This window comes from Micromonospora sp. NPDC051300 (assembly GCF_044455315.1).
Taxonomy (GTDB): Bacteria; Actinomycetota; Actinomycetes; order Mycobacteriales; family Micromonosporaceae; genus Micromonospora; species Micromonospora robiginosa.
Genome location: NZ_JBITEP010000021.1, coordinates 57,125 through 110,964 on the forward strand (window position 1 = coordinate 57,125; position 53,840 = coordinate 110,964).

Sequence of the window (53,840 nt, forward strand, 5' to 3'; positions counted from 1 at the left end):
CGGCAGCGGCGCGGGCTCGTGGAACGGCCGGCGTCCGTCGTCGTCGCGCTCCCCGGCGGCGTCCGACCGGTCGGTCTCGTCGCGCAGCTCGTCGGCGTCGTACGCGCGGGTCTCGTCGAGCTCCGCGGCCCGGTCGTCGCCGACCGCCGGGTCGTCGAACGTGTCCCGGTCGTCCCCGGTCCCGTCGGTGCGGTCGTGGTCGTTCGGCGGCGGGACCGGCACCGGCGTGGACCGTACGGCCTCGGGGTGGTCCTGCGTGACCTGCTGCTCTTCCTGGCGCATGGCGGCGGCTCCTCAGCGGCTCGTGGCGTCGTGCTCGGAATCGGGGTGGCGCTGTTCCGGCGCCCGCTGGGCGACCGGGTCCTCGCCGAGCAGGTCGGCGAAGAGGGCCCGGTAGTGCACCAGCGCCTGCCGGAGGTCCTCGGTGCCGGCCTCACCGCGCTCGTTGCGCTGCCGGATCTCGTGGGCGTCGCGGTAGTGGGTCAGGGTGCGGGCGTGCTCGACGGAGAGGTGGGCGATCTGGTCGGAGAAGTCCCCGGCGGGGTACCCGCGCTCGGCGATCAACCGGCCGACCAGCTCGTCGGCGTCGCCGACGGTCTCCGCCGGCGAGTCGACGAACCGCACCTGGAGGTCCTCCCAGGCGGCGGCGTAGCGGGCCCGGGACTCCGGGCTGAGCGGGGTCAGCTCCAGCTCGGCGTGCCGGCGCTCGCGCTCCCGCAGCTCACGCTCGGCGGCGCCCCGGCTGTCCTGCTCCTGCACGGCCCGGTCGTACTCCGGGCCGAAACGTTGACGCAGCGCCCGTCGGCGGTTCGCGACCACGGCGAACGCGACCAGAGCGGCGACGACGGCGACGACGATGACTATGACGACTACCTGGGTGGGCGACATGGCTCCTCCTTCGGAGCTGGTATTCCCTGGTGGGGGTGATCGCCAATCCCGTTCCCGCGCACTTTCCCGAGCGAAACGCGAAAGCTGACCCGTTCCAGAAAAGCGCCCGTCCGGCGGCGTGTCGCAGGCCAACGGCGTTCGGCGGGGCCACCTCGGACCGTAGTGAGCGTCGAGACGGCCGGTAGTGCATCCGTCGGGGATTACGTATCCTGCCCAAGGCGTCCGGGTCGGAGCCCGGCGTCGTGGCCGGTGACCTGACGGCCACTGCCGGCGCCACCCAGCGAACCTTCCCGGGCGAGGTCTGATTGAACACCCGCGACTGGCCGATCCGCGCCAAGCTGACCGCGCTGGTCATCGGTCCGGTGACCGGGCTGCTGGCACTGTGGATCTTCGCCACCACGCTGACCTTCGGGCCGGCGCTGGACCTGCTCGCCGCCCGGACCCTCCTCTACGACCTGGGCCGTCCCGGCGAGAACGTGGTCGCCGAGCTGCAGCGGGAGCGGCGGCTCTCGGTGGTCCAGCTCGCCGGTGACGGCGTCCTGCCGGAGCTGGCCGAGCAGCGCGACCGCACCGACCGGGCGGTCACCGAGCTGCGCCGGCGGATCGACGGCGAGGACCTGCGCGACGCGGCCGACGACCAGCTCGACGCGCGGCTCGACCAACTGGGCTCGGCGCTGGAGGCGCTGCCCGCGGGACGGGTCTTCATCGACGACCGCAAGGTGGACCGGGCCGGCGCGGTCGGGCTCTACAGCGGAATGATCGGCTCGGCGTTCCAGGCGTTCTCCGCCACCGCCGCGCTGCCCGACGTCCGCCTCAACCGGGAGGCCTCGGCGCTCACCGCGCTGGGCCGCTCCCGCGAGCTGCTCGGCCAGGCCGACGCGCTGCTGGCCGGCGCCGTCACCGCCGGCCGGTACGCCGAGGGCGAGCACGAGCAACTGGTGCGGACCGTGGAGAACCAGCGGTTCCTGGCCGAGAACGCGGTCGCCGACCTGCCGCCGGACGAGCGGACCGGCTACCAGCGGCTCACCGAGGGCGACGGCTTCCTGCGGCTGCGCGCGCTGCAGGACGCGCTGATCCGCGCCGACGAGCTGCCCGCCGGGTTCGACGTCCGGGCCTGGGAGAGCAGCCACGCCGAGGTCTGGCAGGGCCTGCGGGACTTCGAGCTGCGCGGCGCGGACGACCTCGCCGAACGGTCGGTGCCGATGGCGGTGCGCATCCTGGTCCAGCTCGCCGCCGCCGGGGTGCTCGGCCTGGTCGCGATCGTGGTCTGCGTGCTGGTGGCGTTGCGGGTGGGCCGGTCGCTCGCGCACCGGCTGACCGGCGTACGGTCGGCGGCGACCGAGATGGCCGAGGAGCGGCTGCCCGACGTGGTCGCCCGGCTGCGCCGGGGTGAGGAGGTGGACGTCGCCCGCGAGGCGCCCGAGATGGACCACGGCGGGGACGAGATCGGCCAGGTGGCGAACGCCTTCAACCAGGTGCGGCGCACCGCCGTGCAGGCCGCCGTGGACGAGGTGACCCTGCGCCGCGGCTTCAACGAGGTGATCCTCAACCTCGCCCGGCGCAGCCAGGGGCTGGTCCACCGCCAACTGGCGTTGCTGGACCGGCTGGAGCGCCGCACCGAGGACCCGGACGAGCTGGCCGGGCTGTTCCAGGTGGACCACCTCGCCACCCGGCTCCGCCGGCACGCCGAGGACCTGGTCATCCTGGCCGGCGCCGCGCCCGGGCGCGGCTGGCGCCGGCCGGTCGCGGCGGTGGACGTGATGCGGGGGGCGATCTCCGAGGTGGAGGCGTACCACCGGGTCGACGTGGGTGAGGTGCAGCCGGCGGGGGTGCTCGGCCGGGCCGTCGGCGACGTGATCCACCTGCTCGCCGAGCTGATCGAGAACGCGACCACCTTCTCCCCGCCGGCCACCCGGGTGGACGTGACCGGCCGGTCCGTGCCGGGCGGCTACACCGTCGAGATCACCGACCGGGGGTTGGGCATGTCGCCGCCGAAGCTGGCCGCGGCCAACCGCAAGCTGGCCGCCCCGCCCGAGTTCGACCCGGCCGACAGCGCCCGGCTCGGCCTGTTCGTGGTGGCACGGCTGGCCGCGCGACACGGCGTCCGGGTGGAGCTGCGGCCGGGCCGGCCGACCGGGACGACCGCCACCGTGTTCATCCCGTCCGACCTGATCACCGGTGAGCCGCCGGTCGGCTCGGATCCCGCCTCGGCCGGGCCCGAGCGGCGGCGGATGGCCAAGGTGAGCCGGCTGATTACGGTGCCCCGCGGCCGGTCGAGCCGGCCGGGCCGGGAGCGCCCCGAGTCGACCGTGATCCCGCTGCCGACCACCCGGGCCTCGGCCGTGGAGCCGCCCGCCGACTCCGACGGCCTGCCCCGCCGGGTGCGACGGCGCGGTCCGGCCGCGCGACCCCGCGCGGTCGTCGCCGACCCGCCGGCCCTCCGCTCGCCGGAGGAGGCGCGCCGGGCCATGTCCGCGTTGCAGGCCGGGACCGCGCGGGGGCGCCGGGACGGTGCCCGTCCGGGCGGCCCGGCGGTCACCCGGATCCGGGACACCGGCCCGGAGACGCCCACCGACGTGCCGGCCGACGCCGGTACGCCGCCCACCACGCCGGAGCCGGCCACGGAGCCCTCCCCGCCGGCGCCGGACCAAGGAACCGCGACTGAGAGGGACGCCTAGTGGTGCACACGACGCGGCAGAACGCCGACCTCGACTGGCTGCTCGACGACCTGGTGGAGCGGGTGCCGGCGGCCCGCCGGGCGGTGGTCCTCTCGGCGGACGGGCTCCTGCTCGGCGCCTCCGCCGACCAGGACCGCACCGACGCGGAGCACCTCTGCGCGCTGGCGTCCGGCTTCTCCGGCCTGGCCAAGGGGGCCACCCGGCACCTGGACGGCGGCGCGGTCCGCCAGACGGTGGTGGAGATGGAGTCGGCGTACCTCTTCGTCACCGCCGCCGGACAGGGCGCGTGCCTGGCCGTGGCGAGCGACGCCGACGCCGACATCGGCCTGGTGGCGTACGAGATGGCGATGCTCGTCATCCGCGTCGGCGAGAACCTGGCCGCGCCGGCCCGCACGGTGGGGGCGCCGACCGATGCGGGCTGAGTCGCCGGGACCCCAGCACGAGTGGCTGGACGCCGACGCCGGTCCGGTGGTCCGCCCGTACACGCTCACCGGTGGGCGGGTGCGTCCGCCGGTCGACGGTTTCGACCTGTTGGCCTTCGTGCTCGCCACGCCGGCGGCCGAGTCGGTAGGCGTGCCCGGTCTCCAGCCGGAGCACCGCCGCCTGATCGAGCTGGCCCGGCGGCCGAAGGCCGTCGCCGACCTCGCCGCCGACCTGGACCTCGCCGTCGGCGTGGTCCGGGTGCTGCTCGGCGACCTCCTCGCCCATGGGTTCGTCGCGGTGCACCGGCCCCCGGCCACCGCGTACCTGCCCGACGACAACATCCTCAAGGCGGTGGTCAGTGGACTCCGTGCGCTTTGACCGGGAGCCGGCCGCGTCGCGGGTGCCGCTGGCGCTGAAGATCCTCATCGCGGGTGGCTTCGGCGCCGGCAAGACGACGCTTGTCAGCGCGTTGAGTGAGGTGCGGCCGTTGCAGACCGAGGAGGTGCTGACCGGCGCCGGTCTCGGCACTGACGACGTCTCCGGGGTCGAGCAGAAGTCGACCACCACGGTGGCGATGGACTTCGGCCGGATCACCATCAACGACGACCTGCAGGTCTACCTGTTCGGCACGCCGGGCCAGGACCGGTTCTGGTTCCTCTGGGACGAGCTGGCCTTCGGCGCGCTCGGCGCGGTGGTGCTCGCGGACACCCGCCGGCTGGCCGACTGCTTCCCCTCGATCGACTACTTCGAGCAGCGGGGCGTCCCCTTCGTGGTCGGGGTGAACTGTTTCGAGGGCTCCCGGCGGTTCGGCCTGGAGGCGGTCCGGGACGCGCTGGACCTCGATCCGGACGTCCCGCTGGTGCTCTGCGACGCCCGGGACCGGCAGTCCGGCAAGCTGGTGCTGATCTCGCTGGTCGAGCACGTGGCCCGGCAGCGTGGCGAGCCGGTGCCGGTGGGCTGAGTCGCCCGCGCCCGATTCCGTCCGGGGTTCGACGACTGACCGGGCGGTCCGCCGGGAAGCCTGGTTGGATCGCAGCATGATCGGCGGAAGGTGGGAGCGGTGACCGGGCAGCACGAGGTCGTCCACATCGGCGGCTACACGGCGGAGTCGGGCGGGCGGGCGGACGGGATCGTCGCGGCCCGGCGCGACCCGGCGACCGGGGCGTTGACCCCGGTCGGGACCGTGGCGGCGACCCCGTCGCCGTCGTTCCTCGCCCGGCACCCGGCGCTACCCGTGCTGTACGCGGTGAACGAACTGCCCGACGGCCTGCTCAGCGCGTTCCGGGTGGGGGCGGACGGCGACCTGACGCCGCTGGGCGTCCACCCGACCGGCGGGGCGGAGCCGTGCCACCTGGCGGTCGCGCCGGACGGGCGGCACCTCTTCGTGGCGAACTACGGCGGCGGCAGCCTGGCGGTGTTCCCGTTGGACGCCGAGGGTGTGCCGGGGGAGCGCACCGACCTGGTCCGGCACGAGGGGCACGGCGCCGATCCCGACCGGCAGGAGCGGGCACACTGCCACATGGTGTCGCCCGACCCGGGCGGCGGCCCGTTGCTCGCCGTCGACCTGGGCACCGACTCGGTCTACCGCTACGACCTGGACGCCGCCTCCGGGCGGTTGGTCCCCCGCGCGCCCCGGCTGCGGACGCCGGCCGGCGTCGGTCCCCGGCACCTGGCCCGGCACCCGGACGGGCGGCGCTGCTGGCTGGTCGGTGAGCTGGACGGCTCGGTCACCGCGTACGACCTGACGCCGGACGGTCCGCACCAGCGTGCCCGGGTGGACGCCAGCGGCCGGACCGGGCACGTGCAGCCCTCCGAGGTGGCGGTCGGCCCGGACGGCCGCTTCCTCTACGTGGGCAACCGCGGCGTGGGCACGGTGGCCGTCTTCGCGCTGGACGGCGTGGCGCCGGAGCTGGTCGCCGAGGTGGACACCGGCGGTGGGTGGCCGCGGCACTTCGCGCTGGCCGGGGCGCACCTCTACGTCGCCGACGAGCGGGCCGACCTGATCCGGGTCTTCCGGGTGGACCCGGGCAGCGGGGTGCCGGAGCCGGTCGGTGAGCCGGTCGAGGTGGCCAGTCCGACCTGCGTACTGGTGTGACGGGGCGGTGACCGAACGCGCTATCCGGAGTGGATCGTGATCACCTCCGTCACTGAGGCATAACTCAGCGTATCGATTATGTGATCAACTGTTTCTCCTGCGTAACTTTCGTCCGAACGGTTGTGGCAGTAACCCCACGAGATACGCAAGATGGTCACCGTGTCTGGCCGCCATCGCATGCGTTCCCACCTTCGTGGGGTAGGTGCCGCCGCCGCGGCGACCGCCCTGGTCGCCGTCGTAGCCGGCTCCTGGTTCGGCTACCAGCAGCTCGCCGGCCCGAACTGTTCGGGCCGGATCGAGCTGTCGGTGTCGGCCGCCCCGGAGATCGCCCCCGCGGTCCGGGGCGCGGCCGACGAGTGGGTCGCGAACGGCGCGGCGGTCGGCGGCACCTGCATCGCGGTGAACGTCGTCTCCGCCGAGTCGGTCGACGTGGCCGCCGCCGTGGCGAGCAAGCACGGCGCCACGCTCGCCGGGGTGGGGCAGGCCAGCGGCACCGCGGTCACCCCCGACGTCTGGGTGCCCGACTCGTCGACCTGGCTGGTGCGGCTCAAGGCCGGTGGCGCCAGCGCCTTCGCGCCGGCCAACGGCGCGTCGATCGCGCGCAGCCCGGTGGTGGTCGCGCTGCCCGAGCCGGTGGCCACCCGGATCGGCTGGCCGGACAAGGAACTGCGCTGGTCCGACATGCTCCAGCAGGTGACCGCCAGCAAGCCGCTGCGGGCCGGCATCGTCGAACCCACCCAGGACGCGGCCGGCCTGTCCGGCCTGCTCTCGCTGACCGCGGCGGCCAGCTCGACGGGTGAGGCCGGCTCCCCGAAGGCCCAGGAGGCGATGGTCGGGGCGCTGCGCGCGCTCGCCACCAACCGCTCCTCGCTGCGGCAGGACCTCCTCGCGCGGTTCCCGCGCTCGACCGACCCGACGGCGATCGCCAACGGGCTCGGCGCGGCGGCGCTGTCCGAGGAGGACGTGATCGCCTACAACAACACGAAGCCGCCGATCAAGCTGGCCGCGCTCTACCTGGATCCGGCGCCGATCCCGCTCGACTTCCCGTTCGCGGTGCTGCCCGGCATCGAGCCGAGCAAGGCCTCGGCCGCGCGGGTGCTCTTCGAGGCGCTGCGCTCGGGCGACTTCAAGGACCGGCTCGCCGCACAGTCGTTGCGCGCCCCGGACGGCAACTGGGGCCGCGGCTTCCAGGCGCCGACCGGCGCGCCCAGCCCGGCCAACGGTGGGGAGAAGCAGGTCCCGCCGTCGGGGCAGGGCGGCGCGGCCGACCTCGACCCGGTCGCCATCTCGACCGCGACGACCACCTGGTCGGTGGCCACCCAGTCCGGCCGGATGCTCTGCGTCATCGACGTGTCGGGTTCGATGAAGAAGCCGGTCGCCACCGCCAACGGGGCGAGTCGTGAGCAGGTCACCGTGGCGGCGGCGAGTCAGGGCCTGGGGCTGTTCGACGACTCCTGGTCGATCGGCCTGTGGACGTTCTCCACCAACCTGCAGGGCACGCAGGACTGGAAGGAGCTGGTCGGGATCCGGCCGCTGTCGGGCAACCGGGGCGAGCTGCAGCGCGGTCTGGCCTCCATCCGGCCCTCCAGCGGCGACACCGGCCTCTACGACACCGTGCTCGCGGCGTACAAGAAGGTCCAGCAGGACTGGGAGCCCGGCAAGGTCAACTCGATCGTGCTCTTCACCGACGGCAAGAACGAGGACGACAACGGCATCTCGCAGAAGGAGCTGCTGGCGCAGATCAAGAAGCTCCGGGACGACGAGCAGCCGGTGCAGGTGATCATCATCGGTATCGGCACCGAGGTGAACCGGGCCGAGCTCAAGTCCATCACGGACGCCGCCGGTGGTGGCGCGTTCGTGACCACCGACCCGAGCAAGATCGGTGAGATTTTCCTCCAGGCGATCGCGTTGCGGCCGCCCGCACCGCGCTGACCTGCGAGTCAGCGAAAGCCTTCCGCCGTACCGGCAATCCGGTACGGCGGAAGGCTTCCAGCGTCAAGGTACGGAATGTGAACTGACGGTAATGTGTCCGAATCAATCGGTAATCATAATTGTCCTGGCATGATGTCCGGGTGCCTCGACCGCGGGTCCCGGGGCGGGACCCGACGGGGGCGGGGCGGTCGGTGAGTTGAGTGGGGGAGGGCCGGTGACCTCGGCGACGCTGTTGACTCCTGCCAGGACGTCGCGACCGGGTGGCGAGCGACCCGGTGCCACGACGCGAGCCGCGGAGCGGGCCTACATCCGGGTCCTGGTGGTGCTGGACACCGCCGTGCTGGCGGTGGCCATCCTGGTCGGCTACCTGGCCCGGTTCGGTGACGAGCAGCCCACCGGGTCCGAGATCCCCTACGTGGCGGTCGCGCCGGTGCTCCTGCTGGTCTGGCTGGTGTCGCTCAAGGCCATGCGCTGCTACGACGACCAGGTGCTCGGCTACGGCGCGGACGAGTACCGCCGGGTCAGCGCGGCGAGCCTGCGGCTGGCCGGGGGCATCGCGATCGCCGGCTACATCGCCGACGTCGGGGTCTCCCGGGGCTTCCTGGCCATCTCCTTCGCGGTCGGCACGATCGGCCTGGAGGTGGCGCGCTTCGCCGCCCGTAAGCGGCTGCACCGGGCCCGCGACCGGGGCGCCGGCTGGTCCCGCAAGGTTCTCGTGGTCGGCGACACCGCGCACGTGCTGGAGCTGGTGCACACCCTGCGCCGGGAGCCGTACGCCGGCTACCAGGTGGTCGGCGCCTGCATCCCGGACGCGCTGCTCGCCCCGGTGCCGCAGCGCCTCGGCGACGTGCCGGTGGTCGGGTCGTTCCGGGGCATCCCGGAGGCGGCCACCGCGATCGGCGCGGACACGGTGGCGGTCACCGCCTCCGGTGAGCTGACCGCCACCCGGCTGCGCCGCCTCGGCTGGCAGTTGGAGGGCACCGGCGTCGACCTGGTGGTGGCCCCGGCGCTGACCGACGTGGCCGGCCCGCGCATCCACACCCGCCCGGTCGCCGGCCTGCCGCTGATCCACGTCGAGGCCCCCGAGTTCCGTGGCGCCCGCAAGCTGGTCAAGGGGTTCGTCGACAGGTCGCTGTCGTTGATCGCCCTGCTCCTGCTGTCGCCGCTGCTGCTGGTGCTCGCGCTCGCCATCAAGCTGGACAGCCGCGGCCCTGTGCTGTTCCGGCAGACCCGGGTCGGGCAGGGCGGCGAGGAGTTCGGCGTCTTCAAGTTCCGCACCATGGTGGTCAACGCCGACGCCCTGCTGGCCGAGCTGGCCGCGCGCAACGAGACCGACGGCCTGATGTTCAAGATGCGCGACGACCCCCGGGTGACCCGGACCGGCCGGCTGCTGCGCCGGTGGTCCCTGGACGAGCTGCCCCAGCTCGCCAACGTGCTGCTCGGCCAGATGAGCCTGGTCGGCCCGCGCCCGCCGCTGCCCTCCGAGGTGGCCCGCTACGACGGCGACGTGGCCCGCCGGCTGCTGGTCAAGCCCGGCATGACCGGCCTCTGGCAGGTCAGCGGCCGGTCCGACCTGAGCTGGGAGGACGGCATCCGGCTCGACCTCTACTACGTGGAGAACTGGTCGCTCGCGGCCGACCTGACCATCCTCTGGAAGACGTTCGGCGCGGTGCTGGGCAGTCGCGGCGCCTACTGAGCCGGCCCGCTGTCCGGCTGCGGGCCCAGCCAGTCCAGGCAGACCACCACCGCGTCGTCCACCAGGTCCCCGGCGACGAAGGCCCGCAGGTCGCCGATCAGCGACCGGACCGCGTCCAGCGGCTCCAGCGGGCCGGTGCGGCGCAGGAAGCGGTCCAGCGCCGACTCGCCGTAGCGCACCTGCTCGGCGGTGGCGTCGACCACCCCGTCGCTGACCACGAAGAGCCGGTCGCCGCGGTCGAGCTGGAACCGCTGCTCCCGGTAGTCGGTGCCGTCGAACATGCCGAGCGGGAACTGCTTGTCCAGCGTCTGCTGGGCCACGTCGCCGCCGCGCAGCCGGATCAGGTGCGGCGAGCCGGCGTCCACCGCCGTCAGCGCGCCGGTGGCCAGGTCCAGCTCCATCAGCAGGACGGAGAGGTGCTGCTCGCCCCGGTGCTGCGCGTAGATCGCCTGGTCGGCCAGCGCGGCCTGGTCGGCCAGCGGCAGCCCGGCCCGGCGCGCGTTGCGCAGCGCGTAGGTGGCCAGCGAGGTGAGCAGCGCCGCGGCCACCCCCTCGCCGAAGCCGTTGAGCACCGCGAGCCAGAGCCGGTGGCCGTCGTCGGACCAGTCGAAGCTGTCCCCGTGCACCGCGTACGCCGGCTCCAACTGGCCGGCCAGGCTGAACGACGGCCGGATCCGGCTGCGGCCGGGCAGCATCTCCCACTGCATCTCGGCGGCCAGGGTGAGCCGCCGGCTGCGCCGGGTGGTCAGGTAGATGTCGGTGGTCGACGTGACGGCGGCCAGCTCGTGCCCGAGCACGGTGGCGATGGTGTCCAGCTCCCGGCGGGCGTCCCGATCGTCAGGCATCGGGGTGACCCGGAGCACCCCGCGTCGCTCGCCCCGCATCCCCACCGGGAACCAGCCGGTGCCGTCGGCGACGATCGGCTCCTGGTGGTCGAAGGCGTGCCAGGCCGGGTGGCCGGGGCCGCTGATCGACTCGTCGCCGCCCAGCGGCAGCAGTTCGGCGAGCCGGTAGTCGACCTGGTAGAGCTCGGTGCGGGTGATCCCGTAGGTCCGTCGCAGCTCGGCGGCGAGCCGATCCACGATGAGATCCGTCGGCGCATCCGTCACGATTCGGCGCGCGCGGGACTCCGCTTCGCTCATCGTTGCTCCTTTGCACAGGTCGCCGGCCTGGTCCGGGGAGTAGTCTCGGGCCCACCATGACCGAAGAGCCCGGTCCCATGGGACCTGAACCGAGTATGTCCGCCGCCCTGGACGAGGCGGCGGGCACCCTGCTCGCCGTCTGGGAGGCGGCGCGGGAGCAGACCACCAGTCGACTCTCCGGGGCGCAGTTACGCGCGGTCATGGTCGTCGAGCAGTATGACGGGATCAACCTCCGTCGGCTCGCCACCCTGACCGACATGCTGCTCTCCTCCGCCAGCCGGCTCTGCGACCGCCTGGTGGCCGCCGGCATGCTGGAGCGGGAGCCGGGCCGGCACGACCGCCGCGAGATCTCGCTGCACCTCACCCCCGAGGCCAACCGGCTCCTGGCCGAGCTGCGCGCCGACCGGCGCCGCCGGTTGACCCGGATCCTGCGGGCGATGAGCCCGGAGGGGCAGGCGGCGCTGGTGCGCGGGATGCGCGAGTTCGACAAGGTCGGCCGCCGTGGCGAGGCGACCGTGGCCGAGGGCTGGCCGGTGTTGCAGCCGTCCGGGGAGCGGATCGGGGACCCCCTGGCCGACCTGGCCGCGTCGTCGGGCGCCGGCCGACCGGCGGTCTCCCGCCGCCGGGACGAGCCGGTCCCGCTGGACGAACCCCCGGTCGTGCGCACCGCCTGACGCCGGGGTCAGCCGGTCGCCACCGCGGCCCGGGCGTTGCGCAGCCGCGCGGCCACCGTCGGATGCTCGGCCAGGGCCCGTTCCAGGGCGGCGAGCACCTCGTCAAGCAGGCGCCGGCCGCCCCGGGCGGTGAGCGCCTCCTCCTGCCACTCGACGAAGTCCAGCAACAGGCGGTCGTCGTCCACCCGCGCGGCGGCGATCAGCGCGTCCACCAGGTGCGCGATGCCGGAGGCGACGTCCTCGGCGGTCTCCTCCGGCGGATCCACCACAGCGAGCGCGAGCCGCACCAGCTCGCGCCGGCGGTGCAGCACCGCCACGTACCCGTCGTCCGGTGGCGGCGGCGGCGGGCCGGTGTGCGCGCCGGCGGACAGCGGGCCGGACAGCAGCCGCACCGCGTCGCGGGCGCTGGCCCCCCAGGCCGCCGCGCCGATCGCGGTCGCCCATCGGCCCTCGGGGCCGAAGCCGGGACCACCGGCCAGCACCGGCACCCCGGCGGCCCGGCTGGCCTCCACCATCCGCGCCGCCCGGACCAGCCGGTTGGGTTGCACGCAGCTCAGCAGCACCGCGTCCGGGCCGGTCTGGTGCAGGTAGGAGACCAGGTGCCGGGCCGGCACGCTGGCGCCGAGGAACGTCACCCGCCAGCCGGCCGCCCGGACCACCTCGCTGACGATCCGCGCCGCCAGCGCGTGCCACTCGCCCTCGACGCAGGCCACCACCACGTGGCCCCGCCGCGGCGCGCCGACGGCCGCGCCCAGCGCGTCCACCACCAGCTCGCTGACATGGGTGGCGGCGTGTTCCTGGGCGACGCTCCAGGTGCCGGTGAGCCAGCGCCGGCCGATCTCCCGCTGCGCCACCGCGACCAGGTCGACGAGCACGTCGGCGACCGAACAGCCGTCCGCCAGCAGCCCCCGGGCCAGCGCCACGGCGCCGGCCCGGTCGGCCCGTTCCAGGTGGTCGAGGTACGCGGCGAGGACGTCCGGTCCAATCCGGCCGTCCTGGCTCACGAGGCCGCCACGGCCAACATGGCGATGTCGTCGTGCGGTTGCCCGTCCAGCCACTCGTCGACGAGTTGGAGCACCCGGTCGACGAGTGCGGCCGGCGGCAGCCCGGCCCCGGAGGCGAGCGCCTGCCGCAGCCGGTCGTCGCCGAACATGGCCAGCTCGGTGGGGCCGCCCCGGGCCTCGGTCACCCCGTCGGTGTACGTCAGCAGCAGGTCGCCCGGTTCGAGCCGGACCTCGGTGTCGGCGAACCTCGCCGCGGTCAGCGCGCCCACCGGCATGCCGCCCACCCGGACCACGTCGATCCCGCCGCCGGCGCGGACGACCAGGGGCGCGGGATGCCCGCCGCCGGCCATCCGGACCAGCAGCGCGCCGTCGGGTTCCCGGTCGAGCGTGCCGAGCAGGAGAGTGGTGAACTGGGCCCGCGCGGCGGCCCCGGGCGCGTCCAGCAGCGCCCGGTTGAGCAGCTCCATCAGCTCCCGGGGGCGCTGCTCGACCAGGCGCAGGGTCTGCAACGACTGGCGGACCCGGCCGGTGAGCACGGCCGCGCCGACGCCCTTGCCGCACACGTCACCGAGCGCGAAGAGGCCACCGGTCGGGGTGGGGAACAGGTCGTAGAAGTCGCCGCCGATCCGCAGGCTGTCACCGGCGGCCCGGTAGCCGCCGGCCAGGGTCATGCCGGGCAGGTGCGGCAGCGTCGGCGGGAGCAGGCTGTTCTGCAGGACCCGGGCCAGGTGGGTCTGCTCGCCGTACAGCTCGGCGGCGGCCAGCGCGGCGCCGGCGCGGCCGGCGAACTCCCGGGCCAGCGCGATCTCCCGCTGGTCGAAGCCGGCCCGCTCGGGGCGGCGGGCCAGGACCAGCGCCCCGGCCGGCCCGACGGCGCTGGGCATCGGGCTGATCAGCACCGTGCCCGGCCGGCCGAACCCGGCGGGGAGCATCTCGGCCAGGTCGGCCAGCTCGGCGTCGAGCCAGGGGCTGGGCTCGGTGAGGTCGCCTTCGAGCGCCTCGACCAGGCCGGGAACGGATTCCGCCGCCCGCCAGCCGGCCACGCCGGTCACCGGGGAGGCGTCGCCGGCGGCCCAGCGGATCCAGTGCGGCTCGTCCTCGGCCGGGGGCGGCGGGCGGTGCACCACCACGGCGGCGTCGGCCAGGTAGGGCACCGGCAGCGTCACCGCGGTGCGCAGCGTCTGCTCCCGGTGCAGGGAGAGCCCGAGCCGGCTGCCGGCCTGGGCCAGGAACGCGGTGCGGGACCGCTCGGCGAGCAAGGCGTCGGTGCGCGCCCGCTCCTCGGTGACGTCCCGCACGTACCAGGCGAAGCGGTCGCCGGCCAGCTCGCGGCGGAGGCCGCGCAGCCGCCGGCCGTGGTGCTCGGTCTCGAACGTGTCGGCGCCGTCGCGGGCCGCCTCGGCCAGCGCGGGCACCCGGGAGGCGGCCAGGCCCACGCCGGGCGCCAGCTCGGGGAGAAGCTCCGCCGCCATGGCGTTGACCAGGGTCACCACGCCCGCCGGGTCGATCGTCACGACGGCCTCGGCCAGCCCGTCCAGCAGTTCGCGGGCGAGGCGGTCGTCGGCCGGCAGCGCGGCCCCGGCCACCCGCCGGGGTCGCTTCCGGGGGGCGGGTCCACCGCCGCTGACCGGCCCGGCGACGCCGCCCCGACGTGCGGCAGTCACCGCCGGTGGCCGGGCGCTTCGGTCGGTCGACCCGTGTGCATGCTGTCGGTGCGCTCCTCGCTCGGCGGACAGGTTGCCTCACGGCAAGCGTACCGAGCGGAGGCGACGAATGCCCGTCGAGGAGCGCGCCGGTCAGGGCGTGCGGGCGAGCCAGCCGACCGGGTGGTCGACGATCCGGCGGACCACCGAGGTGGCCCCGCCGACCGCGGCCGACTGGGCCCCGAGCGCGGCCGGCCGCACCGTCACCGGCGACCAGGCGGCGGTGAGCACCCGCCGGGAGATCTCCGCCACCACAGGTGGACACAGCCATGGCGCGAGCGGCGCATATCCGCCCCCGAGCACCACGGTGTCCAGATCCAGCAGGTTCACCACGCCCGCCACCGCCACCCCGAGCGCGGCGCCGGCGTCGGCGAGCGCGGCCAGCGTGGTCGGGTCGCCGGCCCCGGCGAGGTCGGCGAGGCGGGTGGCGGCGGTGTCGGCGGGCAGCTCCGCGCCGGGGAGCCCGGCGGCGGCCAGGATCGCCTCCTGGCCGGCGTACCGCTCCAGGCAGCCCTGGCCGCCGCAACGGCACGGCCGCCCCTGCGGATGGACCGGGAAGTGACCGATCTCTCCGCTCCAGCCGCGGGCGCCCCGGTAGAGCGCCCCGTCGAGCACGATCCCGGCGCCGATGCCGATCTCGCCGGTGATGTGCACGAAGCTGCGCGGACCGGGCGGTCCGGCGTGCAACTCGCCGAGCGCGGCGAGGTTGGCCTCGTTGTCGACCACGAGCGGCGGGACGCCGTCGACCGGCTCGGCGAGCGGGTGCCCGGCCAGCAGCGCCGGCACGTCCACGTCCCGCCAGCCGAGGTTGGGCGCGAGCCGGACCAGGCCACCGTCGCCGACCAGGCCCGGCACGGCGAGCGCGGCGCCGGCCAGGGTCAGCCCGTCGCGTACGGCGGCGGCGCGCGCCTCGGCGGCGAGCGCGGCCAGTCGGGCGAGCGCGTCGGCGGGGGAGACCGGGCGCAGGTCGGCCCGGCGGACCAGGTGGTGCCGGATCGTGCCGGTCAGGTCGACGACGCAGGCCGCCAGGTAGTCGACGTTCACCTCCAGGCCCAGCCCGGCCGGGCCGTCGGCGGCGAGCACCAGGCCGCGGGCCGGCCGTCCCGCACCGGTACGCGGCGCCGGCTCCGCCTCGGCGACCAGCCGGCCGGCGATCAGGTCGTCGACGACCGCGGAGACGGTGGCCCGGGTCAGCCCGGTCCCGGCGGCGAGCCCGGCCCGTGACGGCGGGTGGTCGGCGGCGGCGATCCGCCGGAGCACGACCGCGAGGTTCAACTCGCGCAGGCTGCCCTGACGGACCGCTCCGGCGGTGCTGGCGCTGGTCACCACTTGACACTGCCACATCCCCGCCATTTAATTCAACCGCTGAACAAATCGCGGACCCACACCACCCGGAGGTTCCCATGGCACCCCGTCCCACCCCCGCGGACAATTTCTCCTTCGGTCTCTGGACCGTGGGCTGGCCGGCCCGCGACCCGTTCGGCGACGCGACCCGGCCCGAGCTGGACGCCGTCGAGGCGGTGAACCGGCTCGCCGAGCTGGGCGCGTACGGCATCACGTTCCACGACGACGACCTGGTCCCGTTCGGCGCGGACGCCGCCACCCGCGACGCCCGGGTCGGCCGGTTCCGCAAGGCCCTCGACGAGACCGGCCTGGTGGTGCCGATGGTCACCACCAACCTCTTCACCCACCCGGTGTTCAAGGACGGCGGCTTCACCAGCAACGACCGCGACGTGCGCCGGTACGCGCTGCGCAAGGTGCTGCGCAACGTCGACCTCGCCGCCGAGATGGGCGCGAAGACGTTCGTCATGTGGGGCGGTCGGGAGGGCGCCGAGTACGACGTGGCCAAGAACGTCCAGGCCGCGCTGGACCGCTACCGCGAGGCCGTCGACCTGCTCTGCCAGTACGTCGTCGACAACGGCTACGACCTGCGCTTCGCGCTGGAGCCCAAGCCGAACGAGCCCCGTGGCGACATCCTGCTGCCCACCGTCGGCCACGCGCTCGGCTTCATCTCCACCCTGGCCCGCCCGGAGATGGTCGGGCTCAACCCGGAGGTCGGTCACGAGCAGATGGCCGGGCTGAACTTCGCCCACGGCATCGCCCAGGCGCTCTGGCAGGGCAAGCTGTTCCACATCGACCTCAACGGCCAGCGCGGCATCAAGTACGACCAGGACCTGGTCTTCGGCCACGGCGACCTGCTCAACGCGTTCGCCCTGGTCGACCTGCTGGAGCACGGCGGCCCGAACGGTGGCCAGGCCTACGACGGCCCGCGCCACTTCGACTACAAGCCCTCGCGCACCGAGGACATGGACGGGGTGTGGGCCTCGGCGGCCGCGAACATGAGCACCTACCTGCTCCTCAAGGAGCGGGCCGCGGCGTTCCGCGCCGACCCGGAGGTGGCCGAGGCGCTCGCCGCCGCCCGGGTGGCCGAGCTGGCCACGCCGACGCTCGACCCGGGTGAGGGCTACGCCGAGCTGCTCGCCGACCGGACCGCGTTCGAGGACTTCGACCCGGACGCCGCCGGGGCGAAGGGCTTCGGCTTCGTCCGGCTCAACCAGCTCGCCGTCGAGCACCTGCTCGGCGCGCGCTGAGGCGGGCCGCCATGCCGCTCGTCGCCGGGGTCGACTCGTCGACCCAGTCCTGCAAGGTGGTCGTCCGGGACGCGGAGACCGGCGCGCTGGTCCGGCAGGGCCGCGCGCCGCACCCGCCCGGCACCGAGGTCGACCCGTACGCCTGGTGGGACGCCCTGCGGGCGGCGGTGGCGGAGGCCGGCGGGCTGGCCGACGTGGCCGCCGTCTCGGTCGGCGGCCAGCAGCACGGCATGGTCTGCCTGGACGAGGCGGGCGAGGTGGTCCGCCCGGCGCTGCTGTGGAACGACACCCGCTCCGCCGAGGCGGCCCGGGACCTGGTCGAGGAGGCCGGCGGCGGGGAGACCGGCCGCCGGTTCTGGGCCGACGCGACAGGCGCGGTGCCGGTGGCCAGCTTCACCGCCACCAAGCTGCGCTGGCTGGCCCGGCACGAACCGGCCAACGCCGACCGGGTGGCCGCGGTCTGCCTGCCCCACGACTGGCTCACCTGGAAGCTGGCCGGTGCCCCCGGCCTGGCCGCGCTGCGCACCGACCGGGGCGACGCCAGCGGCACCGGCTACTGGTCGCCGCGCACCGGGGAGTACCGGCTCGACCTGCTGGAGCGGGCCTTCGGCCGGCGGCCACTGGTGCCGGTCGTGCTCGGCCCGGCCGAGGTGGCCGGGCAGCTCGACCCGGCGGTGCTCGGCGACGGGCCGGCCACCGCCGGTCCGGCCGGCGGCGCGGGGTCCGTCGCCGCCGGCCGGGTCCTCCTCGGGCCGGGCACCGGGGACAACGCGGCGGCGGCGCTCGGCGTCGGCGCCGGCCCGGGCGACGTGGTCGTCTCGATCGGCACCTCCGGGACCGTCTTCGCGGTCGCGGACACCCCGGCCGCGGACGCCTCCGGCGCGGTGGCCGGCTTCGCCGACGCCGGTGGCCGGTTCCTGCCGCTGGTCGCCACGCTGAACGCGGCCCGGGTGCTGGACGCCGCCGCCACCATGCTCGGCGTCGACCTGGACACGCTCGGCGAGCTGGCCCTGTCCGCGCCGCCCGGCGCGGACGGGTTGGTCCTGGTGCCCTACCTGGAGGGCGAGCGGACGCCGAACCGGCCGGACGCCACCGGCACGCTGCACGGCCTCACGCTCGGCACCTCGACCCCGGCCCACCTGGCCCGGGCCGCCGTCGAGGGGTTGCTCTGCGGGCTGGCCGACGGCCTCGACGCGCTGCTCGCGCAGGGTGCCCGCGCGGACCGGATCATCCTGGTCGGCGGCGGCGCCCGGTCCGCCGCGGTCCGTCGGATCGCCCCGCAGGTCTTCGGCCGTCCGGTGGTGGTGCCACCGCCGGGGGAGTACGTCGCGGACGGCGCGGCCCGGCAGGCGGCCTGGGTGGCACTGGGCGGTGACGCCCCGCCCACCTGGTCCATCGGTGACACCGAGGAGTACACCGCCGCCCCCGTCCCCGCCATCCGCGAGCGCTACGCGCACGCCCGGGGGTAAGGAGGGGCCCCCGCTTAACGCATTCCGCATAGGCGGGGCCCCCGCTTAACACCGGACGCGGCGCGCCGGGGGGTCATGGTGCGCGCCGGGCGTGAGCCTGGTTGGCTGCCGGCATGAGCGGCACGATGGTCTCCCGGCGCGGGAACGCGGCGCACCGGTTCTACAGCGTCGTGGTCTTCGTCGTGCTCGCCTCGCTGGACAACGTGGCGATCGGCCTCGTTCCGCCGCTGTACGGGCCGATCTCCGGCGCGCTCGGCGTACCCCAGCGGTTGCTCGGCCTGGTCACCGCCGTCAGCTTCCTGGTCAGCGCGGTGGCGGCGGTGGGCTGGGCGTACGTCGGCGACCGCACCAACCGCAAGCCGCTGCTCATGGTCGGCACGCTGATCTGGGCGGCCGGCACCGGCGGCAGCGCGCTGGCCGACCGGTACCCGACGTTCCTGGCCGCCCAGCTCGTCGCCGCGATCGGGCTGGGCGCGGTCGGCTCGGTCGGCTTCTCCGTGGTCACCGACCTGATCTCGCCACGTCGGCGCGGCCTGGTGATGAGCTTCTGGGGCCTGTCCCAGGGCGTCGGCACGCTCGCCGGCACGCTGGCCGGTGGGCTGCTCGGCGCGACCGACTGGCGGCGGCCGTTCCTGCTGCTGACCGGCGTGGGCGTGGCCGCCACCGTGGCCTACCTGTTCACGTACGACATCGCGCGGGGGCAGAGCGAACCGGAGCTGGCCGAGGCGCTGGACGCCGGTGGCGAGTACGACTACCGGATCAGTCGCGCCGACCTGCCCCGGATCCTGGCCCGGCGGACCAACCGCTGGCTGATCATGCAGGGGCTCACCGCGCAGGCCGCGTTCGGTTCACTGGTCTGGCTGCCGGTGCTGTTCAGCCAGCGGGCCGAGGCGCAGGGCTACTCCGCGGCCACCGCCGTGGTGGTGGGCAGCGTGTTCGCCACCCTGTTCCAGCTCGGCGGCGTGCTGTCCATCGTGGGCGGACTGGTCGGCGACGCGCTGCAACGGCGTACGCCGAGCGGCCGCGCGCTGGTCGCGGCCGTGGGCATCCTCGCGGCCGTGCCGTTCTACCTGGTGTTGTTCTTCGTGCCGATCCACATCGACGTGCCCGACGGCGGCGGCTCCGGCGCGGTGGTGGCGGCCGTGCTGACCAGTGTGTTCACCGAGCCGACGGTCGGGCTGAGCCTGCTCACCGCGGTGGTCGCGCTGGCGCTGACCTCGGCCAACTCGCCGAACTGGTTCGCGCTGATCGCGGACGTGAACCCGCCGGAGCACCGGGGCACGGTCTACAGCCTCGGCAACCTGGTCAACGGGGTGGGACGGGCGGCGGGCAACGGGCTGGTCGGGGTGGCGTTCGCCGCGCTGCGGGTGGCGTTCCCGCCGCCGCTGAACTACGCGGTGGGGCTGGCCGCGTTCCAGTTGTTCTTCGTGCCGACCGGGATCATGTACTGGCTGGCCGCGCGCACCTCCCCGCGCGACATCGCCCAGGTGCACGCGCTGCTGCACGCCCGCGCCGACCGCCTCGACGAAGGGGCCCCCTCGTAACAGGTGATGTTAGGAGGGGGCCCCTCCTATACCGGAGGCGTTAACAGGGGGCCCCGCCTTACACCCACCACACGGTGACGTCGGTGGGCACCGCGGCGCCGTCCAGGGGGGCGCTGGCGGCCAGCACCGTCGCGCCGTCGGGCAGCGGCGCCGGCGCCGCACCGAAGTTGGTCAGCACGGTCAGGTCGCCGTTGGTGAAGGTCAGCACCTCGTCACCGGAGGAGAGGAAGCGCATCGGCCCGCGGGCCAGCCCGTGCTCGCGGCGCAGCCGCAGCGCGGTCCGGTACAGCTCGTACGTCGAGCCGGGCACCCCGCGCTGGCGGTCCAGCGCGTACTCCGCCCAGACCGGCGGCTGGGGCAGCCAGCTCGCGTCGGCCGGGCCGAAGCCGTACGACGGGGCGTCGGCCTCCCACGGGATCGGCACCCGGCAGCCGTCCCGGCCGCGCTGGGTGTGCCCGCTGCGGGCCCAGGTCGGGTCCTGCCGGGCCTCGTCGGGCAGCGTGGTGTGCTCCGGCAGCCCCAGTTCCTCGCCCTGGTAGAGGTAGGCCGAGCCGGGCAGGGCGAGCATCAGCAGGCTTGCCGCGCGGGCCCGGCGCAGGCCCAGCGCCGCGTCCGGCTGCGGGTCGTCGACGCCGATGCCGTTCATCCGCCCGCCGCCGGTGGTCAGGCCGAGGCGGGAGGCGTGCCGCACCACGTCGTGGTTGGACAGCACCCAGGTGGTGGGCGCGCCGACCGCGTCGGTGGCCTCCAGCGAGCGGGTGATCACCGCGTACTGGGCCGGGGCGGTCCAGGCGGCCATCAGGTACTCGAAGTTGAACGCCTGGTGCATCTCGTCCGGCCGGACGTAGCGGGCCAGCCGCTCGGCCGGCTCCACCCACGCCTCGGCGACGAGGACCCGCTCCCCGGCGTACGAGTCGAGCAGCCGCCGCCACTCCCGGTAGATCTCGTGCACGCCGTCCTGGTCCCACATCGGCGGGCGCGGCTTGTCCGCCTCGTTGCCGGAGAGGATCTCCTGCGGCTCCTGCCAGTCGGCCAGGTCGGCCTGCTTGATCAGGCCGTGCGCCACGTCCACCCGGAACCCGTCGACGCCCCGGTCGAGCCAGAAGCGCAGCACGCCGAGGAACTCCTCGCGCACCTCCGGGTTGTCCCAGTTGAGGTCGGGCTGGCCGGGGTCGAACAGGTGGAGGTACCACTGGCCGTCGGGCAGCCGGGTCCAGGCCGGCCCGCCGAACACGCTCTCCCAGTCGTTCGGCGGCTCGGCGCCGTCCGGGCCCTTGCCGTCGCGGATGACGTAGCGCTGCCGTTCCGGGCTGCCCGGCGCGGCCGCCACCGCGGCGGTGAACCAGCGGTGCGCGGACGAGGTGTGGTTGGGCACCAGGTCGACGATCACACGCAGGCCGCGGGCCTTCGCCTCGGTGATCAGCTTGTCGGCGTCGGTGAGCGTGCCGAAGAGCGGATCGACGTCCCGGTAGTCGGCCACGTCGTAGCCGGCGTCGGCCTGCGGGGACGGATAGAACGGGGACAGCCAGACCGCGTCGACCCCCAGCTCGGCGAGGTGGTCGAGACGGGCCGTGATGCCCGGCAGGTCACCGATGCCGTCGCCGTCGGAGTCGGCGAACGAGCGTGGGTAGACCTGGTAGATGACCGCCTCGGTCCACCAGCCGGTGGCCGGGGCCTGCTGCGTCGCGTCGGTGTTCAGCGCCTTCTCCCTGTCGTGGTCGCGGACGAACGGGTCCGTTCAGTGTGCCCGGGGCGGCGCGGTCGAGTCCCGCACGACCAGCCGAGTGGGCAGGATCACCGAGGCCGGCGTCCGCCGGTCGGCGTCCGCGTCGCGGGGCGCCGGCACCACTCCGGGGTACGGGTCGGCGACGCGCGTGCCAAGCGGGTCGAGCAGGATCTGCGCGGCGAGCCGGCCCTGGTCGGCGGCGGGCTGGGCGATGGTGCTGAGCCCGAGCACGCCGGCCAGGTCGTGGTCGTCGATGCCGATCACGCTGACGTCCTGCGGCACCCGCAGCCCGGCGTCGCGCAACGCGGTGACCGCGCCCATCGCCATCTCGTCGCAGGCGGCGAAGATGGCGGTCGGCGGCTCGCCCCGGGCGAGCAGTTCGGCGGTGGCGTGGGTGCCGCCGTCGATGGTGAACCGGGACTCGACGTCGAGGCTCGGGTCGGGTCGGAGGCCGGCGGCGCGCAGCGCCTCCTGGTAGCCGCGTCGCCGGTCCAGGTGGGTGGTGAAGGCCAGTTCGTCGTCCGGGTCGCCGGAGATGTGCGCGATCCGGGTGTGCCCGAGGTCGAGCAGGTGTCGGGTGGCGGTCCGGGCGGCGGCCACGTCGTCGATCCGGACGCACGGCCAGCCGGGCACCCCGCTGCCGGAGCTGATCGTCACGCCGGGCAGGTCGAGTTTGGTGAGCGCGTGCACGTCGGCGGCGCGCAGCGGGGTGGCGACCAGGATGATCGCGTCCACCCGCTTGTGCAGGGCGGCGGTGCGCAGCACCCGCTGGCGGGTCTGTTCCCGGCCGCCGAGGTTGTAGAGCAGGAGGTCGTAGCCGTTCTGCTGGAGGAAGTCCTCGACCGCCTCGACGACCGTGCCGAAGAACCAGCGGGTGATCCGGGGCACCACCACCGCCACGGTGCCGGTCCGTCCGCCGGCCAGCCGGGAGGCGCTGGGGGAGACCGCGTACTGGAGCTGTTCGGCGGCGGCGAGCACCCGGCGGCGGGTGGCGGCGGAGACGGTCGGCAGGCCGCGCAGCGCGCGGGACACGGTGGCCGTGGAGACCCCGGCCAGGCGGGCGACGTCGTCAATCTTGGTCATGGTGGCTCCCCGCTGCGACCCGTGCCCCGCCGCCGCGCAGGGCGGCGGCGGGGCGCCGGATCAACCCTTGACGCTGCCGGCGAGCAGGCCCCGCACGAAGTAGCGCTGGAGGGACAGGAACACCAGCAGCGGTACGACGATCGAGACGAACGCGCCGGCGGTGAGCCGTTGCCACTCGTTGCCCCGGGTGCCGGCCAGCTCGGCGAGCCGGACCGTCAGCGGGGCGGTCTCGTCGCCGCCCCCGGCGAAGATCAGCGCGACCAGCAGGTCGTTCCAGACCCAGAGGAACTGGAAGATACCGATCGCCGCCAGCGCGGGCGTGATCAGCGGCAGCACGATGGTGCGGAAGATCTTCGGGTGGGTGGCGCCGTCGACCCGGGCCGCCTCCATCAGGTCGCCGGGGAGCTGCGAGATGAAGTTGTGCAGCAGGTAGACGGCGAACGGAAGCGCGAAGCAGGTGTGCGCGAACCACACCTGGGCGAACTTCTGCTCGTCGACCAGGTCCCACGCGGGCAGGAGTTGGACGCCGCCGACGGTGACGCCGGTGGAGAAGAACCGCAGCAGCGGCACGAGGGCCATCTGCAGCGGCACGATCTGCAGCGCGAAGATCCCGATGTAGAGCCAGTCGCGGCCCCTGAAGTTGATCCAGGCCAGCGCGTACGCGGCGAGCGAGGCGAACGCGATCGGGAACAGCACCGACGGGATGGTGATCGCCAGCGAGTTGATGAAGTAGCTGGCGAGCTGGCCCGACGAGCCGGTGCTGAACAGCACGTCCTGGTAGTTCTGCAGGGTGAACTGCGGGTCGCTGAAGAACGTCCACCAGCCGGTGGTCTTGATCTGGTCCTCGGGCCGGAACGAGGAGATGAACAGGCCGAAGGTCGGGATCGTCCAGAGCAGCGCGAGCACGATCGAGACGAGCGTCGCGGTGCGGCTGTTGAGCCGCTTGCGGACGCGGGCGGCCCGGGTGAGCGGAGCCGGGGGTTGGACGCCGGCTCCGACGGTGGGCGTGGCGGTGGTCATCTCAGCCCTCCCGCTGCTTGCGCAGGTTGCGGATCTGGTAGATCACGAGCGGCAGGACCAGGACGAACAGGAAGACCGCGAGCGCCGAGCCCTGCCCGTTCTCGCCGTACCGGAACGCCTGGTTGTACATCTCGGTCGCGATCACGTTGGTGTCGTAGTTGCCGTTGGTGGCGGTCCGGACGATGTCGAAGACCTTGAGCGTGGCGATGGAGATCGTCACCACCACCACGATCAGCGCCGGCCGGATGCTCGGCATGGTGATCCGCCAGAACATCTGCCACGGGGTGGTGCCGTCCAGCCGGGCCGCCTCGATGATGTCCGCCGGGATGGCCTTGATGGCCGCGGAGAGCACCACCATGGCGAAGCCGGCCTGGATCCACACCATGATCACGATGAGCAGGAACGTGTTGAGCGGCGAGTCCAGCAGCCACTGCTTCGGCTCGCCGCCCAGGGTGACCACGATCTGGTTGAGCAGGCCGATCTGGTCCTGCTCGTCGCCCCGGTAGGCGTAGATGAACTTCCAGATGATGGCGGCGCCGACGAACGAGATCGCCATCGGCAGGAAGATCAGCGACTTGGCTACCGACTCGAACCTGGCCCGGTCCACCAGGACCGCGTAGATCAGGCCGAACGCGCTGGCCACCAGCGGCACCAGCAGCACCCAGATCAGGGTGTTGATGAGGACCCGGAAGATCGAGTCCTCGGAGAACATCCAGCCGTAGTTGTCCAGTCCCACCCAGTTGGTGCTGCTCGAGTCCATGAAGGAGAGCAGCGTGGTGCGGACGGCCGGGATCACCAGCCCGATGGTCAGCAGCAGCAGCGTCGGCAGCAGGAAGAAGAACGCGAACCCGCCCTCCCGCTGCTTGCGCCGGCGCGGCGCCGGGGCGCCGCTCGCCGAGGCCGCGACCAGTTGCGCCTCCCGGCGCCGGGCGAAGAAGGCCGGCACCACGTCGAGGAGCAGGAGCAGCCCGCCCACCACCGCGACGAAAGCGATCAGCCCGTACATCAGCATGAGGAACTTCGGCTGTTCCGCCGCGAAGTCGAACTCCATCAACCCTCCCTCAAGGGTTCGGATGCTCAGCGGGTGGCCCGGTCCGCGTCACGGACCGGGCCACCCACTCGGATCACTTCCAGCTGCCCTCGATGTCGTTCAGGACGGTGGTGGTGTCCTTGCCGTTGATCCAGGCGACCATGCCCTTCCAGAAGGTGCCCGCGCCGACCGCGGCCGGCATCAGGTCCGAGCCGTCGAAGCGGAAGACGGTCTTCTCGTCCTGCAGGATGCCCACGGAGAGCTTGTCCACCGGGTTCGGGACGTTGTTGATGTCCAGCTTCTTGTTCGCGGACACCCAGTCGCCGATCTTGGCGCGGCTGTTGGCGTACTCGCCGGAGGCCAGGTAGGTCTGCACCGCCTGGACCTCGGGGCGGTCGGCGAAGGCCGCGACGAACTCGCCGCCGCCCAGCACCGGCTTGCCCTTGGCCGGGTCGACGGCCGGGAAGTAGAACGCGAAGACGTCGCCGTCCTCGGCCACCTTGGTGCCCTTCGCCCACTGGTTGGCGTAGAAGGACGCCTGGCGGTGCAGCGCGCACTTGCCGGTGAGAACCGGGCCGCCCGCCTCCTGGAACGAGGTGGTGGCGATGCTCTTCACGCCGCCGAAGCCGCCGTTGACGTACTTCTCGTTCTTGAGGATCGTGCCGGCCTGGTTGACGGCCGTGGCGACCTGCGGGTCGTTGAACGGGATCTCGTGGGTGGTCCACTTGTCGTAGACCTCGGGCCCGCCGGTACGCAGCAGGACGTCCTCGATCCAGTCGGTGGCCGGCCAGCCGGTGGCGTCACCGGACTCGATGCCGGCGCACCACGGCTTGGTGCCGCTGGCCGCGATCTTGTCGCTGAGGTCGATCAGCTCCTGCCAGGTGGTCGGGACCGACCAGCCCTTCTCCTTGAACATCTTCGGCGAGTACCACACGAAGGACTTCACGTTGGAGCCCAGCGGAGCGCCGTAGAACTGGCCGTTGACGGTGCTGTACTTCAGCCAGTCGGGGGAGTAGTTCTGCTCGGCCATCGCCTTGGTGTCGGCGCCGGCCGGCTTGAGCTTGCCCGAGTCGACGAACCGCTTGAGCAGGCCCGGCTGCGGGATGAAGGCGATGTCGGGGGCGTTGCCGCCGTCCACCCGGACGGGGAGCTGGGCCTCGAACTCGCCCGAGCCCTCGTGGTCGATCTTGATGCCGGTGCAGTCCTCGAACTCCTTCCAGGACTGCTGGAGGCGCTCGTCCTCGATGTCCCGGATGGACGAGTAGATCGCGACCTTCTTGCCGTCGTGTCCCTGGTACTTCTCGTATGCGGCGCACTCGGCCGAGCCCGCCTTGTCGCTCTTCTTGTCGTTGCCGGTGCCGCAGGCGGCGACGCCGAGCGCCAGCCCCAGCACGCCGGTGACCGCGAGCGCCTGGCGTGATCTGGCAAACGCCATGCCGATCTCCTTCCTTGCCGGCGCGTGGGGGAGTCGAACCAGCGCCGGTCCGATGGTCGTCCCCACATGTAAGCGCTTGCATCCCGCCCGGTCCACCCCTAGGGCGGACACGGCCCGGTAACAATCCCGAAATCCGGTCACCCCCGGTGGGTGCGCTCCCATGGTCCTTCCGTCGAACGGAACTTTCTGCCACCCTGTCCGTATCGGATTGAAGACTTTCAACATAGGAGGCAATGGATGCGTAAGCGATGGCTCAGTCTTGCGGCGGGGGCGGCGGTCCTGGCCGCGACAGTGGTGCCGGCGGCGCCGGCGATGGCCGCGCCGACCTTCAAGGTCCCGTTCCCGTGCGGCCAGTCCTGGTCCGGGCAGACCCGGTCGGACCACAGCCCGGCCAACGCGATCGACTTCAACCGGACCGACGACCTGGGCGATCCGGTGGTCGCCAGCGCGCCCGGCACCGTCGACGTGGTGACCAACCTCGGCAACACCAGCTACGGCAAGTACGTGCGGATCAACCACGGCGGCGGCTACACCACCTACTACGCCCACCTCAACGCCTTCAACGTCTCGGTCGGGCAGACCGTCGGCTACGGGCGGGTGATCGGCTACGTGGGCACCACAGGCGGCTCCACCGGCCCGCACCTGCACTACGAGCAGCGCTCGAGCGGCAGTTCCATCAAGATCAAATTTAACGGCGCGCAGGCGCTGTACTGGGGCACGAAGACCTACACCAGCGACAACGGCTGCTCCGGATCGAACACCGGCTCCGGCACGGTGAACACCGCAGGCACGGCGCTGACGGTGCGTTCCGGCCCCGGCACCGGCTACAGCGCGGTCGGCACGGTGGCCGACGGCGCGGGCGTGACGATCTACTGCCAGACCAGCGGGACCACGGTCACCGGCACGTACGGCACCAGCGCGATCTGGGACCGGATCGGCTCCGGCCGGTTCATCTCCGACGCGTACGTCTACACCGGGTACGACGGCTACATCCCGAGCGTGCCCCGCTGCTGACGCCGGCCGGCGCGGGGGCGGCGGCCCCCGCGCCGGAGCCGGTCAGGCGTTCATCCGCCAGATGGCGAGGTTCAACGCGGCGGCGAACGTCACCCAGGCCCAGTACGGCAGCATGAGCAGCGTCGCCGCCCGCGACACCCGCCGGAACAGGAACACGGTCACGCCGATCGCCAGCCACATCAGCACGATCTCGGCGAACGCCAGCCCGTAGCGGCCGGCGCCGAAGAAGAGCGGCGTCCAGACGGCGTTGAGCACCAGTTGGACGCACCAGGCCCAGAGCGCGGGGCCGAACCCGACCCGACGCCAGACCAGCCAGCCGGCCACCGCGATCAACGCGTAGAGCACCGTCCAGACCGGGCCGAACAGCCACGACGGCGGCGCCCAGGCCGGCTGCTCCAGGCTCTGGTATTCGGCCGAGGTGCCCCGAACGCCCAGACCACCGACGGCGGCGGCGGCGAACGTGGCGGCGCCGAAGCCGACCAGCGCCCACCACTTGCGGGCCCCCGCGGTACGCCGGCCGGCGCGCTCCGATATCTCCATGGTCGAGATATTGCCGTTCCACCCGGCCGGCAAACCCCGGACACGAAGGCGCCGGGATCGTCGGATCCGGACGCTCCGGTCTGGGAGGACAGAGCGCCGGACCCGACGACCCCGGCGGGTCAGGGGTGTTCGGGCCGAACGGTTACGTGTTGAAGATGCTGACGCCACCCGGGCCGACCAGCAGGCCGACCACGATGAGGACGATGCCCCAGAGAATCTGCCGGCGGAAGAGGGCGAGAATTCCGGCGACCACGAGTACGACTGCGAGAATCCAGAGAATCAGCTCCATGGCGGCTGGATACCCGGCTCCTCGATCCGGGAAACCTGCCGCTCAGTCGACTTGATCCCCCAGGTGGAAGACGCTGTACGCCTGCTTGATCACGGGGTGCGCGACGTTGCGGACCCGCACCCCGCCGGGGGTGGTTCCCCGCTCGGTGCCGTGGTGCGCGTGCCCGTGCAGGGCCAGCGCGGTGGGCGCCGAGTCGATCGCCTGCCCGAGTTGGTAGCAGCCGAGGAACGGATAGATCTCCAGCGGCTCACCGGCCAGCGTGTCCGGCACGGGGGCGTAGTGGGTGAGCGCGACGAGCGCGTCGCAGTCCAGGGAGAGCAGCGCGGACGCCAGCGAGTCGGCGCTCTCCCGGGTGGTCCGCACGAACGACTTCATCTCCGGCTCGCCGAAGTCGCTGGCGCACCGCCCGGCGAACCCGCCGCCGAACCCCTTCACCCCGGCCACGCCGAGCCGCCCGCCGGCGCACTCCAGCACGGTGCCGGTGCCCTCCAGCACGGTGATGCCCGCGTCCTCCAGCACCTTGACCACCTGCGGCACCTGGTCGCACTGGTGGTCGTGGTTGCCGAGCACGGTGATCACCGGCACCCCGAGGCCGCCGAACTCGCGCGCCACGCAGCGCGCCTCGGCCTCGGTGCCGTGCCGGGTCAGGTCCCCGGCGAGCAGCAGCACGTCCGCGCAGTCCGGCAGCTCCTCCAGCGCCGGGCGGAACCGGCCCACCACGTCCTCGTCCACGTGCACGTCGCCGACGGCGGCGATCCGGATCACCATCGAACCTCCCTCACGGCAACTCCTCGACCTGGGTGGGCGCCTGCGTACGGATCACCCCGATGTCACTGGTCACCGGTGTGTCCGGGAACCGTTCGGTCACCCGCCGCAGGATCTCCTCCCGCCGGTGCGGGCTCTCCACCTCACCGGAGAGCACCAGTCCGCGCTCGCTGCGCACCACGGTGATGCCCTGTTCGGCCACGGACGGGTCCTCGGCCAGCATGTTCTGGATCTCCGCCTCGACGTACTCGTCGGGGGGCTGTCCGGTCACGGGGTCTCCCTTCCGCCGGGCGCGCCGCCGGGCAGCACGTCCAGCCGGTCGAGCAGCACCAGGAACGCCTCCGCGTACGGCGAGTGCTGCGTTTCCTTCCGTACCCGTTCCCAGTCGATCTGCTCCCGCAGCGAGCGCGCGAGCGGCAGGGCGCGGGCGAAGTCGCAGTAGTGCTGGGAGAAGCTGAGCAGCTTGTGCACCATGAGCTGGCTGGCCGAGAGCACCGGCATCCGGATCGCGTCGACCGGCCGCTCGATGGTGTCGGCGAACGTCTCCTCGGTCACCGGCGTCTCGATCGGCCGGTGGATCAGGTCCACCATCCGCCCCTCGTCGTAGACCTTGACCAGCCAGTCCTCCGGCGGGCGCTCGGCGGTGAAGCCGGCCTCGACGAGCGCCTCCAACGCCCGGTCGACGTCGCACTCACGGAGCAGGAAGTCGACGTCGTGATCGCTGGAGTGGCCGCCGTGCGCGTACACCGCGAAGCTGCCGCCGAGCGCGAACGGGATCTCGGACTGCTTGAGCACCGCGGCGACCTTCTTGAGCGTGTACACCAGGCTCTCGTCCCCGCGCTCGGCCATCTGGGTCTCCCGTCGTCGTGGTGGGCGGTGGGATCACGTTGCGTACCCGGCAGACGGGTCGGTCACACCTGTCCGGTCCGCTCGGGGAGGAAAGCGACAAATTGCCGATGGTGAGCACGGGTCGGATAACCTCGGGGAGGTGGCCAGCTCACTGCGGACGCGGCGCGGCGGGGCCCGACTGCGCGCCGTCGCCCTGATCGGAATCGATGGTTCGGGCAAGACCACCCAGGCCCACCTACTCGCCGAGGCGCTCACCGCCGCCGGCCACCGGGCCACCTACCACCGCAACGCCGGCGGTCGCCGCTGGCTCGGCCGGCTCGCCCAGCGGGTCGGCCGGCCGGACGCGCAACGGCTCGTCGGGCGGGACGGCCTGCTCGCGGTCGAGTCCGTGCTGCGCTGGCTGGCCATCGCGCTCGCCCTGCTGAGCTGCCTGGTCACCGGCCGGACCGCGGTGATGGACCGCTGGTCCGCCTGCCAGTACGCCAGCATCCGGGCGCACGGCGGGCAGCGCTGGGAGCGGCTGGCCCGGGCCGGCTACCGGATCTTCCCGCCGCCCCGGGTCACGTTCCTGCTGACCGTCGACCCGGTCGAGGCGTACGGGCGGATCGAGCGGCGGGGCACCGACCACGAGAGCATGCGGTGGCTCACCGCCGCCGACGCGGCGTACCGGTCGCTGCCGGAGTACGCCGGTTTCGTGGTGGTGGACGGCAGCGGCACGCCCGACGAGGTGTCCCGCCGGATCCGGGCGCACCTGAGCGAGTGGCTGCCGGACGACCCGGCCCCGCTGGCCGGCCCGCCGGACGGCACCCCGCGCCCGTCCGGCGGCGGTCGGGACGGCCCGGTGCCGGCTCAGGCCCGCCCGTAGACCGGCACGCTCGCGCCGCTTGTCGGCGCGGACTCCGGGCCGGCCAGGAAGCGGATCACCGCGGCGATCTCGGCCGGCGGCACCCAGCGCCCGTGGTCGGCCTCCGGCTGGGCGGCCCGGTTGGCCGGGGTGTCGACGACGCTGGGCAGCACCGTGTTGCACCGCACCCCGCGCTGCCGGTACTCCACCGCGACCGCGTGGGCGAACGCCTGCACGGCGGCCTTGGCGGTGACGTAGCCGGCCGCCCCGGGAAACGGCGACACCGCGGCCCGCGACGACACGCAGACCACCGCGCCGCCGCCGGCCGCCACCAGGTGCGGCAGCGCCGCGTGGGTGACCAGGTAGGTGGGGCGCAGGTTGAGCCGCAGCAGCCGCTCGAACTCCTCGACCGGGGTCTCGTGCACCAGCCCGCCGCTGGCGTACCCGCCGACGAGGTTGACCACCGCGCGCAGCGGCGCCGTGGGCTCGGCGGTGGCGACCGCCACCGCCCGCGCGGCCCCCTCCGGGGTGAGCAGGTCCGCGACCACCGGCACCGGCCCGGACGGCTCGCCCGCCGCCCCGGCCTCCCGGGAGGGTACGACCACCCGCCAGCCGTCGGCGTGGAACGCGGCGGTGACCGCCCCGCCCAGCCCGCCCGTGCCTCCGGTCACCAGCACCGTGCGATCCGCCATGGGCACACGCTATCCGGCCGTCGCGCCGGCCGACCGGCGACCCGGCGCGGCCGTCCGGCCGTCCCGGGCGGGCGCGACGGTCGATGGCCGCGTCGGCCGGCGGGAGCGAGTCGACCGGACCGGATGAGGCGGTCGGGCTGCGGTGATGGGACCCTGAGCGAGGTCGCGCGCGGAAGGCGGTAAATTTCCCGATACGCGGCGTCATGGTTGACGCTCACGCCCTCTGAAAGTAAGTTTCATCCGTGGCGAAGAGTCCGAAGATTTCTGCGAGTCACGAGCCCGGTGGACTGATCGTCCACATCAGCGGCCTCCTGCCCTCGCTGTCCCCGGCCGAGCAGCGGGTGGCCCGGCTGGTCGTCGCCGATCCGGCGGACGCGGCCCGGCGCACCATCACCGATCTCGCCACCTCCGCCGAGACGTCCGAGGCGACAGTGATCCGGTTCTGCCGCTCGGTCGGCATGGACGGCTACCCGCAACTGCGGATCCGGCTCGCCGCCGAGGCCGCCCGCCGGGTCGAGCCGCCCGACGCCCGGGTCGTCGGCGGCGACATCCCGCCCGGCGCGGACCTGGCCCAGATCATCGCCACCATCGCGTTCAACGACGCGCGGGCGGTCGAGGAGACCGCCGAGCAGCTCGACCCGGCGGTCTGCGAGCAGGTGGTCGAGGCGATCGGCGCGGCCGGCCGGATCGACGTCTACGGCGCCGGCGCCAGCGGCTTCGTCGCCTCCGACTTCCAGCAGAAGCTGCACCGCATCGGGCGCACCGCGTTCTACTTCCCGGACGTGCACACCGCGCTCACCTCGGCCGCGCTGCTGGGCCGGGGCGACGTCGCGGTCGGCATCTCGCACACCGGCACCACGTCCGACGTGATCGAGGTGCTGGAACAGGCCCGGGCCCGTGGGGCCACCACGGTGGCGCTGACCAACTTCCCGCGCTCGCCGATCACCGAGGTCGCCGACCACGTGCTCACCACCGCGGCCCGGGAGACGACCTACCGGTCCGGCGCCACGGCGAGCCGGCTGGCCCAGCTCACCGTGGTCGACTGCCTCTTCGTCGGGGTGGCCGCCCGCAGTCGGGCCCGGACCAAGAAGGCGCTGGAGGCCACCGCGGAGGCCGTCCAGTCACGCCGGGTCGGCCCGGGCCGGAGGCGGGGATGACGGCGGGCCGGGTGGAACGCGACGAGGTCGCCACGGTGCGTCCGGTGGTGCGCGTCGGCGCGCCGACCGAGCGGCGCAACCCGCAGAGCGTCGACCTCGACCTGATGTCGACCCGGGACGTGCTCACCGTCATCAACGAGGCGGACCGGCGAGTGCCGGCCGCGGTGGCCGCCGTGCTCACCGAGATCGCCGAGACCGTCGACCTGGCCGTGGCCGCGCTGCGCGGCGGGCACCGGGTGCACTACTTCGGCGCCGGCACCTCCGGGCGCCTCGGCGTGCTCGACGCGGCCGAGCTGGCCCCGACGTTCAACTCGCCCCGGCACTGGTTCTGCTCGCACCTGGCGGGCGGCCCGGAGGCCATGTGGCGGGCGGTCGAGGACGCCGAGGACGACGAGCGCGGCGGGGCCGCCGACGCCGCCGAGTGCGTACGCCCCGGCGACCTGGTGGTCGGCCTGGCGGCCAGCGGGCGCACCCCGTACGTCCTCGGGGCGCTCGCCGCGTCCCGGGCCCAGGGCGCCGGGACGGTGCTGCTCTGCGCCAATCCGGAGGCCGAGGCCGCCGGATCGGTGGACGTGTTCATCGGGGTGGACACCGGACCCGAGGTGGTGACCGGGTCGACCCGGATGAAGGCCGGCACGGCGCAGAAGCTGGTGCTCAACACGTTCTCCACGGCCGTGATGGTGCGCCTGGGCCGGGTCTACTCGAATCTGATGATCGACATGGTGGCCACCAACGCGAAGCTGCGCGGCCGGATGATCTCGATCCTGATGGAGGCCACCGGGTGCGCCGAGGAGGTCTGCCGGGTCGCTCTCCAGCAGGCCGACGGCGACCTCAAGACCGCCCTCGTCGCGCTGGTCAGCGGTGCCGAGGTGCCCGCCGCGCGGGCCGCGCTGGCCCGCTCCGCCGACCAGGTCCGTGGCGCCCTGGAGCTGCTCGCCTCCTGAGTCGTCGCATCCCCACCCGCCGGTGCATCCGCCCGGCGGGTGCGACGCGTATCACGTGGCGGGAGGGGACGTCTCTCCCCGCGCGGATTGTTCAACGAGGCGGAGGGTAATCCTTCCGCATGGCTGAACCGACCGGTCCGGTCCTTGCGTATCTCGCAGTGACCAGGATCGCAAAGGCGCGGTGACGCGGCTCGCTGTGTTCATGGAACACGCAATGGTGACATTCCATGGGCGGGCGGCGGATCCGCTGCTCCGGACCCCGTTGACCAGGGCGTCCACGGGCCGCCCGAGCAGGGGTCCTGACAGGAAACATGGACCGGGCTCTCAGCTACCACTCAGGCATTCGTGACAGTTTCGACTCACGGCATGGAATCCCCGACACGTCACATCTGTTGTGTAGGTGTCAGCACCTACGGGCACAGCGGAAGTTACGGGGAGGGCTGATGAACGTGGGGATGGCAAGGAACCGGGCAACCGGCGCGAGCGAGGGGACCGTGGCAATCGTGGACAAGAACATCGGCATGCGTACCGACGAGGTCGCCGAGGAGCGGGACCTGGTCGGCGTCTACCTGCACGAGATCTCCCGGACGCCGCTGCTGGACGCCGCCCGTGAGGTGGATCTCTCCAAGGCGATCGAGGCGGGTCTCTACGCCGAGCACCTGCTCGACACCGATCGGCTTCCCGACGGGGCGACCCGGGACGAGCTGGAGCGCGTGGTGGCCGAGGGTGAGCGGGCGAAGGACCTGTTCATCCGCGCCAACCTGCGCCTGGTCGTCTCCATCGCCCGGCGCTACGTGCGCTCCGGCATGCCCATGCTGGACCTGATCCAGGAGGGCAACACCGGCCTGGTCCGGGCGGTCGAGAAGTTCGACTACGAGCGAGGCTTCAAGTTCTCCACCTACGCGACCTGGTGGATCCGTCAGGCCATCAGCCGGGCGATCGCCCAGCAGGAGCGGACCGTACGGCTGCCCGTGCACCTGGTGGAGGACGTCAACCGGATGCGCAACGTGGCCCGGCAGCTCACCCGTGAGCTGGGCAGCGACCCGGAGCCGGAGCAGATCGCGACCGCGCTCGGCGTCACCGTCGAGCGGGTCAACGAGCTGCGCCGCTGGTCGCAGGACACGGTCTCGCTGGACACCCCGGTCGGGGACGACGGCGACACCAACCTCGGTGACCTGGTCGCCGACAGCGACGCCCCGTCGCCTGAGGAGATCGTGCTCACCGGCCTGGAGCGGCAGCGGATCGAGGGTCTGCTCAACCACCTCGACGACCGTTCGGCCGGCATCATGCGGGCCCGCTACGGCCTGGAGGACGGCCGGGAGCACTCGCTGACCGAGGTCGCGTCGCGGTTCTCGCTCTCCCGGGAGCGCATCCGCCAGCTGGAGATCCAGGCCCTCGGCCGGCTCCGCGAGCTGGCCCGCGCCGAGGGGTTGCAGGCGGCCTGACCTGGTAGGAATGGAAACGACGAACGGCCGGCGTCCGATAGGGGGACGCCGGCCGTTCGCGTTGTCCGTCAGACCCGCCCGTAGCCGGCGATGGACATGATGCTCATGCTCCGCTTGCTGACGTTGCGGCCCGCGCTGGGCGCGTCGATGATCTGACCGCCGCCCACGTAGAGCGCCACGTGCCCGAGCCCGGAGTAGAACACCAGGTCACCCGGTTGCAGCGCGCTGCGGCTGATCCGGGTGGTGGCGCTCCACTGGGCGGCCGCGTTGTGCGGCAGGGACTTCCCGGCGGCCCGCCAGGCGGCAAGCGTCAGGCCCGAGCAGTCGTAGCTGCCGGGACCGTCGGCGCCCCAACCGTATGGCTTGCCCACCGCGCCGTACGCGTACCGCACCGCCACCCCGGCCTTGCCGGAGACGGCCGGCGGCGTCCCCGCCGAACTGGACTTGGCCGGCGCCTCGGTGGCCCTCCCGTACGCCTGGCGACGCATCTCGTAGAGACGGGACAGATCCGCCTCGATCCGCTTCTTCCCGGCGGCGAGCTGCTTGGCCTGCGCCGCCTCCCGGGCCAGCGTGACGTCCAGTTGGGTCTTCTGGTCGATCAGCCGGCGCTGGTCGGCGGTGAAGCCGGTGATGGTGCGCTGCCGTTGCCGGGTGAGCTGGTCGAGCGTGCCCAGCCGTTCCGGCAGCGCCGCGGTGCCGCCCGGCTCCAGCAGGGCCGCCGCGGTGCGCATGCCACCGGTCTTGTACGCGGTGGCGGCCAGCACGGCCACGTCGGCGCGGCTCCGCTCGGCCTGTTCCTGCAACGGGCCGATCTTGGCTGCCAACGTGGCCGCCTCGGCCTTGTTGGCCTTGATGTCCTCGTTGAGCTTGTTGTAGGACTCGACGATTCGCTCCAGCTCAGTCGAGGACTTCTCGATCTGCTTCGTCAGCTCGGCGGGGGTGGGCTCGGCCCGAGCCACCGACGCCGGGGCGAGCAGCGCGGCCGAGAGGCCGGCCACCGCCAGCGAGCGGAGCAGCATCCGTAAGGACGACAAGAGCGGAAAGCTCCTCTCCATGGTCGGCGGAACGCGCTGTCGCGCCCGTCGACACCAGCCCGGCGCCGTCCGGATGGACGGCGGTCGACCGGACCGACCTGGACAACCTAACGCGTGATCGGAGTTGTCGGGAGTTCAAGGAGGGTCGAAAGTTGGCAAAGTGTCGGAAAGTGACAATGGCGACGCTGACGGTTCACGACCGTTTTCCGGGTGGCGCGGGGGTCACACAATGAATCGCGGATCCGGGAATCCCACCGCGGGATCCCGCGACCCCGGGAGGCCACCGTGCAGACCGATCGCCCCTCCACCACGCCCACCCTGCTCTACGCCCGGCCGGGCATCGTGGTCACCGCCGAACGCTTCACGGTCGGGCGCAACAGTTGGCCGGTCGCCGGCATCACCCAACTCCGCACCGCCCGGGGTCCGCACGACCGGCTCGCCGCCCGGGCGGTCGCCGTCTCCGCCGCGTTGATCGCCTCGGTCGGGCTGCTGCTCGGCTTCACCGGCGGACTGCAACGGCTCACCGCCGGGTCGTACCTGACGCTCGGCGCGGTGGGGCTGCTGCCGCTGCTGCTCGTGCTGGCCGGCGACCGCTGGCGGCCACCGGCGCACGAGCTGTGGGGACGCGTCCACGGCGCCGAGGTGCTGCTGTTCAGCAGCGACGACGAGCGGCAGTTCGGCCAGGTCACCCGCGCGCTGCGCCGGGCCCGGGAGGGGGCGCGCCTGGGCGGCTGGGCCGACCCGCCGGGCGGCGCCCCGTGGCGACCGGCACGCTGACCGGCGGTCAGCCGGCGACCGGCTCCGGGGTACGCGGGCGGCGCTCGGCGGCCACCCAGTGGCTCACCCGCCGCTCGGCGTAGAACGACACGAACGGCACGGTGCCGGCCAGCATCACCAGCAGCATCCGCTTCAGCGGCCAGTCGGCCCGGCGGGACAGGTCGAAGGTGAGCGCCAGGTAGAGCATGTAGAGCCAGCCGTGCGCGACGCCCACCACCGCGACCACGCTCGGGTTGTCGAAGCCGTACTTCAGCGGCATGCCGATCAGGACCAGCACCACCAGCGCCACGCCCACGATCCAGGCGATCACGCGGTACCGGGTAAGGGCTCCGCCCACCGTCGTCCGTCCTTCCGCACCGGCCTCAGCCGGGATAGTCGCCGGGCCGGGCGCCCGGATTGGCGTTCAACCAGGAAAGATAGCGGTTGTACGCGGCCAACTCGCCGTCGTCCGCCCCGTCGGCAGGCGCCGCCGGGGTCCGGGCGACGCGCACCGGCCGGCGTACCGCGGGAGTCTCGGCGACCGGCGCGTCGCCGGCGGTCGCCGACGGCGCCGGACCGGCCGGCTCCCCGCGCTCGGCCCGCAGGGCCTGCCGCACCTCGCGCCACCACACGAAGACCACGAAGCCGGCGAAGACCGGCCACTCGATCGCGTAGCCGAAGCTGAGCGCGTTGCCCCCGGCCGCCCGGGTCACCTGCCACCAGCCCAGCCCGAGGAAGGCCACCACCAGCACGACCATGGCCACGTGGCGCACGATCCACGCCGGTGTCCGGAGCCGCTGCATGCCGTCGAGGGTACCGGGGCCGCCGGCCGTCTCCGACACGGCGTCGTAGTGCGTGGGGTTTGGTGGCATCCCGGTTGGGCATCCGTCTAGTCGCCAGCCCGAACGAGACGAGGGGGCGATGATGACCGAATCGGTACGCCCGGACACCAGCCCGGAGCAGCGCGTCACCGAGTGGGACGGCGACGGCGGGATGATCGGGGTCGACCCCGTCGAACTCGCCGACGAGGACCTGATCCGGGAGATGCGGAGCCTGCACCGGACCCGGCTGGACACGCTGCGGCACGCCACCGACTCCGCGCTCGCCAACCACCTGCGCCGCACCGCCGAGCTGGAGACCGAATACCTGGCCCGGCACCCCGGCCGCGAGGTCGACCCGCACCGGCTGCGGGACGCCTGATGGCCAGCCACGCCGAGCGCGGCATGTCCGCGCCGCCCGAGGTGGTGTTCAACACCGCCACCGACCCGGACCGCTCCGCCGCCTGGCTGCCCGAGAAGCTTCGCGGCTCCCGCGCCTGCCGGGTGGAGGTGCTCGACGCCGACGACATGCGGGCCCGGTGGAGCAGCGCCGACTGGTCCGCCGAGATCGACGTGGAACCGGCCGACGCCGGCGGCGCCCGGGTCCGGCTGGACCTGGCCGGCCCCGATCACGGGCTGGCCGACGAGATCCTGACCAACCTCGACCGCGAGGTGGCCGACAACCTGACCGCCGGTTGAGCCCGGCCGCCATGACGACGAGGGAGGCCGGGTTGACCGGGAGTGGCCTGAAGCAGAAGGTGGCGCGGTTGCGCCAGGCGTACGCGCCGCACGAGCACCGACCGCTGGAGGGCTACCTGAAGGCGATGGGCACCTACGCCGGCGTGACCGCCGCGCTGGTCGGGGTGGTCCGGGCGACCGGCCGTCCGGTGCCGGAGCGGCCCTCGCCCGGCGACGTGGTGCTGCTCTCGATCGCCACGCACAAGCTGAGCCGGCTGATCTCCAAGGACGCGATCACCAGCCCGCTGCGGGCGCCGTTCACCCGCTACGACCACCCGATCGGCAGCGGCGAGGTGATGGAGCAGGTCCGCGACGAGGGCAGCCCCACCCGGCACGCGCTCGGCGAGCTGGTGAGCTGCCCGTTCTGTCTGGCGGTGTGGGTGGCCACCGGGCTCACCGGTGGCCTGGTGCTGGCGCCCCGGCTGACCCGGCTGGTGGCCACCGCGCTGACCGCGGTCGCCGCGTCCGACTTCCTCCAGATGGGCTACGCGGTGGCCCAGCGGGCCGCCGAGGGCGGGCACCGCGAGGAGTGAGCACCGACGGATCGGGGCCGGCGCGTGCGCGCCGGCCCCGATCGTTCGTCAGCGGGATCAGGTCGGGGTGGTGCCGTGGTCCTCGCCGGCCCAGCCGCGCGACGTCTCCGGCTCCCGGTCGTCCTCCCCGGTGATGATGTCCCGGTCCACCGCGGTGCGGTCGTGCTCGTTGGCGAAGTCGGGCTCGGGCAGCGTGTCCACGCCCTCCGGGGGCTGGCCGAGCGCCGGCAGGCGCTCGTGCTCGGTCTCGCGGTCGGTCATGTGCGTCCTCTCGTCGGCGGGGTGCTCAGGCGACCGAGCCGCCCAGCAGGTCGGCCACCTCGTCCACCGCGTACTCGCCCTGGGGGAGCGCGGCGATCCGGGTGAGCAGCTCCGCCGGCAGTTCCGCGGCCACCGCCCGGCGGTAGATGTCGGTCTGACTGATCCGCTCCTGGCCGTGGTAGAGGTCGTCGAGCAGGTCGTCGAGCGGCCTGGTGTCCGGCTGCTCGGTCACGGGCGCGTCATCGGTCACGCCGACCACCTACCCGGCGCCGAACCGGTCAAACGCCACCCCGACGGCGCTCAGGCGGGGGTGGGCAGCGCGGCGCGGCGGGCGCGGACCGCCTGGGCCAGGTGGTCGAGCACCTCGTCGGTGGTGTCCCAGCCGATGCAGGCGTCGGTGACCGACCTGCCGTACTCCAGCTCCCGAGTCGGGTCCAGATCCTGCCGGCCGGCACGCAGGAAGCTCTCCAACATGATCCCCACGATGCCGCGCTGCCCGGCGGCGAGCTGCCCGGCCACGTCCGCGGCGACCCGCGGCTGGTTGCGGTGGTCCTTGCCGCTGTTGGCGTGGCTGGCGTCGACCACCACCCGCTCGGGCAGGCCGGCGGCGCGCAGCAGGTCCAGCGCCCCGGCCACCGACTCCGCGTCGTAGTTGGGCCGGCCGCCTCCGCCGCGCAGCACCAGGTGACCGTCCGCGTTGCCCCGGGTGTGCATGATCGCCGGGATGCCGGAGACGTCGATGCCGGGGAAGACGTGCGGCACGCCGGCCGCGCGGATCGCGTCGACGGCGGTGGCGATGCTGCCGTCGGGGCGGTTCTTCATGCCGATCGGCATGGACAGGCCGGAGGCGAGCTGCCGGTGCACCTGGCTCTCCACGGTCCGGGCGCCGATCGCGCCCCAGGCCACCGTGTCGGCGATGTACTGCGGGGTGATCGGGTCGAGGAACTCGCAACCCACCGGCAGGCCCAGCCGCAGCACGTCGAGCAGGAGCGCCCGCGCGGTCCGCAGGCCGGTGTTGACGTCACCGGAGCCGTCCAGCGCCGGGTCGTTGATCAGGCCCTTCCACCCCACCGTCGAGCGCGGCTTCTCGAAGTAGACGCGCATCACCACGAGCAGGTCGTCGGCGACCCGGTCGGCGGCCTCGCGCAGCCGTCCCGCGTACTCCAGCGCGGCCGCCGGGTCGTGCACCGAGCACGGGCCGACCACCACGAGCAGGCGGTCGTCGGCGCGGTCCAGCACCCGACCGACCGCGCGCCGGCCGGCCACGACGGCCTCGGCGAGCGACGCGTCGAGCGGCAGGTGGTGGTGCAGCAGGGCCGGGGTGGTCAACGGCACGACGCGGTCGATCCGCTGGTCGATGACCCGGCGGGCGTCCGGGGACGTGGTCACGGTGGGGATCCTTCCGCCGACCGCGCCCCGGGGCCGGCGCCCAGGGAGTCGAGCCGGCTGCTCGCATGCGAAAGGGCAGGGAACCATCCCTGCCCGGCCGGCTCGAAGAGGAAGTGACGTCAGCTCACGGTCGAGTCACCGGCTCCTCCAGCCGGCTGCCTAAACCATCGATACGAACGCGTCACGCCGGCAAGCGTACCCGACGCGCCCGGGAACGCCCGGACCGTTCCGCGAAGCGGGACGCGGGGTATGAGGACGCCCATGAGCCACGACCAGAGCGACCAGGACCGGATCTCCTCCCGCGCCCACCTGCTGCCCGAGGAGGCGGCGGCGGGCAGCGACGACCCGCAGGCGCAGGCCGACGCGATCCTCGCCGAATCGGACCTGCGGGAGGAGGACCGCAACGCCGCCCCGGACACCGTGCTGGAGCACCGCACCTCGGCCGAGACCGTCAACCCCGTCGAGCCGCCCGACTGAGCGCCACGCCCCGGCCCCGCCGCGACCCTCGATATCCGGCGTCGCGGAGCCGGGCCAGCGGGCCGGCCAGCCGCAGCCCCGGCGGCACGTTGCCGATCGGGTCGAAGGCCAGCGCGGCGTCCTCCCGGGCGCCGTGCCGGCCGGTCAGCCGCACCTCCCCGAACGGCCGCCACGGACCCACCGCCGAGGCCACCGCGAGCACCAGCCGGGGCTCGTCGCCGGCCACCGCCGCGTCTGCCTCGTCAAGCGTGCGACCCAGGTCGGGGGAGTCCGGGTCGGCCAGCGCGGCCAGGAACAGCCGCCGCGACCCGGCCCGGAACGACATGATCGAGGTGTACGTCCCGGTGAGGCGCCGCCGGGGCAGCGGCAGGTTCCGCAGCACCGGCGCCGCGCCGCTGGAACTGACCAGCAGGTCCACCGGCGGCTCCGGGTCCCGGTGCAGCCGGACCGCCACGCCCAGCACGTCCGGCCAGCCGGCCGGCGTCGGCACGCCCCTGGACAGCCGGACCGTGCCCGGCCAGCGGCCGGGGTCGTCCAGCAGCGGCACGCCTGTCGGCGGTCCCGGCGTACCCCAGATCAGCACGTCGGCGGCGAACACGCGGCCGGCGGGATGCAGCAGTCGGGCGTGCCGGAGCCGGGCCAGCGCGGCGGCGGCCCGCTCGACGGCGGACGGTGCGGGGGTCATGTCCCGGTGGGTACCCCGTCCCGCGGCGACGACGCGGAGCGCGTGTCCCCTTTCCGCCCACCGGATCGGATAGCGTCGTGCCATGCCCGACAGCGGTTTCCCCTGGCCGATCGAGACGACCCGACTGGACAACGGCCTGCGCGTGGTGGTGAGCGAGGACCGCACCGCGCCGGCCGTGGCGGTCAACCTCTGGTACGACGTGGGTTCCCGCCACGAACCGGCGGGCCAGACCGGCTTCGCCCACCTCTTCGAGCACCTGATGTTCGAGGGTTCGGTGAACGTGGCGAAGACCGAGCACATGAAACTGATCCAGGGCGCCGGCGGCTCGCTCAACGCGACCACCAACCCGGACCGGACCAACTACTTCGAGACCGTCCCGGCCGAGCACCTGGAGCTGGCGCTCTGGCTGGAGGCCGACCGGATGGGCGGCCTGGTGCCGGCGCTGACCCAGGAGACGCTGGACAACCAGCGCGACGTGGTCAAGAACGAGCGGCGGCAGCGCTACGAGAACGTCCCCTACGGCGACGCCTGGCTGCGGTTGCTGCCGCTGCTCTACCCGCCCGGCCACCCCTACCACCACGCCACGATCGGGTCGATGGCCGACCTGAACGCCGCCGACCTGGCCACCTTCCAGGCGTTCCACACCACCTACTACGCGCCGAACAACGCGGTGCTCACGGTGGTCGGCGACACCACCGCGGCCGAGGTGTTCGCGCTCGCCGACAAATACTTCGGCGGGCTCGCCGCGCGGGCCGACATCCCGGCCGCCCCGGACGGGCGTACGGTGCCGGCGACCGGACGGCCCGCGGTGGAGACGGTCACCGCCGACGTGCCCGCCCCCCGCGTCTACCTCGCGCACCGCACCCACCCGTTCGGCGACCCGGGGTACGACGTGACCACGGTGCTCGCCACCGTGCTCGGCAGCGGCCGGGGCAGCCGGCTCTACCAGCGGCTCGCCGACGGCGAGCGGATCGCCCAGCCGGACCTGGTCGGCGCGTACGGGGTCGACCTGGCGCACGCCCCGGCCCCGCTGATCGCCACCGCCACCGCCCGCCCCGGCGTGACCGCCGACCGGCTGCGCGACGGGCTGGCCGAGGTGGTCGACGAGCTGGCCACCGTGCCGGTGACCGCCGCCGAGCTGGACCGCGCCAAGGCGCTGCTGAGCACCATGTGGTGGCGGCAGATGTCCACGGTGGACGGCCGCGCGGACACGCTCGGCCGCTACGCCACCCAGTTCGGCGACCCGGCCACCGCCGCCGACCGGTTGCCCGCCTGGCTGGCCGTCACCGCCGAGCAGATCGCCGAGCAGGCCGCCGAGCTGTTCGGCGCCGACGACCGGGTGACCCTGACCTACCTGCCCGAGGAGACCTCATGACGCTGATCGCCACCCGACCCGGTCCCGGCGCCGCCCGCGCCTACCGGTTCCCCCAGGTGGTCCGGCGGACGGTCGCCGGTGGGCAGGTCGTCGCCGCGCACCTGCCCGGGCAGAACCTCGCCGTCGCGCTGCTGCTGCTCGACGGCGGCGCCGGCCGCGAGCCGGTCGGCAAGGAGGGGCTCGGCGCGGTGCTGGCCAAGGCGCTGGAGGAGGGCACCGCGCAGCGGGACGCCACCGCGTACGCGCTGGCCATCGAGGCGCTCGGCACCGAGCTGGTGGCCGGGCTCGACTGGGACTCGTTCCAGGTCAGCGTGCAGGTGCCGGTGGGTCGGCTGAGCGCCGCGGTGGAGCTGATGGCCGAGGCGGTCCGCACGCCGCGTCTCGACCCGGCCGACGTGCTGCGGGTCCGCGACGACGAGGCGACCGCGCTGCGGATGGACTGGGCCAACCCGGGCCCGCGCGCCGACGCGGTGCTGCGGGCCGACCTGTTCGGCGCCGAGCACCGGTGGGGGCGGCCGCTCTACGGCGACCCGGAGAGCGTGGCCGCGCTGGAGTCCGACGACGTCACCGTCTTCCACTCCGAGTGGTTCATCCGCCCCGGCACCCTCGTCGTCGCCGGCGACCTGGACCGCATCGACCTGGACGCGCTCGGCGCGACGGCGTTCGCCGGCACCGGCGGCGGGCCGGTCGACCGGGGCGGCCCGATCGAGGTGCCGCTCGCCGACCGGCGGCGGATCCTCCTGGTGGACCGGCCCGGCTCGGTGCAGTCCACGCTGCGGCTCGGCCACCCGTCGCCGCACCGCGCGCACCCCGACCACGTGCCGATGACGCTCGCCGGCACGGTGCTCGGCGGCGCGTTCACCTCCCGCCTCAACCACCTGATCCGCGAGGTGCGCGGCTACACGTACGGCATCCGTGGCGACTTCGCCTCGTCCCGGCGGTTCGGCAGGTTCGCGGTCAGCTCCGGCGTGCAGACCGCGGTGACCGCGCCGGCGCTCGTCGAGTCGGTGGGTGAGGTGACGCGCACCCGGGAGACCGGGGTGACCGAGGAGGAGCTGGAGGTGGCCCGCTCGTGGCGGGCCGGCCAGCTCTCGGTCGAGTTGCAGAGCCCCCGGGCGATCGCCTCGGCGCTGACCACGCTCGTGGTGCACGACCTGCCGGACGACTACCACGCCCGGCTGCGCGAGGCGCTGCTCGCGGCCACCGTCGAGGAGGTCTCCGCGGCGGCCGCGGCGCACCTGCACCCGGAGGCGTTGACGCTCGTCGTGGAGGGGGACGCGGCGGTGATCCGGGACGAGTTGGTGGCCGCCGGTCTCGGCGAGCTGGTCGACCAGGCGTGACCGGCGGGGGCGGCGGGCGGAGATGTGATTCCCGTCGCCCCGGCCCGCGCGCTGGGAAAGGCTTCCCGCCCACCCGGCCGGGCTGGGTAGCCTCGCGGGCATGAGGATCGGCATTGTGGGTGCCACCGGCCAGGTCGGTGGCGTGATGCGGCAGGTGCTGGCGGAGCGCGACTTCCCGGCGGAGCAGGTGCGGTTGTTCGCCTCGGCGCGGTCGGCCGGGCGCACCCTGCCCTGGCGCGACGGCGAGGTGACAGTCGAGGACGCGGCCACCGCGGACTACCGCGGCCTGGACATCGTGCTCTTCTCGGCCGGCAAGGGCACCGCGAAGGAGCTGGCCCCCCGCGTCGCCGAGGCAGGCGCCGTGGTGATCGACAACTCGTCGGCGTTCCGGATGGACCCCGAGGTGCCGCTGGTGGTCGCCGAGGTCAACCCGGAGGCGATCACCGACCGGCCCCGGGGCATCGTGGCCAACCCCAACTGCACCACGATGGCCGCCATGCCGGTGCTGCGCCCGCTGCACGCCGAGGCCGAGCTGGTCGGCCTCGTGGTCGCCACCTACCAGGCGGTCTCCGGCGCCGGCCTGTCCGGCGTGGCCGAGCTGGACGAGCAGGTCCGCAAGGTCGCCGAGGACGCGAGCGCGCTCGCGTTCGACGGCTCGGCGGTCCAGTTCCCGGCCCCCCGCCAGTTCGCCCGCCCGATCGCGTTCAACGTGCTCCCGCTGGCCGGCTCGATCGTCGACGACGGCTCCGACGAGACCGACGAGGAGCAGAAGCTGCGCAACGAGAGCCGCAAGATCCTCGGCATCCCCGGGCTCAAGGTCTCCGGCACCTGCGTGCGGGTGCCGGTGTTCACCGGCCACTCGTTGCAGATCAACGCCCGGTTCGCCCGGCCGGTCGACCCGGCCCGAGCCCGCGAGCTGCTCGCCGACGCGCCCGGGGTGGCGCTCAGCGACGTGCCCACCCCGCTCGAGGCGGCCGGCCAGGACCCGACCTACGTGGGGCGGATCCGGGCCGACGAGACCGTCGAGCACGGACTGGCGCTGTTCTGCGCAAACGACAACCTGCGCAAGGGCGCGGCGCTCAACGCCGTGCAGCTCGCCGAGCTGGTCGCCGCCGGGCGCTGACCCGGTCGTACCACCGCGGGGGTGTCCGGGACACGGACGCCCCCGCAGCGGGTATACCGGCCCGGTCGCCGGCGGCCCGCGCCGGCGGGCGGGGGGAACGATGGCGGCCGGACGGGGCACGGAGAACGTGGACGAGGTCGAAACCGGGCTGCGCTCGGACACGGCCCGGGCGATCGGCTTCAGCGACGCGGTCTTCGCCATCGTCGTCACGCTGCTGGTGCTCGACCTGCGGGTGCCCGAGGTGGCGCCCGGTGGGCTGCTGCGCGCGTTGCTCGACCAGTGGCCGGTCTATCTCGCCTACGTCACGTCCTACCTGTACGTGGCGGTCAACTGGCTGAACCACAAGGGGACGTTCCACCGGGTCCGCTGCGCCGATCGGGGTCTGCACTGGGCGAACCTCGGGGTGTTGTTCAGCGTGGCGCTGCTGCCGTTCGTCACCGCGCTCGTCTCCCGCGCGGTGGAGAAGGGCGACGCCTACGACGAGCGGGTCGCGGTCTCCGCGTACGCGGTGGTCGGTGTGGTCCTCTCGGCGGCCTGGCTCTGGCTCTACCACTACCTGAGTCGGCACCCCGAACTGCTCCAGGCGGGCGTGACCTCACGGTTCTTCGAGGCCGAACGGATCCGGGCGGCGCTCGGCGTGGTCGCGTACGCGATCGCCGGTCTGGTGGGCTGGGTGAACGTGCCGACGGCGCTGGTGGTGCTCCTGCTGCTGCCGCTCTTCTACGGCCTGTCCAGCAACGGCACCTACGACCTGCGCCGTCGGGTGCGCCGTCGCCGGTGAGCCGGCCTCGCGTTACCCCGCCGCGGGGGGCGGGTAGACGGCGGTGCCGACACCGAGAGGGGAGCACCATGACAACGGTCGGAGAGTTCATGACGACCCGGTTGGTGACGATGGACGGCAACGACACGCTCGCCGCGGCGGCCCAGGAGATGCGCGACAGCGCCATCGGCGACGTGGTGGTGACCGACGGCGACAACGTGGTCGGCATCGTCACGGACCGGGACATCACGGTCCGGGGTGTGGCCGAGGACCGGAACCCCGCCACCACCCGCCTCAACGAGATCACCAGCAAGGACGTGGTGACGGTCAGCCAGAACGACGACGCGGTCGCCGCCGCCGACCTGATGCGCACCTACGCGGTCCGGCGGCTCCCGGTGACCGAGGACGGCCGGCTGATCGGCCTCGTCTCGATGGGTGACCTGGCGGTCGAGCGGGAACCCCAGTCGGTGCTCGCGGACATCAGCGCCGACGACCCCAACAACTGACCGCCCGCCGCGGTGACGCCGGCCCCCGGTTCGGGGGTCGGCGTCTCGCGTCCTCCGGCCGCCGCGACCTCACCCGATCCGGGCGAGGTTGACCCGGGACCCGGCGGGGACCCGTGCTGTCGACGGAAGGCCGCTGGTAGCGCGGGAGGAGTCACCTTCGATGGTGGACACGGCCACGAGATTCTTCGAGGAGCTGGACCGGCGGGGCTTCGAGCCGCTGCTGGTCAAGACCGCCGGAACCCTCCGGTTCGACCTGCACGAGGGGGCCCAGACCAATCACTGGCTGCTGGAGATCGACCGGGGCAACCTGCGGGTCCGGCAGGAGGACGGCGAGGCGGACACCGTGGTCGGCACCGACCCCCGGCTCTTCGGCGCGCTCGTCGACGGCGAGGAGAACGCCATCGCGGCGCTGCTGCGCGGCGACATGACAGTCGTCGGTGACCTGCGGCTCGTGCTCCAGATCGAACGCGTCTTCCCCGGTCCGCCGGACTCCCGCGGGCCGCACCACGCCTTTGCCAGGAGGGCCGCCTGATGGCCGGAAGCAACACCGTCCGGATCCTGGACGGCAACACGTTCGTGGTCTCCGAGGACACCGGTGACATCGAGGCCACGCCGAGCGAGCCGACGGGTCTCTTCTCGCTCGACACGCGATACCTGTCGAAGTGGGTGCTCACCGTCAACGGCGAGCGGCTCAACGCGCTCTCCTACGACGACCTGCAGTACTACGAGGCCCGGTTCTTCCTGGTGCCCGGCATGGCCACGCACTACGTGGACGCCAAGCTGTCGATCATCCGGGAGCGGGTGGTGGGGGGCAGCTTCCGGGAGACGCTGACCATCCTCAACCACGACGAGAAGCCCGTCGACCTGGAGATCCGGATGGACGCCGGCTCCGACTTCGCGGACCTCTTCCAGGTCAAGGACGAGATCCTCAACAAGAAGGGCGAGCTGTACGCCGAGGCGGAACCGGACCGGCTGCGGCTGGGCTACCGTCGGGGGAACTTCAAGCGGGAGACGGTGATCTCGGCGAACCAGCCGGCCCGCTACGACAACCGGGGCTTCGCCTGGAGCATCCACCTGGAGCCGAACGAGCAGTGGGACGCCCTGGTCGACGTGCAGACGTTCGCCATCGGGCCCGGCGGGCGCGACCTGCGGATCGGGTTGCGGGCGCACGGCACCGAGCGGCTCGCGCTCGAACACGACCTCCAGGAGTGGGTCGACAAGGCCCCCAAGGTCAACAGCGAGCACGGCCGGGTCGCCGCGACCTACCGGCGGAGCCTGGTCGACCTCGCCGCGCTGCGCTTCTCGCCGCTGTCGCTGGGCGGGCAGACGCTGCCCGCGGCCGGGCTGCCCTGGTTCATGACCATGTTCGGCCGGGACAGCATCCTCACCTGCCTGCAGGTGCTGCCGTTCGCGCCGGAGATGTCGAAGACCACACTGCGCATCCTCGGCGCCCTGCAGGGCACCCGCTTCGACGACTTCCGCGACGAGGACCCGGGCCGGATCCTGCACGAGATGCGCTACGGCGAGACCGCCGCGTTCGAGGAGCAACCGCACTCGCCCTACTACGGCTCGGTGGACGCGACGCCGCTCTTCGTGGTGCTGCTCGACGAGTACGAGCGGTGGAGCGGCGACGTGGCGCTGGTCAAGGAGCTGGAACGGGAGTGCCGTGCGGCGCTGAAGTGGATCGACGACTACGCCGACCTGGTCGGCAACGGCTACATCTGGTACGAGCGGCGCAACACCGAGAACGGCCTGGAGAACCAGTGCTGGAAGGACTCCTGGGACTCCGTCTCGTACGCCGACGGCTCGCTGCCGCCGTTCCCGCGCGCCAGTTGCGAGGTGCAGGGGTACGCGTACGACGCGAAGGTGCGGGCCGCCCGGCTGGCCCGGGAGTTCTGGGGCGACCCCGCGTACGCCGACCAGCTCGAACGGGAGGCGGCGGAGCTGAAGGAGCGGTTCAACCGCGATTGGTGGGTCGAGGACGGGGGCTTCTACGCGCTGGCGCTCGACCCGCAGGGGCGCAAGTGTGACGTGCTCAGCTCCAACATCGGCCACCTGCTGTGGAGCGGCATCGTCGACGACGAGCGGGCGCCGCGGATCGCCGAGCACCTGGTGGGACCGCGGCTCTGGTCCGGCTGGGGGGTGCGCACGCTGGCCGAGGGCGAGATCCGCTACAACCCGATCGGCTACCACAACGGCGCGATCTGGCCGTTCGACAACTCGTTCATCGCCTGGGGCCTGCGCCGGTACGGCTTCGCCGAGGAGGCGGCCACCGTGGCCAACGGCATCCTGGACGCGGCCACCTACTTCGACGGCCGGCTGCCCGAGGCGTTCGGCGGCTACCAGCGGGAGCTGACCAAGTTCCCGGTGGAGTATCCGACCGCGTGCAGCCCGCAGGCCTGGTCGACGGGCGCGCCGTTGCTGCTGATCCGGACCATGCTGGGGCTGGAGCCGCACGAGGGCCACCTGGCGGTGGACCCGCGGCTGCCGGTGGGCATGGGACGGATCGAGGTGTTGGACATCCCGGGACGGTGGGGCCGGGTGGACGCGTTCGCCCGGGGCCGGCTGGACCTGCACAACCTCGCCGGCTGACCCGGACGGGTCAGTGGCCGGCCGTCGGCTCGGCGGCGTGCGCCTCGTGCGGGGGCAGCAGGCAGAACTCGTTGCCCTCCGGGTCGGCCAGCACGGTCCACCGGGGCAGCTCGCGGACCACCGTCGCGCCCGCCTCCAGCACCGCGGCCCGCTCCTCGGCGTCACCGACCAGGTCCAGGTGGATCCGGCCGGGCGCGGGCAGGTCACCGGCCGGGCTGATCCACAGGTCCGGCCGCCGCCCGTGCGGGTCGCGCAGCAGCACCGCCTCGGTCGGCCCGAGCGTACGGTCGGCGAGCTTCGCCCGGTCCTCGTCGACGAGCGGGAGCCCGCTGACCGCGCTCCAGAACGGGGCGAGCAGGTAGGGGTCGCGGCAGTGGATGACGATCGCGGCGAGGTCGGGCATGCCTCGAACCTAGTGGGCGGGGACCGCCGGCAGGACGGTGTCCAGGAACGCGGCGGCGACCGCGCGCAGGTCGGGGCGGGCCAGGTCGAGCGCGTGCCCGCCGTGGGTGAGCCAGAGGTTCGTCGGGTGGCCGGCGGCGAGCAGCCGGCCGGTCAGCTCGACCGCCTGGGCGGCCGGCACCGGGACGTCGTCGCGCCCCTGCACGAGCAGCACCGGCACGCCGGAGCCGAGGTGACCGGCGACGGCGGCGTCGGCGGTGGCCGGGTCACCGGCGGTCGGCGGGTGCCCGAGCAGGTCGGCCCACGGGTCGTCGCCCGCCGGCCGGCGGCGGCGCTGCTCCGGGTCGAGCGGGTCGAGCGGCGCCCAGTAGGCCAGCACGCCCGCCACGTCACCCGGCCGGTCCACCCCGCGCAGCGCCAGGTGCAGGGCGAGCATCCCGCCGGCCGAGTCGCCGCCGACCAGCAGCGGAAGCCCACCCGCCTCGGCCCGGGCGGCCCGCGCGGCGGCGCGTACGTCGTCGAGCTGCGCCGGCCAGCGCGCCTCGTGCGAGAACCGGTAGCGTGCGGCGACCACCCGCAGGCCGAGCGACGCGAGCGCGGAGCCGTCCTCGTCGGAGCGGGCCCGCCATCCGCCGCCGTGGATCCAGAGCAGCACGCCGCGTTCCGTCATCGGCCCATGGTGGCCGACGCCGACCCGCCCGACGACCCCGGTCTGCTCAGGGCAGAGCGTACCTACGCCCGGGTAACCTACTCGGGGTAAAGTTGGCGGATGCCGGAACTCGTGTACCCGCCCGTGATCACCGCCGCCAAGACGATGTTCCGCGCTCTCGACCTGCGCCTGGACGTGCGGGGCAGCGAACACGTGCCCGCCACCGGCGGCGCGGTCCTCGCCTCCAACCACGTGAGCTACCTCGACTTCATCTTCTGCGGCTACGGCGCGCATGCGTCCCGGCGGCTGGTCCGGTTCATGGCCAAGGAGAGCGTCTTCCGGCACCGCGTCTCCGGCCCGCTGATGCGCGGCATGAAGCACATCCCGGTCAACCGCGCCGCCGGCGCCGGCTCGTACGCCGCCGCGGTCGCCGCGCTGCGCCGGGGCGAGGTGGTCGGCGTCTTCCCGGAGGCGACGATCAGCCGCTCCCTCACCGTCAAGGACCTCAAGAACGGCGCGGCCCGGATGGCCCAGGAGGCCGCGGTGCCACTGCTGCCGGTGGCGCTGTGGGGCACGCAGCGGCTGTGGACCAAGGGGCGCCCGCGCACCCTGACCCGCCGGCACACCCCGATCACCATCCTGGTGGGCGAGCCGATGGACCCGGCCGCCTACCCGGACGCCAACGCGCTGACCGCCGAGCTGCGCACCCGGCTGTCCGCGCTCGTCGACCGCGCCCAGCGGGACTACCCGGAGCAGCCGGCCGGCCCGGACGACGCCTGGTGGCAGCCGGCCCACCTGGGCGGCTCCGCGCCCACCCCGGAGCAGGCCGTCGAGCTGGACCGCTCGGACCGCCGCTCCCGCAGCACCTCCTGAGCGGGCCGCCGCCCGTCCCGCTCCTTCCGTCCTCGTCTTCGCGGCTCCCGTGCGGAAGGTGGTCCAGGCCGCCTACAAACTTGATGGCGTGGATGGATCGCATGTCGGCCGACGACGGGCATCAGCGAGGTCGAGCCAGGCACGACGGCACCGGCCAGGAGCAGCGAGCGAGTCAATCTCGCCATCAAGTTCCGGTCTCTTACGAGTGCACTGCCGGGTAGCGCCACCGGCGACCGCCGGCGTACGCCACCCTCGGCCGCGCCCGCGAGCGCTGCCCGCTACGGGTGAGGCGGCGGGCCGTTCGAGGGCGGAGCGCGGGATCACGCCGCGTGATGCTGGCCGTCGACCGGGGGAGTCACGGTGCGTCGGCTGATGTCGGCCAGGCGGGCCGTTGCCGGCTCGGGCAGGTCGTACGCCAGACCGGCGAGGTTCGCGGCCAGCTGATCGGCGGACCGCGGGCCGATGATCACCGAGGTGACCCGCGGCTGTCTGGCGAGCCAGGCCAGCGCGACGGTCGGCGCGGTCGTCCCCAGCTCGGCCGCGACGGCCGCGACGGTGTCGGCGATGTCGAAGTGGCGTTCGGCGAGCAGGCCATCCACGAACGCGCGTGCCATGGGGCTGGGCACCGCGACCCACTGGGCGAGTCGTGATCCCTCGGCCGGCGCGGTGCCTCGCTGGTAGCGCCCGGCGAGCAGGCCGCTGCCGAGTGGACTGTAGGCGAGGATGCCGAGCCCGTGTCGCTGGCAGGTGGGGACGATCTCGGCCTCAATGGCGCGCGTGATCAGCGAGTAGTTGGCCTGCAGGCTGACGAACGGCGTCCCGTTGGCGCGTTGCGCGGCCCACTGGGCCTCGACGATGCCGGCGGCGGTGAAGTTCGAGCAGCCCAGGTAGCGAACCTTGCCGGACCGTACGAAGTCGTCGAGCACCGCCATGGTTTCCTCGACGGGAGTGTCCGGGTCGGGGACATGACACTGGTAGAGGTCGATGTAGTCGGTGCCCAGCCGGCGCAGGCTCGCCTCCAGAGCTCGTGTCAGGTGGGTGCGGGACAGTCCTCGGTCGTTGGGTCCGTCGCCCTGCGGCACCGCCGCCTTGGTGGCGAGGACGACATCGGCGCGGCGGTGCGCGATGGCGCGGCCCACAACTTCTTCGCTGCTGCCGCCCCGGTAGGTGTCGGCGGTGTCGATGAGGTTATGACCGATGTCGAGGAACGCGTCGATGATCCGCCGAGCTTCGGGTTCCGGGGTCGGGGCCTGCGGATCGCTGCCGAAGTTCATCGTGCCCAGGCACACCCGGGAGACGCGGAGGCCGGATCTGCCCAACGTCGTGTGCGGCATTCCGCCCCCATACAATCGGAATCGTGATTCCGATTGAAGATACGGAACGCGGATTCCGTTTGTCAACGGCGTGCCGCCCGACCAGGCCGGCGTGATGCGTTCCGATGCCGCACGCAATCGCGCGAAGGTGCTCGCGGCGGCCGAGGCCGTGCTCGGCGAGCAGGGACCGGCGGCCCGGATAGACGAGGTCGCCCGTCGAGCCGGCGTCGGCGTCGGCACCGTCTACCGGCACTTCGCCACCAAGGAGGCCCTCTACGCGGCCATCGTCTCCGGCCGGGTCGAGCAGCTTCTGCAGGAGGCGGCCCGACTGCGGACGATCGCGGAGCCGCAGACCGCCTTCTTCACCTTCTTCACCAGGATCGTCGCGGACGCGGCAGCCAAGAAGGCCCTGACCGACGCTCTGCGGGGGGCGGGGGTCGACCTCAAGGCGGACCAGACCGACCAGCGCACCCGGATGCGCGAGGCGCTGGCGGAGTTCCTGCACGGCGCGCAGCGGGTAGGCGCCCTACGTTCCGACGTCGGCATGCCCGAGATCCTCGCCCTGCTGCGGGGCGCCAGCATGGCGGCCGAGACCGGCGAATACTCCGGCCCGGTCCTCGACCGAGCGGTCGCCATCCTCCTCGACGGCCTGCGGAGCGGTCAGCAGGCGGAGCCGGGCTGGTCCCGGGCCGGGAAATCGAGCCGCGGCCAGGTCGACGCCTCCGCCACCGGCCGGCGGTAGTAGTCGTCGCGGGACAGGAACTCCACCGGCAGCGAGCCGGGCAGCGTCACCGCGCCAAGCGTCGGGCCGGGGGAGGCGGCCACCCGGGTGGCGAGGGCGTCCCGCTCCGGCGGGGACAGGTCCACCAGGTCGGGGTGGGCCAGCCGGAACCCGGCCACCGAGCGGCGTACCTGCCGGGCCAGCGCGGTGACCAGGGCGACCGGGCCGGTGAGCGCGAGCGCCGGCTGCCGGATGGTGCGCAGCGCGTCGCAGACCACCCGCAGCTCCACCGCGTCGTCGCCGACCTCGGCCAGCTCCAGCCGGGACGGCCACTGCCAGCGGATCTGGCCGCTGACCAGGCGGGACAGCCGGGCCGGACGCCGGTGCCGGGCGTCGGTCGGGCCGTCCCGCCCGGGGATCAGGGTCAGCTCGGGACCGGTGCAGACGTAGGCCAGCCGCCGGTCGGTGACGGTGACCGACGCCGGGTCGGGCAGCGACCAGCAGCGGACGTCCTCGGTGGGACCGAGCAGGTGACCGGCGACCGACAGCCGGTGCTGGCCGAGCAGCCGCTCGCCCGGCTCGGGCACCAGCGCGTAGCGCCGGTCGAGCAGCGGACGGGTGGGGTCGTCGTCGGCGTCGAAGCGGTGTGGCCCGATGAAGAAGGGTGCGGCGTCCTCCGGCACGGTACGACCTCCCGGTGACGGTTGGCGGTACCGGTGAGCCTGGCGGATTCCTGGGGTGATTGTCATGACACCCGTTAGGGGGTCGGCCGGTCGGCCGACGCCTGCGACCGGTAGATGCCGATCTCTTCCGGTCGGACGAG

At 73.6% G+C, this 53,840-nt stretch carries 58 protein-coding genes and 1 pseudogene (2 of these 59 running past the window's edge); 30 read left to right on the forward strand and 29 right to left on the reverse strand.

Annotated features, from left to right (window positions below; genetic code table 11):
• Together ACIA5A_RS22050 and ACIA5A_RS22055 are read right to left on the reverse strand one after the other, a co-directional pair.
• A protein-coding gene (locus ACIA5A_RS22050) for a hypothetical protein (protein WP_396765331.1) crosses the window boundary here: on the reverse strand, positions 1 to 282 show its beginning. The gene continues 840 nt to the left of window position 1, outside the view; 282 of the gene's 1,122 nt are visible here — the first part of the coding sequence; it begins with the start codon at positions 280 to 282; its stop codon lies off the left edge, out of view.
• Between the two features lie 12 nt (positions 283 to 294).
• Positions 295 to 888, reverse strand: a complete 594-nt coding sequence (locus ACIA5A_RS22055) for a hypothetical protein (protein ID WP_396765334.1) — start codon at positions 886 to 888, stop codon at positions 295 to 297.
• Positions 889 to 1,193: 305 nt separating this feature from the next.
• Between ACIA5A_RS22055 and ACIA5A_RS22060 the strand changes: the two genes are divergently transcribed.
• From ACIA5A_RS22060 to ACIA5A_RS22090, 7 genes are all read left to right on the forward strand, one after another.
• On the forward strand, positions 1,194 to 3,566 hold the full coding sequence (locus ACIA5A_RS22060) for a nitrate- and nitrite sensing domain-containing protein (RefSeq protein ID WP_396765337.1): 2,373 nt from the start codon (positions 1,194 to 1,196) through the stop codon (positions 3,564 to 3,566).
• Positions 3,566 to 3,988 carry a roadblock/LC7 domain-containing protein gene (locus tag ACIA5A_RS22065; RefSeq protein ID WP_181569983.1) on the forward strand — a complete coding sequence of 141 codons (423 nt, stop codon included), beginning with the start codon at positions 3,566 to 3,568 and terminating at the stop codon, positions 3,986 to 3,988. Before ACIA5A_RS22060 ends, ACIA5A_RS22065 begins: the two co-directional genes overlap by 1 nt.
• Positions 3,978 to 4,367 carry a DUF742 domain-containing protein gene (locus ACIA5A_RS22070; RefSeq protein WP_396765340.1) on the forward strand — a complete coding sequence of 130 codons (390 nt, stop codon included), beginning with the start codon at positions 3,978 to 3,980 and terminating at the stop codon, positions 4,365 to 4,367. The genes ACIA5A_RS22065 and ACIA5A_RS22070 overlap by 11 nt, the downstream gene beginning before the upstream one ends.
• A complete protein-coding gene (locus ACIA5A_RS22075; RefSeq protein WP_181569981.1) occupies positions 4,348 to 4,950 on the forward strand; it encodes an ATP/GTP-binding protein in 603 nt (200 codons plus the stop codon). The genes ACIA5A_RS22070 and ACIA5A_RS22075 overlap by 20 nt, the downstream gene beginning before the upstream one ends.
• Positions 4,951 to 5,049: 99 nt before the next feature.
• Entirely contained in the window at positions 5,050 to 6,084 is a 1,035-nt protein-coding gene (locus ACIA5A_RS22080) for a lactonase family protein (protein WP_396765343.1), read from the forward strand.
• Between the two features lie 177 nt (positions 6,085 to 6,261).
• Positions 6,262 to 8,016, forward strand: a complete 1,755-nt coding sequence (locus tag ACIA5A_RS22085; protein ID WP_396765346.1) for a substrate-binding domain-containing protein — start codon at positions 6,262 to 6,264, stop codon at positions 8,014 to 8,016.
• Between the two features lie 214 nt (positions 8,017 to 8,230).
• On the forward strand, positions 8,231 to 9,712 hold the full coding sequence (locus ACIA5A_RS22090) for a sugar transferase (protein WP_396765349.1): 1,482 nt from the start codon (positions 8,231 to 8,233) through the stop codon (positions 9,710 to 9,712).
• Here ACIA5A_RS22090 and ACIA5A_RS22095 read toward each other — a convergent pair.
• Positions 9,706 to 10,854, reverse strand: a complete 1,149-nt coding sequence (locus ACIA5A_RS22095) for a PP2C family protein-serine/threonine phosphatase (RefSeq protein ID WP_396765352.1) — start codon at positions 10,852 to 10,854, stop codon at positions 9,706 to 9,708. The two genes, ACIA5A_RS22090 and ACIA5A_RS22095, sit on opposite strands and share 7 nt — an antisense overlap.
• 95 nt (positions 10,855 to 10,949) lie before the next feature.
• Here ACIA5A_RS22095 and ACIA5A_RS22100 point away from each other — a divergent pair, with 95 nt between their 5' ends.
• Entirely contained in the window at positions 10,950 to 11,528 is a 579-nt protein-coding gene (locus tag ACIA5A_RS22100; protein ID WP_396765355.1) for a MarR family winged helix-turn-helix transcriptional regulator, read from the forward strand.
• A gap of 8 nt (positions 11,529 to 11,536) precedes the next feature.
• Here the strand turns inward: ACIA5A_RS22100 and ACIA5A_RS22105 are convergent, their stop codons facing one another.
• From ACIA5A_RS22105 to ACIA5A_RS22115, 3 genes are all read right to left on the reverse strand, one after another.
• Positions 11,537 to 12,532: a B12-binding domain-containing protein gene (locus ACIA5A_RS22105; protein WP_396765358.1), complete on the reverse strand. Its 996-nt coding sequence runs from the start codon at positions 12,530 to 12,532 to the stop codon at positions 11,537 to 11,539.
• The gene (locus tag ACIA5A_RS22110; RefSeq protein WP_396765361.1) at positions 12,529 to 14,196 is read right to left on the reverse strand and encodes a SpoIIE family protein phosphatase; all 1,668 of its coding nucleotides are present in this window, start codon (positions 14,194 to 14,196) and stop codon (positions 12,529 to 12,531) included. The genes ACIA5A_RS22105 and ACIA5A_RS22110 overlap by 4 nt, the downstream gene beginning before the upstream one ends.
• Before the next feature lie 132 nt (positions 14,197 to 14,328).
• Positions 14,329 to 15,588 carry an ROK family protein gene (locus ACIA5A_RS22115; RefSeq protein WP_396765364.1) on the reverse strand — a complete coding sequence of 420 codons (1,260 nt, stop codon included), beginning with the start codon at positions 15,586 to 15,588 and terminating at the stop codon, positions 14,329 to 14,331.
• Between the two features lie 50 nt (positions 15,589 to 15,638).
• On the opposite strand from ACIA5A_RS22115, the gene xylA reads away from it, so the two are divergent.
• The 3 genes from xylA (at position 15,639) to ACIA5A_RS22130 (ending at position 19,839) form a co-directional block, all read left to right on the forward strand.
• Positions 15,639 to 16,826 carry a xylose isomerase gene (gene xylA / locus ACIA5A_RS22120; RefSeq protein WP_396765367.1) on the forward strand — a complete coding sequence of 396 codons (1,188 nt, stop codon included), beginning with the start codon at positions 15,639 to 15,641 and terminating at the stop codon, positions 16,824 to 16,826.
• Positions 16,827 to 16,837: 11 nt separating this feature from the next.
• The gene (gene xylB / locus ACIA5A_RS22125) at positions 16,838 to 18,295 is read left to right on the forward strand and encodes a xylulokinase (protein WP_396765370.1); all 1,458 of its coding nucleotides are present in this window, start codon (positions 16,838 to 16,840) and stop codon (positions 18,293 to 18,295) included.
• 113 nt (positions 18,296 to 18,408) lie between these two features.
• Positions 18,409 to 19,839: an MFS transporter gene (locus ACIA5A_RS22130; protein WP_396765373.1), complete on the forward strand. Its 1,431-nt coding sequence runs from the start codon at positions 18,409 to 18,411 to the stop codon at positions 19,837 to 19,839.
• A gap of 58 nt (positions 19,840 to 19,897) precedes the next feature.
• On the opposite strand, the gene ACIA5A_RS22135 is transcribed toward ACIA5A_RS22130, so the two are convergent.
• The 5 genes from ACIA5A_RS22135 to ACIA5A_RS22155 form a co-directional block, all read right to left on the reverse strand.
• Positions 19,898 to 21,538, reverse strand: coding sequence for an alpha-amylase family glycosyl hydrolase (locus ACIA5A_RS22135; RefSeq protein WP_396765495.1), 1,641 nt, complete (start codon positions 21,536 to 21,538; stop codon positions 19,898 to 19,900).
• 39 nt (positions 21,539 to 21,577) lie between these two features.
• Positions 21,578 to 22,648, reverse strand: coding sequence for a LacI family DNA-binding transcriptional regulator (locus ACIA5A_RS22140; protein ID WP_396765375.1), 1,071 nt, complete (start codon positions 22,646 to 22,648; stop codon positions 21,578 to 21,580).
• 60 nt (positions 22,649 to 22,708) lie between these two features.
• Complete coding sequence (locus ACIA5A_RS22145) at positions 22,709 to 23,668, reverse strand: carbohydrate ABC transporter permease (protein ID WP_181569968.1); 960 nt, start codon at positions 23,666 to 23,668, stop codon at positions 22,709 to 22,711.
• 1 nt (position 23,669) lies between these two features.
• Positions 23,670 to 24,719 (reverse strand): carbohydrate ABC transporter permease, encoded by a 1,050-nt coding sequence (locus ACIA5A_RS22150; RefSeq protein WP_396765378.1) that lies wholly within the window; start codon positions 24,717 to 24,719, stop codon positions 23,670 to 23,672.
• A gap of 73 nt (positions 24,720 to 24,792) precedes the next feature.
• Entirely contained in the window at positions 24,793 to 26,133 is a 1,341-nt protein-coding gene (locus ACIA5A_RS22155; RefSeq protein WP_396765381.1) for an ABC transporter substrate-binding protein, read from the reverse strand.
• Between the two features lie 237 nt (positions 26,134 to 26,370).
• Here ACIA5A_RS22155 and ACIA5A_RS22160 point away from each other — a divergent pair, with 237 nt between their 5' ends.
• Positions 26,371 to 27,147, forward strand: coding sequence for a peptidoglycan DD-metalloendopeptidase family protein (locus ACIA5A_RS22160; RefSeq protein ID WP_396765384.1), 777 nt, complete (start codon positions 26,371 to 26,373; stop codon positions 27,145 to 27,147).
• A gap of 42 nt (positions 27,148 to 27,189) precedes the next feature.
• Here the strand turns inward: ACIA5A_RS22160 and ACIA5A_RS22165 are convergent, their stop codons facing one another.
• From ACIA5A_RS22165 to ACIA5A_RS22185, 5 genes and pseudogenes are all read right to left on the reverse strand, one after another.
• Positions 27,190 to 27,687, reverse strand: coding sequence for a TspO/MBR family protein (locus ACIA5A_RS22165; protein ID WP_396765387.1), 498 nt, complete (start codon positions 27,685 to 27,687; stop codon positions 27,190 to 27,192).
• Between the two features lie 142 nt (positions 27,688 to 27,829).
• Entirely contained in the window at positions 27,830 to 27,976 is a 147-nt protein-coding gene (locus ACIA5A_RS22170; protein WP_013288160.1) for a GPGG-motif small membrane protein, read from the reverse strand.
• Positions 27,967 to 28,744 (reverse strand): annotated as a pseudogene (locus ACIA5A_RS22175) (metallophosphoesterase). Before ACIA5A_RS22175 ends, ACIA5A_RS22170 begins: the two are co-directional and overlap by 10 nt.
• Positions 28,745 to 28,754: 10 nt before the next feature.
• Positions 28,755 to 28,964, reverse strand: a complete 210-nt coding sequence (locus ACIA5A_RS22180) for a hypothetical protein (protein ID WP_396765497.1) — start codon at positions 28,962 to 28,964, stop codon at positions 28,755 to 28,757.
• A 44-nt stretch (positions 28,965 to 29,008) separates the two neighbouring features.
• The gene (locus ACIA5A_RS22185; RefSeq protein ID WP_396765390.1) at positions 29,009 to 29,590 is read right to left on the reverse strand and encodes a nucleotidyltransferase; all 582 of its coding nucleotides are present in this window, start codon (positions 29,588 to 29,590) and stop codon (positions 29,009 to 29,011) included.
• A 139-nt stretch (positions 29,591 to 29,729) separates the two neighbouring features.
• Between ACIA5A_RS22185 and ACIA5A_RS22190 the strand changes: the two genes are divergently transcribed.
• Positions 29,730 to 30,455 carry a dTMP kinase gene (locus ACIA5A_RS22190; RefSeq protein ID WP_396765393.1) on the forward strand — a complete coding sequence of 242 codons (726 nt, stop codon included), beginning with the start codon at positions 29,730 to 29,732 and terminating at the stop codon, positions 30,453 to 30,455.
• Here the strand turns inward: ACIA5A_RS22190 and ACIA5A_RS22195 are convergent.
• Positions 30,440 to 31,126: an SDR family NAD(P)-dependent oxidoreductase gene (locus ACIA5A_RS22195; RefSeq protein WP_396765395.1), complete on the reverse strand. Its 687-nt coding sequence runs from the start codon at positions 31,124 to 31,126 to the stop codon at positions 30,440 to 30,442. The two genes, ACIA5A_RS22190 and ACIA5A_RS22195, sit on opposite strands and share 16 nt — an antisense overlap.
• A 242-nt stretch (positions 31,127 to 31,368) precedes the next feature.
• Here ACIA5A_RS22195 and ACIA5A_RS22200 point away from each other — a divergent pair, with 242 nt between their 5' ends.
• From ACIA5A_RS22200 to ACIA5A_RS22210, 3 genes are all read left to right on the forward strand, one after another.
• Positions 31,369 to 32,283 carry a MurR/RpiR family transcriptional regulator gene (locus ACIA5A_RS22200; RefSeq protein ID WP_396765398.1) on the forward strand — a complete coding sequence of 305 codons (915 nt, stop codon included), beginning with the start codon at positions 31,369 to 31,371 and terminating at the stop codon, positions 32,281 to 32,283.
• Positions 32,280 to 33,227: an N-acetylmuramic acid 6-phosphate etherase gene (gene murQ, locus ACIA5A_RS22205; protein WP_396765401.1), complete on the forward strand. Its 948-nt coding sequence runs from the start codon at positions 32,280 to 32,282 to the stop codon at positions 33,225 to 33,227. The genes ACIA5A_RS22200 and murQ overlap by 4 nt, the downstream gene beginning before the upstream one ends.
• A 455-nt stretch (positions 33,228 to 33,682) precedes the next feature.
• Positions 33,683 to 34,672, forward strand: a complete 990-nt coding sequence (locus tag ACIA5A_RS22210; protein WP_278110234.1) for an RNA polymerase sigma factor RpoD/SigA — start codon at positions 33,683 to 33,685, stop codon at positions 34,670 to 34,672.
• A 68-nt stretch (positions 34,673 to 34,740) separates the two neighbouring features.
• Here ACIA5A_RS22210 and ACIA5A_RS22215 read toward each other — a convergent pair whose 3' ends face one another.
• Complete coding sequence (locus ACIA5A_RS22215) at positions 34,741 to 35,706, reverse strand: NlpC/P60 family protein (RefSeq protein WP_396765404.1); 966 nt, start codon at positions 35,704 to 35,706, stop codon at positions 34,741 to 34,743.
• A gap of 285 nt (positions 35,707 to 35,991) precedes the next feature.
• Here ACIA5A_RS22215 and ACIA5A_RS22220 point away from each other — a divergent pair, with 285 nt between their 5' ends.
• Complete coding sequence (locus ACIA5A_RS22220) at positions 35,992 to 36,483, forward strand: DUF6232 family protein (RefSeq protein WP_396765407.1); 492 nt, start codon at positions 35,992 to 35,994, stop codon at positions 36,481 to 36,483.
• Positions 36,484 to 36,490: 7 nt separating this feature from the next.
• Here the strand turns inward: ACIA5A_RS22220 and ACIA5A_RS22225 are convergent, their stop codons facing one another.
• Together ACIA5A_RS22225 and ACIA5A_RS22230 are read right to left on the reverse strand one after the other, a co-directional pair.
• Positions 36,491 to 36,820 (reverse strand): DUF3817 domain-containing protein, encoded by a 330-nt coding sequence (locus tag ACIA5A_RS22225; protein WP_269690258.1) that lies wholly within the window; start codon positions 36,818 to 36,820, stop codon positions 36,491 to 36,493.
• Positions 36,821 to 36,845: 25 nt separating this feature from the next.
• Positions 36,846 to 37,265 (reverse strand): hypothetical protein, encoded by a 420-nt coding sequence (locus tag ACIA5A_RS22230; protein WP_396765410.1) that lies wholly within the window; start codon positions 37,263 to 37,265, stop codon positions 36,846 to 36,848.
• Between the two features lie 118 nt (positions 37,266 to 37,383).
• On the opposite strand from ACIA5A_RS22230, the gene ACIA5A_RS22235 reads away from it, so the two are divergent.
• Genes ACIA5A_RS22235 through ACIA5A_RS22245 form a run of 3 tightly spaced genes read left to right on the forward strand, consistent with a single transcriptional unit; the run spans position 37,384 to position 38,551 of the window.
• Entirely contained in the window at positions 37,384 to 37,662 is a 279-nt protein-coding gene (locus ACIA5A_RS22235) for a DUF6158 family protein (RefSeq protein WP_396765412.1), read from the forward strand.
• Complete coding sequence (locus ACIA5A_RS22240; protein WP_396765415.1) at positions 37,662 to 37,979, forward strand: SRPBCC family protein; 318 nt, start codon at positions 37,662 to 37,664, stop codon at positions 37,977 to 37,979. The genes ACIA5A_RS22235 and ACIA5A_RS22240 overlap by 1 nt, the downstream gene beginning before the upstream one ends.
• Positions 37,980 to 37,990: 11 nt before the next feature.
• Positions 37,991 to 38,551, forward strand: a complete 561-nt coding sequence (locus ACIA5A_RS22245; RefSeq protein WP_396765418.1) for a DUF1360 domain-containing protein — start codon at positions 37,991 to 37,993, stop codon at positions 38,549 to 38,551.
• A gap of 57 nt (positions 38,552 to 38,608) precedes the next feature.
• Here the strand turns inward: ACIA5A_RS22245 and ACIA5A_RS22250 are convergent, their stop codons facing one another.
• Genes ACIA5A_RS22250 through ACIA5A_RS22260 form a run of 3 tightly spaced genes read right to left on the reverse strand, consistent with a single transcriptional unit; the run spans position 38,609 to position 40,210 of the window.
• Positions 38,609 to 38,812: a hypothetical protein gene (locus ACIA5A_RS22250; protein WP_396765420.1), complete on the reverse strand. Its 204-nt coding sequence runs from the start codon at positions 38,810 to 38,812 to the stop codon at positions 38,609 to 38,611.
• 25 nt (positions 38,813 to 38,837) lie between these two features.
• On the reverse strand, positions 38,838 to 39,071 hold the full coding sequence (locus ACIA5A_RS22255; RefSeq protein WP_396765422.1) for a hypothetical protein: 234 nt from the start codon (positions 39,069 to 39,071) through the stop codon (positions 38,838 to 38,840).
• 41 nt (positions 39,072 to 39,112) lie between these two features.
• The gene (locus ACIA5A_RS22260; RefSeq protein ID WP_396765501.1) at positions 39,113 to 40,210 is read right to left on the reverse strand and encodes a 3-deoxy-7-phosphoheptulonate synthase; all 1,098 of its coding nucleotides are present in this window, start codon (positions 40,208 to 40,210) and stop codon (positions 39,113 to 39,115) included.
• Between the two features lie 252 nt (positions 40,211 to 40,462).
• Between ACIA5A_RS22260 and ACIA5A_RS22265 the strand changes: the two genes are divergently transcribed.
• Positions 40,463 to 40,678, forward strand: a complete 216-nt coding sequence (locus ACIA5A_RS22265) for a hypothetical protein (RefSeq protein WP_396765424.1) — start codon at positions 40,463 to 40,465, stop codon at positions 40,676 to 40,678.
• On the opposite strand, the gene ACIA5A_RS22270 is transcribed toward ACIA5A_RS22265, so the two are convergent.
• Positions 40,653 to 41,363: a phosphodiesterase gene (locus ACIA5A_RS22270; RefSeq protein WP_396765427.1), complete on the reverse strand. Its 711-nt coding sequence runs from the start codon at positions 41,361 to 41,363 to the stop codon at positions 40,653 to 40,655. The two genes, ACIA5A_RS22265 and ACIA5A_RS22270, sit on opposite strands and share 26 nt — an antisense overlap.
• Before the next feature lie 82 nt (positions 41,364 to 41,445).
• Here ACIA5A_RS22270 and ACIA5A_RS22275 point away from each other — a divergent pair, with 82 nt between their 5' ends.
• From ACIA5A_RS22275 to ACIA5A_RS22305, 7 genes are all read left to right on the forward strand, one after another.
• Positions 41,446 to 42,738 (forward strand): M16 family metallopeptidase, encoded by a 1,293-nt coding sequence (locus ACIA5A_RS22275; RefSeq protein ID WP_396765430.1) that lies wholly within the window; start codon positions 41,446 to 41,448, stop codon positions 42,736 to 42,738.
• Positions 42,735 to 44,078: a M16 family metallopeptidase gene (locus ACIA5A_RS22280; RefSeq protein WP_396765433.1), complete on the forward strand. Its 1,344-nt coding sequence runs from the start codon at positions 42,735 to 42,737 to the stop codon at positions 44,076 to 44,078. The genes ACIA5A_RS22275 and ACIA5A_RS22280 overlap by 4 nt, the downstream gene beginning before the upstream one ends.
• Positions 44,079 to 44,178: 100 nt before the next feature.
• Entirely contained in the window at positions 44,179 to 45,201 is a 1,023-nt protein-coding gene (locus tag ACIA5A_RS22285) for an aspartate-semialdehyde dehydrogenase (RefSeq protein ID WP_396765436.1), read from the forward strand.
• Positions 45,202 to 45,328: 127 nt separating this feature from the next.
• A complete protein-coding gene (locus ACIA5A_RS22290) occupies positions 45,329 to 45,982 on the forward strand; it encodes a TMEM175 family protein (protein WP_396765439.1) in 654 nt (217 codons plus the stop codon).
• A 68-nt stretch (positions 45,983 to 46,050) separates the two neighbouring features.
• Positions 46,051 to 46,467: a CBS domain-containing protein gene (locus ACIA5A_RS22295; protein WP_181569943.1), complete on the forward strand. Its 417-nt coding sequence runs from the start codon at positions 46,051 to 46,053 to the stop codon at positions 46,465 to 46,467.
• 160 nt (positions 46,468 to 46,627) lie between these two features.
• Positions 46,628 to 46,999, forward strand: coding sequence for an SCP2 sterol-binding domain-containing protein (locus ACIA5A_RS22300; protein WP_396765442.1), 372 nt, complete (start codon positions 46,628 to 46,630; stop codon positions 46,997 to 46,999).
• Positions 46,999 to 49,059: a glycogen debranching N-terminal domain-containing protein gene (locus ACIA5A_RS22305; protein ID WP_396765445.1), complete on the forward strand. Its 2,061-nt coding sequence runs from the start codon at positions 46,999 to 47,001 to the stop codon at positions 49,057 to 49,059. The genes ACIA5A_RS22300 and ACIA5A_RS22305 overlap by 1 nt, the downstream gene beginning before the upstream one ends.
• A 10-nt stretch (positions 49,060 to 49,069) precedes the next feature.
• On the opposite strand, the gene ACIA5A_RS22310 is transcribed toward ACIA5A_RS22305, so the two are convergent.
• Together ACIA5A_RS22310 and ACIA5A_RS22315 are read right to left on the reverse strand one after the other, a co-directional pair.
• Complete coding sequence (locus tag ACIA5A_RS22310) at positions 49,070 to 49,462, reverse strand: VOC family protein (RefSeq protein ID WP_396765448.1); 393 nt, start codon at positions 49,460 to 49,462, stop codon at positions 49,070 to 49,072.
• Between the two features lie 9 nt (positions 49,463 to 49,471).
• Positions 49,472 to 50,131 carry an alpha/beta hydrolase gene (locus tag ACIA5A_RS22315; protein WP_396765451.1) on the reverse strand — a complete coding sequence of 220 codons (660 nt, stop codon included), beginning with the start codon at positions 50,129 to 50,131 and terminating at the stop codon, positions 49,472 to 49,474.
• A 99-nt stretch (positions 50,132 to 50,230) separates the two neighbouring features.
• Here ACIA5A_RS22315 and ACIA5A_RS22320 point away from each other — a divergent pair, with 99 nt between their 5' ends.
• Positions 50,231 to 50,983, forward strand: a complete 753-nt coding sequence (locus ACIA5A_RS22320) for a lysophospholipid acyltransferase family protein (RefSeq protein ID WP_396765454.1) — start codon at positions 50,231 to 50,233, stop codon at positions 50,981 to 50,983.
• A 320-nt stretch (positions 50,984 to 51,303) separates the two neighbouring features.
• Here ACIA5A_RS22320 and ACIA5A_RS22325 read toward each other — a convergent pair whose 3' ends face one another.
• The gene (locus tag ACIA5A_RS22325; RefSeq protein WP_396765457.1) at positions 51,304 to 52,434 is read right to left on the reverse strand and encodes an aldo/keto reductase; all 1,131 of its coding nucleotides are present in this window, start codon (positions 52,432 to 52,434) and stop codon (positions 51,304 to 51,306) included.
• Here ACIA5A_RS22325 and ACIA5A_RS22330 point away from each other — a divergent pair.
• Positions 52,412 to 53,038 carry a TetR/AcrR family transcriptional regulator gene (locus ACIA5A_RS22330; protein WP_396765504.1) on the forward strand — a complete coding sequence of 209 codons (627 nt, stop codon included), beginning with the start codon at positions 52,412 to 52,414 and terminating at the stop codon, positions 53,036 to 53,038. The genes ACIA5A_RS22325 and ACIA5A_RS22330 overlap by 23 nt on opposite strands.
• On the opposite strand, the gene ACIA5A_RS22335 is transcribed toward ACIA5A_RS22330, so the two are convergent.
• Positions 52,957 to 53,700 carry a hypothetical protein gene (locus ACIA5A_RS22335; protein ID WP_396765459.1) on the reverse strand — a complete coding sequence of 248 codons (744 nt, stop codon included), beginning with the start codon at positions 53,698 to 53,700 and terminating at the stop codon, positions 52,957 to 52,959. The two genes, ACIA5A_RS22330 and ACIA5A_RS22335, sit on opposite strands and share 82 nt — an antisense overlap.
• Positions 53,701 to 53,774: 74 nt before the next feature.
• Positions 53,775 to 53,840 carry the end of a response regulator gene (locus ACIA5A_RS22340; protein WP_396765462.1) on the reverse strand. 651 nt of this gene lie beyond the right edge of the window, so 66 of the gene's 717 nt are visible here — the last part of the coding sequence; its start codon lies off the right edge, out of view; it ends in the stop codon at positions 53,775 to 53,777.

Bases quoted from the DNA above. Each gene is read 5' to 3' on its own strand.
- ACIA5A_RS22145 (WP_181569968.1), bottom strand. From the start codon at position 23,668: ATGACCACCGCCACGCCCACCGTCGGAGCCGGCGTCCAACCCCCGGCT.
- ACIA5A_RS22320 (WP_396765454.1), top strand. From the start codon at position 50,231: ATGCCGGAACTCGTGTACCCGCCCGTGATCACCGCCGCCAAGACGATG.
- ACIA5A_RS22185 (WP_396765390.1), bottom strand. From the start codon at position 29,590: ATGGCCGAGCGCGGGGACGAGAGCCTGGTGTACACGCTCAAGAAGGTC.
- ACIA5A_RS22210 (WP_278110234.1), top strand. From the start codon at position 33,683: ATGGCAAGGAACCGGGCAACCGGCGCGAGCGAGGGGACCGTGGCAATC.
- ACIA5A_RS22275 (WP_396765430.1), top strand. From the start codon at position 41,446: ATGCCCGACAGCGGTTTCCCCTGGCCGATCGAGACGACCCGACTGGAC.
- ACIA5A_RS22315 (WP_396765451.1), bottom strand. From the start codon at position 50,131: ATGACGGAACGCGGCGTGCTGCTCTGGATCCACGGCGGCGGATGGCGG.
- ACIA5A_RS22115 (WP_396765364.1), bottom strand. From the start codon at position 15,588: ATGGCGGGGATGTGGCAGTGTCAAGTGGTGACCAGCGCCAGCACCGCC.
- ACIA5A_RS22245 (WP_396765418.1), top strand. From the start codon at position 37,991: ATGACGACGAGGGAGGCCGGGTTGACCGGGAGTGGCCTGAAGCAGAAG.
- ACIA5A_RS22055 (WP_396765334.1), bottom strand. From the start codon at position 888: ATGTCGCCCACCCAGGTAGTCGTCATAGTCATCGTCGTCGCCGTCGTC.
- ACIA5A_RS22180 (WP_396765497.1), bottom strand. From the start codon at position 28,964: ATGCTGGCCGAGGACCCGTCCGTGGCCGAACAGGGCATCACCGTGGTG.
- ACIA5A_RS22085 (WP_396765346.1), top strand. From the start codon at position 6,262: ATGCGTTCCCACCTTCGTGGGGTAGGTGCCGCCGCCGCGGCGACCGCC.
- ACIA5A_RS22235 (WP_396765412.1), top strand. From the start codon at position 37,384: ATGATGACCGAATCGGTACGCCCGGACACCAGCCCGGAGCAGCGCGTC.
- ACIA5A_RS22250 (WP_396765420.1), bottom strand. From the start codon at position 38,812: ATGACCGACCGCGAGACCGAGCACGAGCGCCTGCCGGCGCTCGGCCAG.
- ACIA5A_RS22070 (WP_396765340.1), top strand. From the start codon at position 3,978: ATGCGGGCTGAGTCGCCGGGACCCCAGCACGAGTGGCTGGACGCCGAC.
- ACIA5A_RS22170 (WP_013288160.1), bottom strand. From the start codon at position 27,976: ATGGAGCTGATTCTCTGGATTCTCGCAGTCGTACTCGTGGTCGCCGGA.
- ACIA5A_RS22295 (WP_181569943.1), top strand. From the start codon at position 46,051: ATGACAACGGTCGGAGAGTTCATGACGACCCGGTTGGTGACGATGGAC.
- ACIA5A_RS22195 (WP_396765395.1), bottom strand. From the start codon at position 31,126: ATGGCGGATCGCACGGTGCTGGTGACCGGAGGCACGGGCGGGCTGGGC.
- ACIA5A_RS22140 (WP_396765375.1), bottom strand. From the start codon at position 22,648: ATGACCAAGATTGACGACGTCGCCCGCCTGGCCGGGGTCTCCACGGCC.
- xylB (WP_396765370.1), top strand. From the start codon at position 16,838: ATGCCGCTCGTCGCCGGGGTCGACTCGTCGACCCAGTCCTGCAAGGTG.
- ACIA5A_RS22165 (WP_396765387.1), bottom strand. From the start codon at position 27,687: ATGGAGATATCGGAGCGCGCCGGCCGGCGTACCGCGGGGGCCCGCAAG.
- ACIA5A_RS22160 (WP_396765384.1), top strand. From the start codon at position 26,371: ATGCGTAAGCGATGGCTCAGTCTTGCGGCGGGGGCGGCGGTCCTGGCC.
- xylA (WP_396765367.1), top strand. From the start codon at position 15,639: ATGGCACCCCGTCCCACCCCCGCGGACAATTTCTCCTTCGGTCTCTGG.
- ACIA5A_RS22310 (WP_396765448.1), bottom strand. From the start codon at position 49,462: ATGCCCGACCTCGCCGCGATCGTCATCCACTGCCGCGACCCCTACCTG.
- ACIA5A_RS22270 (WP_396765427.1), bottom strand. From the start codon at position 41,363: ATGACCCCCGCACCGTCCGCCGTCGAGCGGGCCGCCGCCGCGCTGGCC.
- ACIA5A_RS22150 (WP_396765378.1), bottom strand. From the start codon at position 24,719: ATGGAGTTCGACTTCGCGGCGGAACAGCCGAAGTTCCTCATGCTGATG.
- ACIA5A_RS22155 (WP_396765381.1), bottom strand. From the start codon at position 26,133: ATGGCGTTTGCCAGATCACGCCAGGCGCTCGCGGTCACCGGCGTGCTG.
- ACIA5A_RS22300 (WP_396765442.1), top strand. From the start codon at position 46,628: ATGGTGGACACGGCCACGAGATTCTTCGAGGAGCTGGACCGGCGGGGC.
- ACIA5A_RS22230 (WP_396765410.1), bottom strand. From the start codon at position 37,265: ATGCAGCGGCTCCGGACACCGGCGTGGATCGTGCGCCACGTGGCCATG.
- ACIA5A_RS22100 (WP_396765355.1), top strand. From the start codon at position 10,950: ATGTCCGCCGCCCTGGACGAGGCGGCGGGCACCCTGCTCGCCGTCTGG.
- ACIA5A_RS22130 (WP_396765373.1), top strand. From the start codon at position 18,409: ATGAGCGGCACGATGGTCTCCCGGCGCGGGAACGCGGCGCACCGGTTC.
- ACIA5A_RS22330 (WP_396765504.1), top strand. From the start codon at position 52,412: ATGCGTTCCGATGCCGCACGCAATCGCGCGAAGGTGCTCGCGGCGGCC.
- ACIA5A_RS22285 (WP_396765436.1), top strand. From the start codon at position 44,179: ATGAGGATCGGCATTGTGGGTGCCACCGGCCAGGTCGGTGGCGTGATG.
- ACIA5A_RS22240 (WP_396765415.1), top strand. From the start codon at position 37,662: ATGGCCAGCCACGCCGAGCGCGGCATGTCCGCGCCGCCCGAGGTGGTG.
- ACIA5A_RS22305 (WP_396765445.1), top strand. From the start codon at position 46,999: ATGGCCGGAAGCAACACCGTCCGGATCCTGGACGGCAACACGTTCGTG.
- ACIA5A_RS22265 (WP_396765424.1), top strand. From the start codon at position 40,463: ATGAGCCACGACCAGAGCGACCAGGACCGGATCTCCTCCCGCGCCCAC.
- ACIA5A_RS22095 (WP_396765352.1), bottom strand. From the start codon at position 10,854: ATGAGCGAAGCGGAGTCCCGCGCGCGCCGAATCGTGACGGATGCGCCG.
- murQ (WP_396765401.1), top strand. From the start codon at position 32,280: ATGACGGCGGGCCGGGTGGAACGCGACGAGGTCGCCACGGTGCGTCCG.
- ACIA5A_RS22280 (WP_396765433.1), top strand. From the start codon at position 42,735: ATGACGCTGATCGCCACCCGACCCGGTCCCGGCGCCGCCCGCGCCTAC.